The organism is Flavobacterium zepuense (assembly GCF_007097145.1).
Lineage (GTDB): Bacteria > Bacteroidota > Bacteroidia > Flavobacteriales > Flavobacteriaceae > Flavobacterium > Flavobacterium zepuense.
This window is the reverse complement of the sequence record NZ_VJVZ01000010.1, coordinates 170,707-221,999: the sequence shown is the minus strand read 5'-3', so window position 1 is coordinate 221,999 and position 51,293 is coordinate 170,707. Positions and strand designations below refer to the sequence as shown.

42 protein-coding genes (1 of these 42 running past the window's edge) are annotated in these 51,293 nt (G+C 41.4%); 25 read left to right on the top strand and 17 right to left on the bottom strand.

Features of this window, described 5'->3' with window-relative positions:
- Positions 1 to 612 precede the first annotated feature (612 nt).
- On the top strand, positions 613 to 3,885 hold the full coding sequence (locus tag FMM05_RS15720) for a T9SS type B sorting domain-containing protein (RefSeq protein ID WP_185965606.1): 3,273 nt from the start codon (positions 613 to 615) through the stop codon (positions 3,883 to 3,885).
- A gap of 346 nt (positions 3,886 to 4,231) precedes the next feature.
- Here the strand turns inward: FMM05_RS15720 and FMM05_RS15715 are convergent, their stop codons facing one another.
- Positions 4,232 to 4,675: a DUF4268 domain-containing protein gene (locus FMM05_RS15715; protein WP_143374349.1), complete on the bottom strand. Its 444-nt coding sequence runs from the start codon at positions 4,673 to 4,675 to the stop codon at positions 4,232 to 4,234.
- Positions 4,676 to 4,819: 144 nt separating this feature from the next.
- On the opposite strand from FMM05_RS15715, the gene FMM05_RS15710 reads away from it, so the two are divergent.
- A complete protein-coding gene (locus tag FMM05_RS15710; protein ID WP_317129576.1) occupies positions 4,820 to 5,386 on the top strand; it encodes an NUDIX hydrolase in 567 nt (188 codons plus the stop codon).
- Between the two features lie 39 nt (positions 5,387 to 5,425).
- Positions 5,426 to 6,229, top strand: coding sequence for a lysophospholipid acyltransferase family protein (locus tag FMM05_RS15705; protein WP_143374347.1), 804 nt, complete (start codon positions 5,426 to 5,428; stop codon positions 6,227 to 6,229).
- A 38-nt stretch (positions 6,230 to 6,267) separates the two neighbouring features.
- Here the strand turns inward: FMM05_RS15705 and FMM05_RS15700 are convergent, their stop codons facing one another.
- From FMM05_RS15700 to FMM05_RS15685, 4 genes are read right to left on the bottom strand one after another with little or no spacing between them, the layout of a single operon-like run.
- Positions 6,268 to 7,125, bottom strand: a complete 858-nt coding sequence (locus tag FMM05_RS15700; RefSeq protein WP_143374346.1) for a TraB/GumN family protein — start codon at positions 7,123 to 7,125, stop codon at positions 6,268 to 6,270.
- Positions 7,126 to 7,127: 2 nt separating this feature from the next.
- On the bottom strand, positions 7,128 to 7,769 hold the full coding sequence (locus tag FMM05_RS15695) for a hypothetical protein (RefSeq protein ID WP_143374345.1): 642 nt from the start codon (positions 7,767 to 7,769) through the stop codon (positions 7,128 to 7,130).
- Positions 7,770 to 7,782: 13 nt separating this feature from the next.
- Positions 7,783 to 8,277 carry an RNA polymerase sigma factor gene (locus tag FMM05_RS15690; protein ID WP_143374344.1) on the bottom strand — a complete coding sequence of 165 codons (495 nt, stop codon included), beginning with the start codon at positions 8,275 to 8,277 and terminating at the stop codon, positions 7,783 to 7,785.
- Positions 8,278 to 8,319: 42 nt separating this feature from the next.
- Positions 8,320 to 9,381, bottom strand: a complete 1,062-nt coding sequence (locus FMM05_RS15685; RefSeq protein WP_143374343.1) for a DUF3810 domain-containing protein — start codon at positions 9,379 to 9,381, stop codon at positions 8,320 to 8,322.
- A 67-nt stretch (positions 9,382 to 9,448) separates the two neighbouring features.
- Here FMM05_RS15685 and FMM05_RS15680 point away from each other — a divergent pair, with 67 nt between their 5' ends.
- From FMM05_RS15680 to FMM05_RS15665, 4 genes are read left to right on the top strand one after another with little or no spacing between them, the layout of a single operon-like run.
- Entirely contained in the window at positions 9,449 to 9,709 is a 261-nt protein-coding gene (locus FMM05_RS15680) for a (2Fe-2S) ferredoxin domain-containing protein (RefSeq protein WP_143374342.1), read from the top strand.
- A gap of 39 nt (positions 9,710 to 9,748) precedes the next feature.
- Positions 9,749 to 9,982 carry a DUF433 domain-containing protein gene (locus tag FMM05_RS15675; RefSeq protein ID WP_143374341.1) on the top strand — a complete coding sequence of 78 codons (234 nt, stop codon included), beginning with the start codon at positions 9,749 to 9,751 and terminating at the stop codon, positions 9,980 to 9,982.
- Between the two features lies 1 nt (position 9,983).
- A complete protein-coding gene (locus FMM05_RS15670) occupies positions 9,984 to 10,325 on the top strand; it encodes a DUF5615 family PIN-like protein (RefSeq protein WP_143374340.1) in 342 nt (113 codons plus the stop codon).
- 26 nt (positions 10,326 to 10,351) lie between these two features.
- Positions 10,352 to 11,815: an aminoacyl-histidine dipeptidase gene (locus tag FMM05_RS15665; RefSeq protein ID WP_143374339.1), complete on the top strand. Its 1,464-nt coding sequence runs from the start codon at positions 10,352 to 10,354 to the stop codon at positions 11,813 to 11,815.
- 279 nt (positions 11,816 to 12,094) lie between these two features.
- On the opposite strand, the gene dnaB is transcribed toward FMM05_RS15665, so the two are convergent.
- From dnaB to tgt, 5 genes are all read right to left on the bottom strand, one after another.
- Entirely contained in the window at positions 12,095 to 13,648 is a 1,554-nt protein-coding gene (gene dnaB, locus FMM05_RS15660; protein WP_143374338.1) for a replicative DNA helicase, read from the bottom strand.
- Positions 13,649 to 13,800: 152 nt separating this feature from the next.
- On the bottom strand, positions 13,801 to 14,754 hold the full coding sequence (locus tag FMM05_RS15655) for an acetyl-CoA carboxylase carboxyltransferase subunit alpha (protein ID WP_143374337.1): 954 nt from the start codon (positions 14,752 to 14,754) through the stop codon (positions 13,801 to 13,803).
- 80 nt (positions 14,755 to 14,834) lie between these two features.
- Positions 14,835 to 15,809 carry a DMT family transporter gene (locus FMM05_RS15650; RefSeq protein WP_143374336.1) on the bottom strand — a complete coding sequence of 325 codons (975 nt, stop codon included), beginning with the start codon at positions 15,807 to 15,809 and terminating at the stop codon, positions 14,835 to 14,837.
- A complete protein-coding gene (locus tag FMM05_RS15645) occupies positions 15,796 to 16,872 on the bottom strand; it encodes an LptF/LptG family permease (RefSeq protein ID WP_143374335.1) in 1,077 nt (358 codons plus the stop codon). Before FMM05_RS15645 ends, FMM05_RS15650 begins: the two co-directional genes overlap by 14 nt.
- Positions 16,873 to 16,902: 30 nt before the next feature.
- The gene (tgt, locus tag FMM05_RS15640; RefSeq protein WP_143374334.1) at positions 16,903 to 18,033 is read right to left on the bottom strand and encodes a tRNA guanosine(34) transglycosylase Tgt; all 1,131 of its coding nucleotides are present in this window, start codon (positions 18,031 to 18,033) and stop codon (positions 16,903 to 16,905) included.
- 417 nt (positions 18,034 to 18,450) lie between these two features.
- On the opposite strand from tgt, the gene FMM05_RS15635 reads away from it, so the two are divergent.
- The 6 genes from FMM05_RS15635 to FMM05_RS15610 all read left to right on the top strand — a co-directional run bounded on the left by FMM05_RS15635 (position 18,451) and on the right by FMM05_RS15610 (position 23,264).
- Positions 18,451 to 19,299 carry a transketolase gene (locus tag FMM05_RS15635; RefSeq protein WP_143374333.1) on the top strand — a complete coding sequence of 283 codons (849 nt, stop codon included), beginning with the start codon at positions 18,451 to 18,453 and terminating at the stop codon, positions 19,297 to 19,299.
- A gap of 102 nt (positions 19,300 to 19,401) precedes the next feature.
- Entirely contained in the window at positions 19,402 to 20,358 is a 957-nt protein-coding gene (locus FMM05_RS15630) for a transketolase family protein (protein ID WP_143374332.1), read from the top strand.
- Positions 20,359 to 20,488: 130 nt separating this feature from the next.
- Positions 20,489 to 21,328, top strand: coding sequence for an orotidine-5'-phosphate decarboxylase (gene pyrF, locus FMM05_RS15625; RefSeq protein WP_143374331.1), 840 nt, complete (start codon positions 20,489 to 20,491; stop codon positions 21,326 to 21,328).
- A 38-nt stretch (positions 21,329 to 21,366) separates the two neighbouring features.
- Positions 21,367 to 22,173, top strand: a complete 807-nt coding sequence (locus FMM05_RS15620) for a helical backbone metal receptor (RefSeq protein WP_143374330.1) — start codon at positions 21,367 to 21,369, stop codon at positions 22,171 to 22,173.
- 7 nt (positions 22,174 to 22,180) lie between these two features.
- Positions 22,181 to 22,759, top strand: a complete 579-nt coding sequence (locus FMM05_RS15615) for a hypothetical protein (protein ID WP_143374329.1) — start codon at positions 22,181 to 22,183, stop codon at positions 22,757 to 22,759.
- Between the two features lie 61 nt (positions 22,760 to 22,820).
- Positions 22,821 to 23,264, top strand: a complete 444-nt coding sequence (locus tag FMM05_RS15610; RefSeq protein ID WP_143374328.1) for a hypothetical protein — start codon at positions 22,821 to 22,823, stop codon at positions 23,262 to 23,264.
- A gap of 4 nt (positions 23,265 to 23,268) precedes the next feature.
- Here FMM05_RS15610 and FMM05_RS15605 read toward each other — a convergent pair whose 3' ends face one another.
- The 5 genes from FMM05_RS15605 to FMM05_RS15585 all read right to left on the bottom strand — a co-directional run bounded on the left by FMM05_RS15605 (position 23,269) and on the right by FMM05_RS15585 (position 27,457).
- Complete coding sequence (locus FMM05_RS15605) at positions 23,269 to 23,709, bottom strand: thioredoxin family protein (protein WP_143374327.1); 441 nt, start codon at positions 23,707 to 23,709, stop codon at positions 23,269 to 23,271.
- 77 nt (positions 23,710 to 23,786) lie between these two features.
- Entirely contained in the window at positions 23,787 to 25,112 is a 1,326-nt protein-coding gene (locus FMM05_RS15600) for an HTTM domain-containing protein (protein ID WP_143374326.1), read from the bottom strand.
- A 30-nt stretch (positions 25,113 to 25,142) separates the two neighbouring features.
- Positions 25,143 to 25,547 (bottom strand): MauE/DoxX family redox-associated membrane protein, encoded by a 405-nt coding sequence (locus tag FMM05_RS15595; protein WP_143374325.1) that lies wholly within the window; start codon positions 25,545 to 25,547, stop codon positions 25,143 to 25,145.
- Between the two features lie 309 nt (positions 25,548 to 25,856).
- A complete protein-coding gene (locus FMM05_RS15590; protein ID WP_143374324.1) occupies positions 25,857 to 26,576 on the bottom strand; it encodes a DUF4197 domain-containing protein in 720 nt (239 codons plus the stop codon).
- 152 nt (positions 26,577 to 26,728) lie between these two features.
- On the bottom strand, positions 26,729 to 27,457 hold the full coding sequence (locus tag FMM05_RS15585) for a DUF4197 domain-containing protein (RefSeq protein WP_143374323.1): 729 nt from the start codon (positions 27,455 to 27,457) through the stop codon (positions 26,729 to 26,731).
- A 386-nt stretch (positions 27,458 to 27,843) separates the two neighbouring features.
- On the opposite strand from FMM05_RS15585, the gene FMM05_RS15580 reads away from it, so the two are divergent.
- A complete protein-coding gene (locus FMM05_RS15580) occupies positions 27,844 to 29,328 on the top strand; it encodes a catalase (protein WP_143374322.1) in 1,485 nt (494 codons plus the stop codon).
- A gap of 495 nt (positions 29,329 to 29,823) precedes the next feature.
- On the opposite strand, the gene FMM05_RS15575 is transcribed toward FMM05_RS15580, so the two are convergent.
- Both FMM05_RS15575 and FMM05_RS15570 read right to left on the bottom strand, forming a co-directional pair.
- Positions 29,824 to 30,735, bottom strand: coding sequence for a bifunctional metallophosphatase/5'-nucleotidase (locus FMM05_RS15575; RefSeq protein WP_143374321.1), 912 nt, complete (start codon positions 30,733 to 30,735; stop codon positions 29,824 to 29,826).
- Entirely contained in the window at positions 30,732 to 31,523 is a 792-nt protein-coding gene (locus tag FMM05_RS15570) for a 5'-nucleotidase C-terminal domain-containing protein (protein ID WP_143374320.1), read from the bottom strand. The genes FMM05_RS15575 and FMM05_RS15570 overlap by 4 nt, the downstream gene beginning before the upstream one ends.
- 50 nt (positions 31,524 to 31,573) lie before the next feature.
- On the opposite strand from FMM05_RS15570, the gene FMM05_RS15565 reads away from it, so the two are divergent.
- The 11 genes from FMM05_RS15565 to FMM05_RS15515 all read left to right on the top strand — a co-directional run.
- Positions 31,574 to 32,092, top strand: coding sequence for a DUF6913 domain-containing protein (locus FMM05_RS15565; RefSeq protein ID WP_143374319.1), 519 nt, complete (start codon positions 31,574 to 31,576; stop codon positions 32,090 to 32,092).
- Positions 32,093 to 32,094: 2 nt separating this feature from the next.
- Positions 32,095 to 32,988: a 4-hydroxy-tetrahydrodipicolinate synthase gene (dapA, locus tag FMM05_RS15560; RefSeq protein ID WP_143374318.1), complete on the top strand. Its 894-nt coding sequence runs from the start codon at positions 32,095 to 32,097 to the stop codon at positions 32,986 to 32,988.
- 153 nt (positions 32,989 to 33,141) lie between these two features.
- Positions 33,142 to 33,948: an outer membrane protein assembly factor BamD gene (locus tag FMM05_RS15555; RefSeq protein ID WP_143374317.1), complete on the top strand. Its 807-nt coding sequence runs from the start codon at positions 33,142 to 33,144 to the stop codon at positions 33,946 to 33,948.
- A gap of 6 nt (positions 33,949 to 33,954) precedes the next feature.
- The gene (locus FMM05_RS15550; RefSeq protein WP_143374316.1) at positions 33,955 to 34,275 is read left to right on the top strand and encodes a DNA-directed RNA polymerase subunit omega; all 321 of its coding nucleotides are present in this window, start codon (positions 33,955 to 33,957) and stop codon (positions 34,273 to 34,275) included.
- A gap of 13 nt (positions 34,276 to 34,288) precedes the next feature.
- A complete protein-coding gene (gene coaBC, locus FMM05_RS15545; RefSeq protein WP_143374315.1) occupies positions 34,289 to 35,500 on the top strand; it encodes a bifunctional phosphopantothenoylcysteine decarboxylase/phosphopantothenate--cysteine ligase CoaBC in 1,212 nt (403 codons plus the stop codon).
- On the top strand, positions 35,493 to 36,377 hold the full coding sequence (gene porD / locus FMM05_RS15540) for a type IX secretion system protein PorD (protein WP_143374314.1): 885 nt from the start codon (positions 35,493 to 35,495) through the stop codon (positions 36,375 to 36,377). The genes coaBC and porD overlap by 8 nt, the downstream gene beginning before the upstream one ends.
- A gap of 504 nt (positions 36,378 to 36,881) precedes the next feature.
- Positions 36,882 to 38,534 (top strand): DNA repair protein RecN, encoded by a 1,653-nt coding sequence (recN, locus tag FMM05_RS15535; RefSeq protein ID WP_143374313.1) that lies wholly within the window; start codon positions 36,882 to 36,884, stop codon positions 38,532 to 38,534.
- A gap of 65 nt (positions 38,535 to 38,599) precedes the next feature.
- Complete coding sequence (gene fabV, locus FMM05_RS15530; protein WP_143374312.1) at positions 38,600 to 39,793, top strand: enoyl-ACP reductase FabV; 1,194 nt, start codon at positions 38,600 to 38,602, stop codon at positions 39,791 to 39,793.
- A gap of 344 nt (positions 39,794 to 40,137) precedes the next feature.
- Positions 40,138 to 43,437, top strand: coding sequence for an Ig-like domain-containing protein (locus FMM05_RS15525; protein WP_143374311.1), 3,300 nt, complete (start codon positions 40,138 to 40,140; stop codon positions 43,435 to 43,437).
- Between the two features lie 397 nt (positions 43,438 to 43,834).
- The gene (locus FMM05_RS15520) at positions 43,835 to 49,417 is read left to right on the top strand and encodes an Ig-like domain-containing protein (protein ID WP_143374310.1); all 5,583 of its coding nucleotides are present in this window, start codon (positions 43,835 to 43,837) and stop codon (positions 49,415 to 49,417) included.
- A 338-nt stretch (positions 49,418 to 49,755) separates the two neighbouring features.
- Positions 49,756 to 51,293 carry the start of a GEVED domain-containing protein gene (locus FMM05_RS15515; RefSeq protein WP_143374309.1) on the top strand. The gene runs 3,271 nt beyond the window's last position, so 1,538 of the gene's 4,809 nt are visible here — the first part of the coding sequence; it begins with the start codon at positions 49,756 to 49,758; its stop codon lies off the right edge, out of view.

Below are 51,293 nucleotides of genomic sequence, written 5' to 3'. Positions count from 1 at the left end.
GGGATATATCCCAAAGTTGGCTAATTGGATAGTTATCTATTCCATAGTAGAATATTATTCAATCACCTCTTAGTGATCTTCAAATTATAAATCCCTCACTTCTGTCAACTTAAACAGGCTGTTAAATCATCTTTGATTTTTAAATATTGATTACAAAACTTCATTATGAAGCATTTTACGCAGAAATTCTAAAATTTTTGTTAAAAATGACAGTAAATTCCTAATACATAGTAGGTTATGTTTTCGTTTTATATTTTATTATTCTTAAATATTAACTTAATTATTTGAGTTTAATGTATTAAAAAATCAAAATTTATTAATTTTTTCGATAAAAAGATAAATTTTAACATTATTCAAATATTAACAACTACTTCTTAAAGTTTAGTTAAGCATCTGATATTTAGTCAATTGTATGTTTTAAGAAATATTTAATATGTAGATATTACAAAAACCATCGACGAATTACAAGTCTAACTACTTATAAATCAACTATTTATATGTTTTTTTTTTATAATATTGCAGTGTAGATGATGATGAAAACTCAATATTGAGTGAATGTTATATCATAACAAAAACTAAGTTTTTTAAATGACAAGGAAAATTACAAGCAGTATGAAAAAAATTAAATTAGCTACATTGATTTTGTTATTCTTTACAGCATTTGTAAATGCTCAGGTAACAAACTTTAACCTGTCGGTTACTAAGACAGATGAAACCTGTTTAGGTAATGGCTCATTAACTTTTACGGTATCTAATACCACCCCGGGAGCATCTATGCTTTATAAGGTGTATAAGTTGCCTAATACGACCAGCTCTGTGGCTGTTTTAACCACACCATACCTTGGTAGCTTAGGATCGGGCACTTATAAAGTTGTTGCATTACAATCTTTAGGGAGCCAGCTTGGTACAAAAGAACAAACTGTAACCATAGCAAGTGCAATCGTGCCTCTTGTGTTTACGCTGTCTTCAGAAAATCAAAACTGTGCTACAGGTGGCAGTATCCTGGTAGAAACTACATCGGGTACTTTTGCCTCGTGCGAAATTATTGCAGGTCCCGTTTTAAGGCCTATGCAAACATCTAATATATTTGAAGCGCTACCAGCAGGTACCTATAAAGTAAGGGTGTTTAATAACTGTGGTGTAGGTAAAGTTAAAACCTACACACTATCTTTAATAAATGCAGTACTTAATATATCAGATGCTACTTACCCTGATGCTACAAATCCGCTTTGCGATTCTTTTACGGTAAATAATACCATTACACCATCTGCCGGGACTATAAGCTATCCGCTAACGGTGAAGCATACGCTATCGGCTCTTGACATAAGTGGTAACGAAATAGTTATAGATCAATATTTTGCTGAAGGTGATCCAAATTCGTTAACGGTATCTGCAGTGCTGCCTCGTTATCAAACACAGTCTTATACTTATGAACTTAAAGTTACCGATGGCTGTTCTGCGGTATATGCAAATAGTTTTGTGGTAGATCCTGCTGTAATACTATCTCTTGCTCCGGCAACTGCACCATGTGCAAATAAATACTTAAAACTTAATGTTTCAAGATATGTGGGTTCTTATACGGTTAACTTTATAAGTGTACCTGCAGGCTTTAACCCTGCAGCGTTTAATAACACCCCTGCAGGCCCCTTCACAGCATCTACTGTAAGTTATGGCAGTACAACCAACCCGGTTCCTTTTGGTACTTATGTTGTAGAGATTACAGATTCTTGCGGAAGGACTGATACCGAAACCCTGCTTATAGAATTTGTTAAGCCTGTACCATCTGCAAGTGCAACTAACAATGGGTGTTTTTCCTTATTTGGAAGGATAAACCTATCTGTACCAGATACTAAAATTGTTAATGCAATTATAACTGCCGCTCCGGCTGCTTATACACAAACACAGGCACTGCCACAAGATGTATCATCTATAATAAACACTCAGGGAGAACTTAATCTCTTAAATATGCCTATAGGTGCCTATACAATTACTTTTACAGATGATTGTGGCTTTACTTACTCAAAAAATATAACAGTTCCGCCTTTTGTAGAAAAAGACTTTTTCCTTGTAACACTGCCGGCATGCGACCCTGGTTTTGGTACAGTTAGATATCAAAGTGGTAACGGAGATCTTACAAATGTTCAAATTACAGCTGCGCCTACTGCCTTTGCACAATCTTTACCATATGATGTATCGGCCAATATTATAGCAAACGGTGATTTTTATATGAGCAACCTGCCGGAAGGTACATACACATTTACTGCTACAGATATTTGTGGTATTGTTAAAGAAAAAACTATTGACGTATTAGGATATACCCCGGCTACAGACAATTTTGTGTACAATGCAAGTTGTGGTAGCTTCTCTATTAAAGTTACAGATAGTAGTAATGGTACCGAAGGTGCTACATACTGGATGCAAAAATATTATCCTGAGAGCAATGCCTGGGGCAATATGTACAACGGCACATTATATACAGAGGGTGAAGTACCGGTAACTGCAAATAGTTTTAAACTTATAAACTACGTAGTTAGAAACAATCTTAACCTTACGGGAAAATTCAGGATACTTAAGAAATTTGAAACATTTAGCAACGCTTCTTCAGCTAATACAATTTGTTTAAGTGTGTTGGGCGAGTTTACGTATACTGATCAGTTTAGCATAAATACAGCCTACTCACTTGCATGTGTTGGTAAACCAAATGATGTATTCCTTGATGTTACAGGACAGGTTACCGCTTATAAGATCATTGAGAAAAATGGCGCCCCTTTTTCTTTTGATAACGGCACAAGCAACATATTTGTAGACCTTGCACCGGCAGAATATGTTTTCCAGATAGAAGACGATTGTGGTAATATTGTTACTCAGGGCTTTAATGTACAAACGCTGCCGTCTATTGCCGATGCTACACAGCCGGAAGACCTTGTGCTTTGTATAGAAGCCAACAACGGTGGTAACTACCAGTTTAACTTAAAAGATCAGGATGATGATATCCTTGGGCCTTTAAACAGCAACAGTGTAATGTATACAATTACCTACCACGCTACTTTTGAAGATGCCGACCTGGGTGTTAACGCAATACCTGCTTTACACATGAGCACAGGTAACGGCGAAGAAATATTTGCAAGGCTTGTTCATAACGAAATTTCTTTATGCCACGGTGTAACATCATTTAAGTTATTTATTGGCCAGTACAGGGAGGCAACTATTGCTACAGTAGGTACCATATGTAACGAAGGCAGGATACTGTTAAAAGCTAATGCAGGTTTTAGCAGCTACTTATGGTCTAACGGTGCAACTACACAAAACATTTATGTTACAGAGCCCGGAATATACAGCCTGATTGCAGAAAACGGTTATGGCACTACAAGCTGTGACAGCTATGCTGAAGTTGAGATAAAAGGATCTGAAACTCCTGAAATTAAAAAGATAGATACTCAGGACTGGACTCAGGATGAAAATATGATCACTATTTATGCTACCGGCGAAGGTGCAGAAATGTTATACTCTCTTGATGGTGTTAACTACCAGCATGAAAATGTATTTACAGGCCTTGAGGCAGGTGTGTATACTGTGTATGTTAAAGATGCCCACGGTTGCGGGCAGGATACTAAAGAAATTGTTTTGTTAAATTATCCAAATTATTTTACCCCTAATGGAGACGGCGCTCATGACACCTGGAACATACGATATGCTGCCAAGGAACCCCACATGAAAGTTGTTATTATGGATAGGTATGGTAAAATCATAACCGCGTTCGGCTCAGCCTCTAAAGGTTGGGACGGTACTCTTAACGGCATCCAACTACCTTCAACAGATTACTGGTTTGTGGTTACGAGAGAAGATGGTAAAGAATATAGAGGCCACTTTGCCATGCTGCGATAATTTGCTTTTGATTTAACTTATTTAGAGAATCCCCTCCTTACTAGAGGGGATTTTTTATTACTATACGTTTCTTTATAATTATAAAGAAATGTTAATTGCGGATTTTCCGTAACGGTAGAATTTGCTTACAAAAATGTAAGATGGTATATTTGGTAGGAAACTAACAAAACTACATCCAACTATTAATTACTAATTTTCAGGAAAGCACAAAACAACTCCCCGCCGTGTGTATAGCCGGGCCTTGTAGTAAGTAATGGTATTATAAAGACTTGTTTATGGGGATTGTTTGTACAGAAAAACGTTAATAGAGTTAGTTTTCTTTAAAATCCCCATAGTGGGATTTTTTTTATGTATTAATGTCAAGGTCTTTTATGTAGTCTTCATACTCATAAAAAAAACGTTCAAAGGCATCCATATTAAGGCTAAAAAACCTAAATATCATGGCCCAGCTGGCACGGTTGTAAAGGCTTATGCCGTTTAGTTCTACCCATATACGGCTCACGGCTTTACCTGTCTCAAGGTAATAGTCTTTTTCAAACACGGCTTCGGGTAAAAAATCTTCAAGCAATATGCCTTTAAGGGACTCTATTTTTTCATAGTAAATTTTGCGTTTCTCGTCATCTTTAGGCTCAATTTCCAGCATAACCTGGGCCTTTTTATTATCTACATAAAATTTAAAGGTAACATCTTTTATTTTGGTGTCATACAACAGCCATTTTCTCGGATACATTTCGGCGAAGGCTGTCCAAAACTCCTTTTTCATTAGTTGTGCTTCTGCTTTACTAAACATTGTTTTTTACTTTTTTACAGCGGGTTTTTAAAGTATCTTTAGCATTATAGATTTTAATGTTGAAAGATGCTTTTTTCCGAATTTACAAAATTAATCCCAAAAATACTAAATCAGCAGCTGCCTGCGGTTAATGCGCACATAAAAATGGCACCTATCGAACGGCAGCAAACGCTGGGTGTAGAAGATTACTCTAAGTACAACCCCAGGAAATCGGCTGTTATGATGCTGTTTTACCCTAAAAATAACAATACTCACCTTATACTCATAAAACGCAATACCTATCCCGGCATCCATTCGGCGCAAATATCATTTCCCGGAGGTAAGGCAGAAGTTACCGATAAAGATCTTGCCGATACTGCCCTGCGCGAAACCTTTGAGGAAATAGGGGTTGAGCCAATAAATATTGATATTGTAATGCCTTTTACTGATATTTACATACCGCCCAGCAATTTTGTGGTAGCACCGTTTTTAGGGCTGTCCCTATCCGTGCCTGAATTTAAACCCAACCCTGATGAAGTTGCCCAGCTTATAGAGCTGCCGCTGGATGTTTTTTTGGATGACTCTATAGTTGTAAGTGTACCCATGCAAACATCGTATATTAAAAATAATATTATGGTGCCGGCTTTTAAAGTAGAGGAGCATATTGTTTGGGGGGCAACCGCAATGATTTTAAGCGAGCTTAAAGAAACTATAAAAACTGCACTTAAATAATATGCATTTTGTAAATTTGCTGTTTATTTTGTATTAATTATGGGTTTATTTAAAAGAAATCCCTTTGGCCATATACTTTTTTTAAAACGATGGCTCATCCGTGTTTTTGGGGCACTTACGCACCGCCGGTACCGTGGTTTTAACAGCTTAAAGATAGATGGGTCGGAAATTATAAGGGCGTTACCGCAAACTAACGTACTTTTTATATCCAACCATCAAACCTATTTTGCCGATGTGGTTGCCATGTTTCATGTATTTAATGCCAGCCTTAAGGGTAGGGAAGATAATATAAACAACATAGGCTACCTGTGGAACCCTAAACTTAATATTTATTATGTGGCGGCTAAGGAAACTATGAAGGAGGGCCTGCTGCCGCGTATACTATCATACGCAGGGGCTATAACAGTAGAGCGCACCTGGCGTGCAAAAGGGCAGGATGTAAAGCGCGACGTTAACCCTAACGATACCGAGAATATTAGGATAGCGCTGGAAGATGGATGGGTTATAACATTCCCACAGGGTACTACAAAGCCGTTTAAGCCCATCAGGAAGGGTACAGCCCACATTATAAAGCAGCATAAGCCACTGGTAGTACCAATAGTAATAGATGGCTTTCGCCGGTCTTTTGATAAAAAAGGCCTCAGGCTTAAAAAGAAGGGTATACTGCAATCTTTTATTGTAAAAGAACCCTTAGCTATAGATTACGATAACGAGAGCATAGAACAGATTATAGAGAAGATAGAGTATGCTATAGAGCAGCATCCATCATTCTTAAAAGTTATACCTACAGAAGTATTAGATGCACAGGAAGAGCTTAACAAGCAACGCCAGTGGAACTACTAAAAACAAAAAAGAGGCAAGCGCCTCTTTTTTGTTTTTAGTTATTTAACAGCCTCTACAGTATATCCCTGTTTGCGAAGTAGTGTAATAACACCACTATCTCCCGGAAGGTGCCCTGCACCAACGGCAAATAAGGTAGGCTTTTCTTTAGCTATTTTTTCTATCCTGGGTATCCAGTTTTTGTTACGGTTATTTATAAAGGCATCCATGTGGTTAGCAAATAAAGGGTTGCCATCTTTCTTCATAAATTCTAATATGCCATTAATATCTTTGCTTTTATACAGCAACATAAGCTGCTGAGTTTCTGCTTTAGCATAATTCATATTGTCGTAAGCTGTTTTAATCAAATCGGTCATCTGCTCGGTGTAAGGTACATTATCAAACAGGGTAAGCTGCTCTTTAACGGTTTCCAACCCATACACTTCTTCTTTTTGCATCTGGGTATATTTTAGTAGCTCCATTTCAAACGACTGTGGCTCGCAATCTATCATTTTTGGAATAAGCAGTGTGCTTATAACCATAGGCTTTACAGTTTTTAACGACCCTGATGGCGCACCCAATGTGGTAGTTAAAAACTCGTCAAGCACTTTATAATCTTCGGTGCTGGCGAGGGAATTTAAAGTAACCCCATTTTTCATGTTCATACCGGCTAAAATTTCAGATGATATTTTAGGGTCATCCATATCCAGCTCAAGATACAGCTGCTTTGTGTTTTCTAAAGCGGTTTGCACACCGGCATCAAGAGTGGCATCGCATGATATATGCATAGTGCCAAAAAGATAGGATGGTTTACTTAAGCCATTGCCGCTAATTTTCCATAAAAGGCTGTTGTCTAATTTTTGGGCAGTGGCACTAAATGCAGCAAAAAGGCCAAAAGCGGTTATGAATAGTTTTTTCATAGCTAAAAATCTATTTTTTTAAGTTCATCATAGTTTCTGTTAAGGCGTTTTAGCAGGAAACCGTATAGTAACCTGTAAAACAGCCATACAAGAACGATAAAGATAGCAATGCAAATAACAAGAAATACAAAAATGGTAAGATAAAATGTTATTTTTTCTCCATTAGCCTCTGATTTTTGTATCGCGTTAATCAGGTCGGGATCGGTATTAAACAGGACAAATACTAAAACAACAAAACTTACAATTATAAAGGCAAGGTTTGTATATATGTAATTACTAACAGCTTTACGGGTATTTAAAATATTAGCCATTAGTGTTTTTACATTATCTGTAGCCGATATTTTTTTATAACGCATGTAAAACACATACACAAAGTACAGGATTATGCCGTAGCCTATAACCGTCATGGGTATCATTATATAATCTATATTTAGATTATGTAGTGGCTGTGCGCCGGTATTATCGTTAAGTAAAAGGGTAAGCCCTACCTGGAATACAAACTCCAGGATGCTTATAATGAGTATCCATCTTACAATAGAGGAAGATTTTTTATGCAGCATCCCATAGATCTCTTTCTCAGAAATCTGCGGAAATCTGGGCTCGTTTTGCTTCCAGTGATTTTTTAATTTATCTAATTCGTCCATTGTTCTCCTCCTGTTACGGATTTAATATTTTTTTAAGCTTGCTTTTAATCCTGTTCATTTTTACGCGGGCGTTAACCTCGCTAATTCCAAGGGTTTGGGCAATTTCGGTATAATCTTTATCTTCCAGGTACATAAAAACCAACGCTTTTTCAATGTCGTTAAGCTGCTGTACGGCCTGGTATAGTAATTTAATATGTTCTTCTTCTTCGTAGTTGTATTCGTCCTGGTTAAAGCGGTGTATTTTACTATCAAACTCAATAGTGCTTATGGTGCGTGTCTTTTTCCTGTAAAGAGTAATAGCGGTGTTAAGGGCAACACGGTAGGCCCATGTAGTAAACTTGGCCTCGCCCCTAAATTGCGGAAAGGCTTTCCAGAGTTGTATGGTAATTTCCTGGAACAGGTCTTTGTGGGCATCTTCATTGTTAGTGTAGAGCCTGCAAATTTTGTGTATCAGGTTTTGATTTTCCTGAAGCTGTTGTACAAAAGACCTTTCAATAGATGAACTCATAGAGCATTGGTATATAAAACCTGCAAAATGTTACAGTGACTATTACAATTGTTTTGTTTTGTAATAATTAATAAGCAGGCCGGTAAACTTACTGTAACCTTCCATTCCGTCTTTTTGCTGGTTAATTTTTAAGTAGTTATCATACACGTACTCAAAAATATCTTCTATAAACGATTCATATTTTTTATTGAAATCTTCGCTCTCCTTAAAATTTTCACGCACACCTTTTTTAATCAGCGGCACAAGGCTTTTGGCCTTTGCTTCATCTAATTTTGCGATGTTGCGCATACAGTATTTTAACGCAAACGAGTATGCTGAGTACTGAAAATAGAGATCATTACTCCTAACCGAAGCCATATATCCAATAAAGTTAGCCTCGCTTTCGCTGGCGTAGCCTAATTGATGTGCCATTTCGTGGCAGGCAGTAGTGGGCAGGTTGTATTTAGGCAGTTCGCTGTTAACCTGTGCCTCATTAGTAAATGGGTTAAGGTAACCGCCAAACCCCATGTATGAAAGCGGCACACTTATAAGCGACGATTTAATGCTCTCGTGTTTATATGTAAAATCAGGGAATTCTGTTGCCAGGTTAGTATATCCGTTAAGGGTATGGTCATAAATTTCTCTAACCGAATAGGGACCAATTACTTTAAGGCTGTCGTTTTTTTGCAGTTTGCCGTGCATTGCGTTGGTTTTATCTATGAGTTTTAGGGTAAAAGCAACCAATTCTTCCTGCGTATAATCTTTCTCAATATTCATTTTTTTATGAAGCGGCACACGGTGGTAATTTAGCGCCCATAAAAAATTGAACAAAAAATACACAACAGAGAAACCTGCCAGCACCCTTATTATATTGTGTTTGTATTCGCGTCGCCAGGTTTTTCGGCGTTGCCATAACCAGCGTAGTGCCATAAAAATTACAATGCCGTAAATAATATCGCCTATAGAAAAGCTTATCCACCCTAAAATTACACGCCACGCTCCCGATAGGTAAGGGTAAAGTCCGTTACTGTAATAATTTTCTATAAACTCAGGAAAAAAAGAAAGTACGTTTACCAGTATTATTTGTACAAGCAGGAATAGGGCGAGCAGTTTCTTTTTCTTCATTTGGGTTAAATAAAATGGGCAAGTAAATATAAGTAGTATTTTTGTATTGCATAGACACAAATGCCTAATGAAAAAGATTGATGCACCCAAGAAGGTTATTTTTGTTTGCGATGGTAAAAAGTGCGGGCGCTACAGTGATGATATCCGCAATGAGTTTAAGTCGGCTATAAAAGAAAACGGACTTAAAAAAGAGGTTACTGTAGTGCGTATGGATTGCACCGATAATTGCAAATCTGCGCCGGTTATAATCATTCAGCCTAAAAATATATGGCTGGGCGAGGTAGATGAAAAGAACGTTAGGGGGATTTTTAAAGAGTATTTTTTGTAATTCAAATTGATTATCTTTGTATACCTATATTTTGTAAAGATGGAATATATAACTGACAGGATTACGATAGATGAGAAACTTTGCAACGGGAAACCTACCATTCGCGGCAAACGTATTACTGTGCAAACTATTCTTGAATTCTTAAGTGCAGGGGAAACGAAAGAAGAGATTCTGAATCAATATCCTTCATTAGTAATAGAAGATATTGATGCATGCTTAAAATTCGCATCTGACTTAATGAGTAGAAACTTTACGATTAAAACTGTCGCTTAACATGGCCGACTTTTTAATAGATGTTAATCTTCCATATTATTTTTCCTTGTGGAATTCTGATAGTTTTATCCATCAAAAAGATATAAATGATGAATGGACAGACGAACAGATTTGGAAATATGCTCAGGAAAATAATTTAACGATCCTTACTAAGGATAGCGATTTTTCCAATAAAATTTTATTGCGTCAACCTCCTCCCAAAATTATCCATATAAGGTTTGGAAACATGAAAATGAAGGATTTTTATGATACCATATCAAAATTATGGAGCGATGTATTAATCTTGAATAAAAACAACAAATTAGTAAACGTTTTTAAAGACAGGATAGAAGCTTTTGAATAAACAAACACTAAATACATAACATTTACATGAGCCAGGAAATAAGAAACCTGGAGCCAAAAGCGCTCTGGAATAAATTTGCCGACTTGAATGCGGTACCACGTCCTTCTAAAAAAGAAGAAAGGGTAATTGCCTTTATTAAAAGTTTTGGCGAAAAATTAAACCTTGAAACTATTGTAGACGAGGTGGGCAACGTTATCATTAAAAAACCTGCCACACCGGGATTGGAAAACCGTAAAACAGTAGTGCTGCAAAGCCACCTTGATATGGTGCACCAAAAAAACGGCGACACTGTTTTTGATTTTGATACCCAAGGTATAGAAATGTATGTAGATGGCGACTGGGTACGTGCTAAAGGTACTACACTTGGCGCTGATAACGGCCTTGGTGTTGCTACCATTATGGCTATTTTAGAAAGCACCGAGATTAAACACCCTGCTATTGAGGCGCTGTTTACTATTGATGAAGAAACCGGAATGACCGGCGCTATGGGCCTTAAAGGCGGAATCCTTAAGGGCGACATCCTTTTAAATTTAGATACTGAGGAGGATGACGAGATTGGTATTGGCTGTGCCGGTGGTATTGATGTTACCGCAGAACGTGGCTATACCGAGGAAGAAACTCCAGAAAATTCTGCGGCCTATACAATTACCGTTAAAGGATTAAATGGTGGTCACAGCGGTATGGATATCCATAAAGGTTTGGGTAACGCTAACAAGATAATGAACCGTTTATTATTTGACGGCTTCGAAAATTTCGGGCTTCAGATAGTGGAGATCAACGGCGGTAGCTTGCGTAATGCTATTCCGCGTGAAAGTGTTGCAACAGTTATTATTTCAGAAATTTTTGATGAGGCTTTTGTGTTTGATATGCAACAGGTTGTTCGCGAAATTAAAACCGAGCTTAAAACCATGGAGCCTAACCTGGAAATTGTTTTTGAAAAGCTTGATGCTGTTCCTGCAAAGGTTATGGATCTTGGTGTTCAGGAAGGACTTATACGTGCCATATATGCTGCACACAATGGTGTTTACCGCATGAGTGCCGATATTGCTAATCTGGTTGAAACCTCTAACAACATTGCCCGTGTTATTGTAAAAGAGGGTAAAATATACATTGGCTGCCTTACGCGTTCATCGGTAGAAAGCTCTAAGATAGACCTTGCTGATGCACTGCGCGCTACGTTTGAGCTTATTGGCTGCGAGGTTACACAAAGTGGCTCGTACCCGGGGTGGACTCCTAATGTAGATTCGGCTATTTTAGTAGTACTTAAAGATATTTACGAAAAACAAAACGGCGAAAAGCCTAACGTTGCTGCCTGCCATGCCGGCCTTGAGTGCGGTATATTGGGCACTAATTATCCTGATATGGATATGATATCATTTGGGCCTACCATTAAAGGCGCTCACAGCCCCGATGAAAGGGCAAGTATATCATCTGCCCAAAAATACTGGAAATTTGTATTGGAAATACTGGAGAATATACCAGTTAAGTAAGTTTACAGTCGTAGTTGGCAGATGGAAGTCATAAAGAAATTAACCTGTTTAGAAATAAGCAGGTTTTTTTATCGGGCTTGGTATAAATAAAAACAGGCTGCACTTATAATTAGGGCAGCCTGTTTTTATTATAACGCTGTATGGTTATAATTAACTTTCAAACGTAACGTGTTCTGCGCCGTGTACATATATCTGGCGAATTGTTTCTGTAAGTTCTAAAGTCTGCGTGTCATTTGTTGTGGTACTCATATATCTTTAATTGTTTGGTTTAGTAATTATTTAGAACGGAACATCATCATCATCCGGGCCTACACTGTTCATGTTGCTGCCAAAAGCGTCGTTAGCGCTTGGTAAATTTTTGGTTAAAAAGGCTGCCGCACTGTCGTTCATGCTGCTTGGCAGTTCGTCAAACGGAGAGCCAAAATCGTCCAGGTTGTCAAATTTACCCAGGTTGCCAATAAACTTAAGCCTAATGTTTTCCAGTCCACCGTTACGGTGCTTGGCAACAATAAACTCGGCCTGGCCCTGTGTAGGCGACTGCTCTTCATCATCCCACTCTTCAATCTTATAGTATTCAGGACGGTAGATGAACGATACGATATCCGCATCCTGCTCGATCGCTCCTGATTCCCTCAAATCCGATAGTAGCGGGCGCTTGCTCGATCCACGGGTCTCTACAGCACGCGATAGCTGAGATAGTGCAATTACCGGCACGGCAAGCTCTTTTGCAAGGGCTTTTAAGTTTCGGGAAATGGTAGAGATTTCCTGCTCACGGTTACCGCCGCCTTTACCGCTTCCGCCGGCCGTCATTAGCTGAAGGTAATCGACAATGATCATCTTGATACCAAATTGCGACGAAAGCCTACGCGCTTTCGCCCTAAGGTCGAAAATAGACAGGGAAGGGGTGTCATCTATGTAAAGTGGCGCTTTTTCAAGGTCTTTTACCTTGATACTCAGCTGTTCCCACTCGTGTTTTTCTAATTTACCGGTACGCAGTTTTTCTGACGATAACCCGGTTTCGCTGGATATCAAACGGGTAATTAACTGTACCGATGACATCTCCAGGGAGAACAGCGCCACGGCATGGCCAAAATCTATAGCAATATTACGTGCCATAGAAAGTACAAATGCCGTTTTACCCATACCCGGCCTTGCAGCTATAATGATAAGGTCGCTTGGCTGCCAACCCGATGTAAGCTTGTCCAGGTCGTGAAAACCGGTGGCAATACCACTTAAACCTTCTTTACCGGCAATTTCTTCAATACGCTTTTTAGCCTGTATTACAAGGCTTTGTGCAGTTTCTGAACTTCGTTTTATGTTACCCTGCGTAACTTCATACAGTTTCGATTCGGCTTTATCAAGCAGGTCAAAAACATCGGTAGTCTCATCATACGATTCCTCGATAATTTCGCTTGATATCTTGATAAGGCTGCGTTGGATGAACTTTTGCAGGATAATGCGCGAGTGAAACTCTATGTGTGCAGACGATGATATCTTTTGCGTAAGCTGTATTAAGTAAAAATCGCCCCCTGCCAGTTCCAGCTTTGCGCTCTTTTTAAGCTGTGCTGATACTGTTAACAAGTCAATAGGCTGCGTATCGTTAAAAAGCTGTACAATGGCCTCAAAAATGTGTTTGTGGGCATCTTTATAAAAGGCATCCGGCTGAAGGATATCAATAACTTCATCAACCCCCTTTTTATCAATCATCATGGCGCCCAATACGGCCTCCTCAAGGTCAAGCGCCTGCGGCGGCAGCTTGCCCTTTTCTAAACTGATAATGGTAGTCTTATCTATCCGCGTAGCGGCGTTAGTATTCCTGAAATTATTTTCCATAGTGCTAATGTACTTAAATTGGCGGGCGCAACGTTAAGCAATTGTTAAGAAGGGGTTGTTTATAACCTGTTTATAACTAAGCTTTTGTTGTTGATAACCCAAAAAAAATCCGAAGCTATAAGGCTTCGGATAAAATTTGCAGCTAATGGCGTTTATTCTTTAAATTCGCCCATTTTGCTGTACTTATCCATCCTTTTTGCAACAAGTTCCTGTGTTGATAAGTCTTTTAAGTCATTATAACCTTTAAGTATATATTCCTGTACGTTTTTAAAGGTAGTTTCCCTATCGTAGTGGGCACCTCCAAGCGGTTCAGGTATAATATCGTCTATCAGTTTTTGTTTTTTCATATCAAACGACGTTAGCTTTAAAGCCTCAGCCGCCTGTTCTTTGTATTCCCAGCTCCTCCATAAAATAGAAGAACATGATTCCGGCGAAATTACAGAGTACCATGTGTTTTCCAGCATGTATACTTTGTCTCCCACACCTATGCCTAATGCACCACCCGATGCGCCTTCTCCTACTATTATTGTAATAATAGGCACTTTAAGCAAACACATTTCAAAAATGTTACGGGCAATGGCCTCTCCCTGTCCGCGTTCTTCGGCTTCAAGTCCCGGGTACGCACCAGGGGTATCTACCAAGGTTACAACAGGTATGCCAAACTTCTCGGCCATCTTCATTAATCGCAGCGCTTTGCGGTAACCCTCGGGGTTTGCCATACCAAAGTTACGGTACTGCCTTGTTTTGGTATTAAAACCTTTTTGCTGGCCAATAATCATAAAGCTTTGTCCGCCTATTTTGCCCAGCCCGCCTATCATGGCTTTATCATCTTTAAACCCACGGTCGCCAAAAAGCTCCAGGAACGTATCGCCGGTAAGGGCTTTTACATGATCGATAGTATACGGGCGGCTTGGGTGCCTTGAAAGCTGAACCCTTTGCCATGCCGTTAGGTTTTTATATATTTTTTTCTTGGTCTCCTCCAGTTTTTTCTCAATCTGTTTGCATGTATTAGATACATCCACATCTGATTCCTGGCCTATGATCGTACATTTATCTAACTGTTCTTCAAGTTCCTTTATAGGAAGTTCAAAATCTAAATATTCCATAGTATAGGCAGATTTTTATAGTTTGTGTGAAGATGCAAAGATAAAACTTTTTAATTGAGTATGCCAAAGCCCGTGGGCATTTACTTTGCGGCTTGGGGGCGGTTCTTTATTATACCGTTGAGTATCACGGTTATTAGTATAATCGCAGCACCTATATAAAAGGTATAGCCCATTTTCTCGTTGTCTTTAAATACTATTAATGCAAGAATTATCCCATAAACAGGCTCTAAATTTATGGTAAGCATCATGGTGTAAGGGGTTATAAATTTCATAACCTTTACGGCTGCAATTTGGGCATAGGCCGTACAAAACGAGCCTAATATAAAGAGCCAGAGCCAGTCGTCGCCCGAAAGGCTAAAGAAAGCAGGGGTAAACTCACCCGTAAATAATAAGTAAAGCGAAAAGAAAAAGATGCCGCCTAAAAGTTCGTACAACGATATGGTTACCGGGTTGTGTTCTTTGGCAAATTTTGCATTGATGATGGCAAATAAAGCCGATAATGATGCTGATATCAAGGCAATTACAATGCCCCAAACCAAATGCGTGGTGCCCGAAGGCGTATTGTGTACCACCGATGCCATGTTGCTGAATGAAAACGGGCCTGTAGCCATGGCATCTAAAACGGCAACAAAAAATTCGCCATATATAATGATGCTTAACGCTGCTATTACAACAAGGGCGAGTAATAACTCATACCACACAACTTTTTTGCCATAAAAAACAGTTTCCAATAGCGAGGCAAAAAATGCCCCGGTAGACATGCATGCCAATGTAATTGAGATGTTAGAGACCTTTATGGCCATAAAAAACGTAAACCAGTGTACCGCTATTATTAACCCGGCAATTATAAACTGCAACAGTGTTTTACCCGATACTTTTAATGGCGTTTTTACAATTAGTGCATATACAAGCATTAAGGCTACGCCAATACACATCCTGAACCACACCAAGGGCATGGCGCTAAGGGTTATAAGCTTGCCCAGCACTGCTGTAAAACCCCAGATAAAAACGATGAAATGGAGGTGGAAGTAATTTTTTAATTTATCGCCTTGCATTCCGCAGGAGGTATATGGCAAGGAAGCCAAAGGTTATGTTAGGTATCCAAACGGCAATTAGTGGCGAGAACGTTGATTTCTCGGCCATGGTGCCAAATACCTTATCAAAAAATATGTAAACAAATGCTAATGATATACCCAGCGCAAGGTTAATACCCATACCGCCACGGCGTTTCATGCTCGATACCGCCACGGCAATAATGGTAAGGATAAAAGCCGATGTTGGAATACTGTATTTTTTATATTTAACTACAAGATAGGCGTTTATGTTAGCCGACCCGCGTGCCTGTTCTTTTTCTATAAAGCGGTTAAGCTGGCCAAGTGTCATGGTTTCTGCCGCATAAATAGTTGGTGTAAGATCGTCTGGCTTAAAGTTGAACTTGAACTTTTTTGTAGGTGCCGATTCCAGTATATCGCCATCGGCTCCCACAGTACGTTTATTGTAAGCACTAAGAGTATAGGTACTGTCGGCATCATTCCATTTTATAGAACCTGCCGTAATCTTGTACACCAGCTTATTATCTTTAAAGCTCTCCAGATTAAAGTTATATCCGGTTTTATTCGTGTAACTAAAACTACTTACATAAATATATTCGTTATCGCTAATTTGCTTGTAAACATCACTGCTTTGGCGGGTTTCGGCGTTATTTTTAAGATATTGATATCTAAAATCGTTAAAGCCTTTACTGGCCTTAGGCACAAAGAAAAAACCCATTAATAGTGCAAGTATCGAAATAAAAGTTGCACCAACAATATACGGCCTTAAAAATCTTTCAAATGAAATACCTGAACCTAAAATGGCAATGATCTCGGTGTTATTAGCCAGCTTGGATGTAAACCAAATAACGGATAGAAACAGGAAAATAGGGAAAAGCAGGTTAGCGAAATAAATGGTAAAGTGGCCGTAATAAGCCGCAACTTCCAGGAAAGGCACTTTTTTAGCCAGTATCTTATTAATTTTTTCAGATACGTCTATAACTATCCCTATCGGGATAAACATAATGAGCATTACAAAAAAAGTGGCCAGGTAGCGCTTAAGTATGTACCAGTCTATTATCTTCACGTTGTGCTTTTCTTAATCAAATATAAATAATTAAAGCCTTTGGCTCATTTGCTTTACCATTTTTTCTTTCCAGGCATAAAAATCGCCGGCAATAATATGCTCGCGTGCTTCGCGCACCAGCCACATATAAAATCCAAGGTTATGTATGGTAGCAATTTGCTTGCCTAAATATTCGTTAGAGGCAAAAAGGTGCCTCAAATATGCCTTAGTATACTCGGTGTCAACAAAGGTTATACCCATTTCGTCTATCGGGCTAAAATCATCCTCCCATTTCTTATTCTTAATGTTGATGCTACCGTTTGCTGTAAACAACATACCGTTACGGGCATTACGGGTAGGCATAACACAATCAAACATATCTATACCCAACGCAATATTCTCTAAAATATTTATTGGTGTACCCACGCCCATAAGGTAGCGTGGCTTATCTTCGGGTAAAATGGCGGTAACCACCTCGGTCATTGCATACATTTCTTCGGCAGGTTCGCCCACGCTTAGTCCGCCAATGGCGTTACCCACAGCACCGGCATTTGCAATATATTCGGCCGACTGCTGCCTTAAATCAGTATACGTACTACCCTGAACGATAGGGAAGAACGCCTGGCTGTAGCCGTACTTAAACGGAAGTTTATCCAGGTGGGTAATACAACGGTCTAACCAACGGTGCGTCATGTGCATGGAGCGTTTGGCATAACGGTAGTCGCACGGGTAGGGGGTACACTCATCAAATGCCATAATAATATCGGCGCCAATGGTACGCTGAATTTCCATTACGCTTTCGGGCGAAAAGAAATGGTACGACCCATCTATGTGAGATTTAAACTTAACACCTTCCTCTTTAATCTTGCGGTTAGCCGAAAGCGAGTATACCTGGTAACCGCCGCTATCGGTAAGGATGGGCCTGTCCCAGTTCATAAATTTATGGAGTCCGCCTGCTTTTTCCAGTATCTCGGTTTGCGGGCGAAGGTATAAGTGGTAGGTATTACCTAAAATAATATCGGGGTTAATATCGTCTTTAAGTTCGCGCTGGTGCACGCCTTTAACGGTACCCATGGTACCCACGGGCATGAATATCGGGGTTTGTATAACACCATGATCGGTAGTAAGGGTGCCTGCCCTTGCTTTACTAAGCGGGTCTTTTGTAACTAAATCAAATTTCATGGCGCAAAGATAGGAATTTAGAGCTCAGATTTTAAAGTTGGGAATTTAGATTTTAGAATTCCGAATTGAGTAGTGGAAATTTAAAAATGGTTACATTGTTATGTTGTTTTTTCATGTTACACCAAACATTAGAAGCGTAACTGAAAAGTCAAAATCCAAAAGTGAAATATTGCCGCTTTTTGACCCAAAAGTGACCTTAAATAGTGGTAAAAATGCTTATTTCAAAATCCGAAAGTGAAATATCAAGCACATTTTAGACACCACTTGAGAGATTTCAAATATCAATTATTTAAAAATTTAAAAGTGTAATTAAAACACTTGTAAACACTGAGGTTTCGGTGCATTTAGGACGTAAAATTATTTGCCAGTAGTAAAAAATAGAATTACTTTTGCGCCAGTTTAACTCAAACAACTACAATGAAGCCTAACACACAACAACTAAACGACTTAACTATTCAGGTAAGGAGAGACATTTTGCGCATGGTACATGCTGTAAACTCCGGCCACCCGGGCGGCTCGCTGGGCTGTACAGAATTTATGGTATCCCTTTACCAGGTTTTAATGGACCGCAAAGAAGGCTGGGATATGGATGGCCTTAACGAAGATATGTTCTTTTTAAGTAACGGACACATTTCGCCACTGTTTTACAGCGTTTTAGCACGTAGCGGCTACTTTCCGGTGGCAGAACTGGCTACGTTCCGTTTGCTGAATTCAAGGCTTCAGGGCCACCCAACAACACACGAAGGTTTACCGGGCGTACGTATTGCATCGGGTTCACTGGGCCAGGGCTTAAGCGTTGCTATTGGTGCTGCACAGGCTAAAAAGCTAAACGGCGATAAGCACTTAATTTACACCCTGCACGGCGATGGCGAACTACAGGAAGGCCAAAACTGGGAGGCTATTATGTATGCGTCTGCCTACAAAGTAGATAACCTTATTGCCACGGTAGACGTTAACGGTAAACAGATAGATGGCCCTACAGATGAGGTGCTTAACATGGGAAGCCTTAGCGCTAAATTTATAGCTTTCGGTTGGGATGTTGTAGAAATTCAGCTTGGTAACAACATAGAGGCTATTATTGCAGGTATGACAGAAGCTAAAGCTAAAACAGGGCAGGGCAGGCCGGTTTGTGTACTATTACATACAGAGATGGGTAATGGCGTTGATTACATGATGCACACCCATGCATGGCATGGTAAAGCACCTAACGATGCACAGCTTGAAACCGCTTTTTCTCAAAACATTAGCACACTGGGAGACTACTAGGCCCCCTAACCCCCCAAGGGGGAACTACGTACTTACTAAAGATCATAATAAATCCTATTTACCCCTAATAGGAATTCCCCCTTGGGGGGATAGGGGGCTGATATGACAAAATACACAAATACAGGAAATAAAGATACACGCTCTGGTTTTGGGGCGGGTTTGACTGAACTGGGCCAGACGAACGAAAATGTGGTTGCGCTTTGTGCCGACCTTATTGGTTCGTTAAAAATGGACGATTTTAAAAAGAACCACCCTGAGCGTTTTTTTCAGGTAGGTATTGCAGAGGCTAACATGATTGGTATGGCGGCTGGCCTTACCCTTGGCGGAAAAATTCCGTTTACGGGTACGTTTGCCAACTTCTCTACAGGAAGGGTTTACGACCAGATTCGCCAGAGTGTAGCTTATTCAGATAAGAACGTAAAAATATGTGCTTCGCACGCCGGTTTAACACTGGGCGAAGATGGTGCTACCCACCAGATATTAGAAGATATTGGTTTGATGAAGATGCTACCTGGCATGACGGTTATTAACACCTGCGATTACAACCAGACTAAAGCCGCCACTATTGCTATTGCAGCACACCACGGCCCTGTTTACCTGCGTTTCGGTCGCCCAAGCGTTGCTAACTTTACACCGGAAAATGGCGAGTTTAAAATAGGTAAGGCTGTGCTTTTAAGCGAGGGTACCGATGTTACTATTATCGCAACAGGCCACCTTGTTTGGGAGGCACTTATTGCTGCTGAGGCTCTTGAGGCTAAAGGCATTTCTGCCGAGGTTATTAACATACATACCATTAAGCCGCTTGATGATGAGGCTATCTTAAAATCGGTTGCTAAAACGGGTTGTGTGGTTACTGCCGAAGAGCATAACATACTTGGCGGACTTGGCGAAAGTGTTGCACGTGTACTATCGTTAAACAATCCTGCACCACAGGAGTTTGTTGCTGTACAGGACAGTTTTGGCGAAAGCGGAACTCCCGATCAGCTTATGGAAAAATACAAGCTAAACAACCAGGCTATTGAGGCTGCTGCCGAGAAAGTTATTGGCCGTAAAAAGTAATTTTGCAGTACTATATACCAATCCCGAAGTGAAAGCTTCGGGATTTTTTTGTTATTAACCTCAAGTATATCCACCCACCCAATAAATAAAAAAATCGTATTTTTGCGCCTGCAACTATCAACACACAAACATGACCACCCAACAGTTATTCGAACAAATACGGCTAAAACAATCGTTTCTAAGCGTTGGCCTGGATGTAGATCTTAATAAGATACCACAACACCTGCTGGATACCGAAGACCCAATATTTGAGTTTAACAAGGCCATTATAGATGCCACGCATGATCTTGCTGTGGCTTACAAACCCAACACCGCTTTTTTTGAGGCATACGGACTTAAAGGCTGGCATTCGCTGGAAAAAACCATTAAATACCTTAACGATAAACACCCTGAGGTATTTACCATTGCCGATGCCAAGCGTGGCGATATTGGCAATACATCTGCAATGTATGCAAAGGCATTTTTACATGATATGGCATTCGACTCTATTACTGTTGCGCCTTATATGGGTAAAGACAGTGTTGAGCCATTTTTAGCCATTAAAGATAAGTTTACCATACTGCTTGCACTTACAAGTAATGAGGGTGCTTTTGATTTCCAGACTAAAATGGCGGGCGATAAAGAACTGTACAAACAAGTATTGGAAACCTCTAAAACATGGGCGGGAAGCGAAAACCTTATGTATGTGGTTGGTGCAACTAAGGCCGAATATTTTACCGAGATCCGTAAGATTATACCTAACAGCTTTATCCTTGTTCCTGGGGTAGGGGCGCAGGGCGGTAGTCTGGAAGAGGTTTGTAAATATGGCATGAACAGCCAGGTTGGCCTGCTTGTAAATTCGTCGCGTGCTATAATTTATGCTTCTAATGGTACCGATTTTGCCGAAAAAGCAAGGGAAGAAGCCTTAAAAGTGCAGCAGGAAATGAATAAGATTTTGCTGGACAGGCAACTTGCCAAAATAGAATTGTAGTCACGCCACCCTGGAACTCTAAACCATAAACAATTAACTTGAAACAATATACGGATCAAACCGGTACTGCCATAACATTGCCTGCTGTGCCGTTGCGCATAGTAAGCCTTGTGCCGTCGCTTACAGAGCTGCTGTTTGACTTAGGGTTGGAAGACCGCCTTGTGGGTATAACCAAGTTTTGCGTGCACCCTTACCACTTAAAATCGACCAAAAAGATAGTAGGAGGTACAAAAAAAGTACATCCTGAAAAGATAAGGCTATTGCAGCCGGATATCATTATTTGCAATAAAGAAGAAAATACACAGGAAATTGTGGATACCATGCGAGAGATCGCCCCGGTATGGGTCAGCGATATTGTTACTATAGATGATGTACTTGCCATGATAACCGAGTTTGGCAAGATATTTAGCGTGCGCACCCAATCGCAACAATGGATTAATAAAATAAACTACGCCCAGGCCGATTTTAAGAAGTTCATGGAAGGGAGAGAGTGGCTAAAAACCGCCTATTTTATATGGAAAGACCCGTATATGGCAGCGGCTAACGGTACTTTTATAAACGAAATGATGAAGCTTAACCACTTTAGCAACATCTACGGGCATTTGCAGCGTTACCCCGAAGTGATCGTTCAAAAAATGCGAATTCAGGGCGACCCGGATGTGGTTTTCCTATCATCTGAACCTTACCCATTTAAAGATGAAGATGCTTTTGAGCTGGGCCGACATACGCACCATGCTAAAACCGTTTTTGTTGATGGTGAGATGTTTAGCTGGTACGGCAGCAGGCTGGTAAAAGCTTTTGACTATTTTAAAAAATTACAGGAGCGCATGCAGGAGCCTGCTTAATTTTACAATGGATTTTACCCACAGGCACGTTATCTTTAACAACCATTGCAGGCAGCTAATTGGCCTTAAGATCGTTAAGGTTAAATACGCCGAGGCTTTATCAAACATTCCTGATGCCGAGCCCCAATACAAAACCCATATTGATGACGTTGACAGCGTAGATTATGCTATTTTTCTATATACAGCAACAAACGATGTTATAGAGGTTTGTTGGGATACCCGTTTTGTTCAATACGAAATTGGTATTAGGATAAATGAGTCGGCGCCATCGCCCATTTATCGGCTGTGGGATGTTTCCAACCAAACTATGTGGAAAGGTATTTTAGCAGCAACCATTATCAATGTTACTATAGGCTGGCAGGAAATAAATACCTACAAACCGGGTCAAAAAGGCATTTTAGGGTTAACGCGTGCGCCTAAAACCATATCACCGCAGTACATAGTAATCGAATTTTCTAACAGGCAGTCTATATATGTAAGTGCGTCACAGTTTTTTGGTGGTGAGGAAGAAGCTTCCGGTATGCTATCCAACCTGCTTATCACAAATAACGAAGAGGTGGCACGACGGGTAAATATGATAGAATAGATTCAGATCCTGATGTTTGCGGACAAGCCTATTTGTATATATTTGGATTTTACTTTTAGATATGAAATACGTTAAACTACTTGCAGCATTTACATTTTTACTGTTATCGCAAATTTGCCATGCCCAAGATGATCCCATAAATAAAATTGAATACAGCGAGATTAACGGTGGTAAGGGAGGCGATAAAATACATCTTATCGTCACTAAAGATTCGCTTAGCTATTCGGCATCAGGAGGCAATTTAAAACCTTTTGTAAAGCATATACAAACACCAAAAGGTATGTGGAGTAAACTCACTGCTATTTTACCTTTCGACGGTTTTAAAATGGTTAAGAATGGCCGCTCGCAACTGTCTCAGGACGGTACCGATATTACCCTGGCGGTATTAAGCAATAATGTAAAGTATGTAGTGTTTAACGGGTATGACGATCCTGCCCATTATCAGGTTCTGATTCCGTTTATATCCTACCTTCAGGATGAGGTAATACCAAAAGCAAAAAAATAACCGCCTATTTAGCGGTCATGTTTTTATAAAGCGATACATATTGTGCGGCAGTTTCAAGGTTTTCATAACCTGTTTTACCAATGCGCCTTCCGTTTTTATCCAGTAGCACCACGAACGGAAAAAAGCCATCACGGTTGTACTTTTCGGCAAGTATTACTTTAGTGTCGTTAACATCAAAAGGTTCAGGCATACCTTTCTTTTGGGCAAAATCCGCGCGCAGCAGTACCCAGCTTTTTTCGGCTTCAGCCTTAAATTCGGCGCTTTCCCATACCAGTTCATCAAGCTTGGTACAATTGGTACACCATTCCGGTCCTGAGAACACCAATAAAATGTTCTTTCCCGTAGCGGCAGCCTTTTTCTTTGCAGCATCCAGGTCGGTATGCCATTCCTGGCTATAGCCCACAGTGTGCAGCAAAACAAACAATACAAAAAGCCACTTTTTCACCCTCTTATTTTTTCGCAAAAGTATAAAAGTAAACGGATTTTCAAAATCAATTTAACTATTAACGATAAAGTGCTAAACTATTGGCTGTAATCATCATACAGCAGCACCCAGTTATTATGGCCAAAGTAGTTCCAGTTTACACTGCCAAGATCAGTTTCAGGATTGGTAAATGCCTTAGAGGGATGATGGTTAAGTGCCACACTGCTAATTGCGTATACCGCTACATCCCTGCTATTTTTTGCATACCCTGCTTTAATTATTTGGGCCGCCTGCCAAATCATATCGGCACGGCCAGGCAGGTATTTAATTTGCAATGGTGTAAAATCATCACTGAGCTTGTAGTGTAAGTCCTCACCGGTTTTTTTATCGATCACTTTGTAAGTAAGCGTACCTTTTTTAAGGCGTAGCATCATGCGCCAGCTCAGGCGGTGGCCTTCTTCAGTCCATATAACATCGCCTTTAATAAACAGATGGCGTACAGGAAGGGCGAGCTGAATTATAAAATAGGGGATAAAAAAGTATCTAAGTAGTTTGTTGTTAGTGTTTTGTAATGTTTCAGGTTCCTTAATATCCTGCAAAGCAGGTTTCTTTCTGAAGAAAAATTTCCTTATTTCATCGGGTGGGAAAAAGAATACCAGGTAGCTTAACGAAAGAAACGGGAAGATGCCTATGTTTAGCGTAAGCCAGTTAAAGGTATGGAAGCCTACCGAGAGTATAGCAGCCGTTTTACGCGTTTTTTTAATAAGCAGCAGGGGCACAATGAGCAAATCGAAAAGTATGCCGCCATAGGCCACAAAAAGGTGGAAATAACGGTTGTGCAGCAGGAAGTTTAACCAGCTTATATTGAACTTACCTACTATAATTCCGGTTACGGTGCCGTTTAACCAGTCGGGGTACAATTTAGCCATCGAGGCAAAAAAGTACAGTATGGCTATCTGTAAAATAAACACCCACGAGTACCATTGTGGCATGCTGTAACGCTTTATAGAAGGTTTATGGTAGCTATCAAGGCTGGCATAGCGGTTTGCCGGTAAAACCAGCATAATAATGCACAGTAGCAATAAAAAGTAATGATGGTTGTTGTAAATTGTTTTCTGCATAAAATAGGTGCCTGCAAACAAAAATGTAAACAGCCCTAAAGAATACCGGTACAATAAGCCCGCTGCAATACCCAGAGCACTTACCGCCATAAGGCCGTAATACCAGTACATACCGTTGCCGGATGGGGGTTGCAGCCACTCAAAACCAATAAAAGTAAGGGTAACTTTTGGCTTTATGTAAATCTTATTAATTGTGCCGTTAGTAAGGTAATCTACACAATTCCATGCCAGTAGCAGGCCAAACAGAATCCTGAACGCTATAAGAGGCGCATTATCTGTCCTTTTAGTAAATTGTAGCCGCATAATGGAGTTTATGCTTTCAAAAATACGTAATTATCTTGCAATAATGGCTTTCCAGTTTTTTTGGTGGTACGCAAAAATAAGCAATGTTGCAGCAAGGGGTATGCCGGCCTCTATAAGTTCATCAATACGATTATCTAGTAAGGCATGCAGTAAAAAAATGGTAATGATTACTGGTAGTATTACTACTATGCCTAATGGCCTGGTTTTCGGTACAATTAGCATGAGCCCGGCGGCAATTTCTATACCGCCTACAATTTTTGTGAATCCGGAATTATATAATATACCTACAAGGGTGCGATATGCCTGCGGGACGGTACTGTTAAGCGGAAAGATAAATGAGGGCGATAAAAAGTGTTTGTCTACCCCGGTATATATGTAAAATATGCCAAGGGCTGCACTTAATATTGCTATTAGTACGGGTAAAAAAAACTTCATAGTTGTGTGGTGTGTTTGTGTTTTGGATAATGTTATTTTGTATTTACATCATTTAAGAAAAAATTAACATACAAATCTAATCAAAAATGTTAAAATGCAAAACATTTATCTCTAAACATGAGGCTTATAAGCTACTAAATGCGGTAAATACATATGCAAAATAAAAATGCCGGTAGTATAACTACCGGCATTCTTCTAACTAACCCTAACCAAATGTGAGAAAACCATTTATTGATATGCAAATTACCAAAAATAAATTGACCCTATTGTTAAGATAATGTTATTTGTATACTGTTGACTATTAAAATTTTAAGCTTTCTTATCCTGTAAGGCAAACACCTTTTTTAACAGGACAGAAGTACGTTCGTTTATGTTGTTTCTTATTTCTTTTTCTTCCACAGCTATCATTTTAAACACGCCTTCCAGTGCTTTATTTGTCACATAATCGGTAAGGTCGGGGTTAACCTTGGTAACCAGCGGTATAGCATTATATTTACTAATTATATTACTCCAAACCTTATCTGCGCCCACTTTACTAAACGACGATTTTATGACCGGGTTAAATTTAGAGTACAATTGCGTATTGGTTGTATTCTTTAAATAAGATGTAGCAGCCTGATCGTTACCCAGTAATATGGTTTTGGCATCATTAAAAGTCATGTTCTTTACTGCCGATACAAATATGGGCGTAGACTCTTTAACAGCATCTTCGGCGGCACGGTTCATCATTTTAAGGCCTTCATCGGCAAGGGAGCCTAAACCTATATCGCGCAGGGTTTTGTCTACTTTTTGTAATTCTGCCGGCAGCAGTATCTTAACCAGTTGGTTTTTATAAAAGCCATCGGTAGTAGTAAGTTTGGTAACCTGCTGGTTGATACCTTTATCTAAGGCTTCTTTAAGTCCGGCAGCAATATCGGCGTTAGATAAGGTGCCTGCAACCTGTGGCAGTTGTGAGGCAACCTGCTGTAATTCTGCACAGCCCGAAAACATAAGGCAAACAGCCATTAGTGGCGCTATAAGTTTTTTCATACGGATAAAATAAATTGATACTGTAAAGCAACTACTTTTTTAACAATTTACGAAGCTTGCCGTGATAAAGTTTTGGTAAAAGTTTCGATGTGATAGGGTATAAAAATCCATCAGATCTGATGCGGATTTAAATATAACATTCTGATATATAATTAGTCCTGCATTGAAAATACTTTCTTTAACAGGTCGGTTGTGCGGAATGCTGTATTGGTACGGATGTTCTTTTCTTCAACCGCTATCATTTTAAACACACCATCCATGGTTTTGTTGGTAACATAGTTTGTAAGGTCAGGGTTTACCTTAGTTACCAGCGGCAATGTGTTGTATTTAGCGATGATCTTTGCCCAAACGGCATCGGCACCCACATTGTTTAGCGACGTTTTAACCACTGGGCTAAACTTAGCGTATAAAGGCGTTGAGGTACTCTTTTGCAGGTATGTGGTAGCAGAATTATCGGCACCCATCAAAATGCCTTTAGCATCGGTAAGGGTCATGCTGGTAATGGCGTTTACAAAAATGGGAGTACCTTCTTTTACAGCATCTTCGGCAGCACGGTTAAGTACTTTAATGCCTTCATCGGCAAGGCTTGCCATGCCCACCTGGCGCAATTTTTTGTCTACTTTTTGCAATTCTTCGGGCAGTAATATTTTAACGGCCTCGTTTTTATAAAAGCCGTCTTCGGCAGTAAGTTTGGTAACCTGCTCTGTAACCCCTTTATTAAGAGCTTCTTTAAGAGCTGACCCAATTTCTGATGTGCCCAACGAGCCTGATTTTCCGGCGGTTATCTTATCCTTTGCTTTAGTTAAAACATTTTTAAGCTGTGCATTGGCAGTAGTGCTCATAGCGGTTACAGCCAGTACCGATAATAGTAATTTTTTCATTTTGTATAAAAGGTTTCTCAAAGATAAACAAAAACCATTCCTCATTATTACGCAGCCAAACAGCTTTGAGGTAAACAGGGTTTTAAGTGCGGTAAAAAATACAGCTAAATATCATTAGCGAAATGTGAAATTAGCTAAATATCGTTGTTTTTTATTTTATGTTAATTTTTAAATATATGATATTTAGTGTTTTATGTTGGTGGTTTGATTTTTGGATTTTAAAAAATCTACAAGATAAAATCCAATTGTAAAAACTTTTTTGAACATAAACTGCAATCTAAATTATAGTACTATAAGAAATATCAATCTCTGTTTTGATAAATATAATCTATCGAATTTTAAATTTGCTATATCAAAATCAATAACAACACAAAGAATCAAAGCATATGTCACAAGATAAACTTACCACGGCTTCCGGCCGCCCTTACGCCGAACACGAAAACTCTCAAACCGCCGGCCCACGCGGCCCCGTACTGTTACAAGATGTAATTTTGCACGAAAAAATGGCCCATTTTAACCGTGAGCGCATCCCGGAGAGGGTAGTGCATGCAAAAGGATCGGCGGCATTCGGAACATTTACCGTAACACATGATATTACTAAATATACAAAGGCTAAAATCTTTAGCAATGTAGGTAAACAAACAGGCTTGGTGCTGAGGTTCAGTACGGTAGGTGGCGAAAAAGGATCGGCAGATACAGAGCGCGATCCCCGTGGTTTTGCTATTAAATTTTATACCGAAGATGGCAACTGGGATCTTGTAGGCAACAATACACCGGTGTTCTTTGTTAAGGATGCCAAGAAGTTTAGCGACTTTATACACACGCAAAAGCGTGACCCACAGACCAATATGAAATCGCCAACGATGATGTGGGATTTCTGGTCGCTTAACCCTGAGAGCCTTCACCAGGTACTTACCCTGATGAGCGACAGGGGTACACCCGTAGGATACCGCCATATGCACGGTTTCGGGAGTCATACTTTTTCACTTATAAACGCTGAAAATGAGCGCTTTTACGTGAAATTCCATTTTATAACTGCGCAGGGAATCAGGAACTTTACCGATGCCGAAGCTGCTGAAATGAGAAGTAAAGACCCTGATTTTGCCCAGCGCGACCTGTTTGAAAACATAGAGCAGGGCAACTATCCAAAGTGGAATTTAAAAATACAGGTAATGCCTGCTGCCGAAGCTAAAACGTACCATATCAACGCTTTCGACCTTACAAAAGTGTGGCCACATGCCGATTATCCGCTTATAGATGTGGGTGTGCTGGAGCTTGATCGCAACCCATATAACTACTTTCAGGATGTGGAGCAAGCAGCATTTTCGCCATCGCGCATAGTAGATGGTATAGGTTTTTCGCCTGATAAAATGTTGCAGGGTAGGCTGTTAAGCTACCCTGATGCGCAACGTTACCGCCTGGGTACCAACTTTGAGCAGATACCCGTTAACCGCTGCCCGTTCGCTGTTAACAATTTTCATAGAGATGGGCAAATGCGCGTAGATGGCAACGGTGGAAGCAGGCCTAATTACTACCCTAATAGTTTTGATACCCTCTCACCTGATGAGAGTTACAAAGAACCTGCGGAAGAATTAGACAGCCTAACAGCCGACTGGTACGACCGTAATGCGCCGGGCGAGAACGACCATTATACCCAGCCTGGCAACCTCTTCAGGTTGATGGATTCACAGGCTAAACAAAACACAATCAGTAACATAGTGGGCGCAATGAGCGGCATTACAGGCCCTAAGCGCGAAGAGATAATCAACAGGCAGCTGTGCCACTGGTTCAGGGCAGATATTACACTGGGCATGGGCATAGCGCAAGGGCTTAACATTCAGTTAGATCCGGCCATGATGAGCAAGCATTAAGAGTTAATTAATAGGTGATTGGATTGATTAATTGTGGAGGTGAAAGCCCGCTAAGTTTTCTTAGTGGGCTTTTTTTGCACAGTTTTGGGTTAGTGGTTTAGGGTTCAGAGTTTCAATTTTTATGAAGCAAAAAAACTCGCAACTCGCAACGCTCAACCCGGAATTGCTTCAAAAAAAGGCTTGATATTTCACTTTTGGATTTTGAAATGTCCATTTTGACCCCAAAAAAGATACATTTTTATACCAAAAAAGGCTAATATTTCACTTTTGGATATTGAAATCAAGATTGAAAGATTTAAGATTTAAAATTCGCCACCTAAATCTCACTTCCAATTTAAAATTTGTGGTTTGAAATTTAAATTCATTTTTGGAATTTGCGATTTGAATTTGGAATTTGTTTTTTGGAATTTGCATTCAATATCAATTTTGGACTTCCAACTTCGGACCTCCAACTTTCGACTTTGCAACTCTGTAACTTTGCAACTTTAAAAAAAACTATACAGAAATCGTCTTACTCCCCATTTTAGATTTTTTGCCTTTCTCAAAAGTAAAATCTATCCGGCCTACATTTATGCCATAACACCCCACCTGGTTAATGATCACTTCTTCGCCGGCGCTGTTTTTCTCAATGTAGGGTTTGGTTAAAAAAGTATGGGTATGCCCGCCAATGATCAGGTCGATATCTTTAGTGGCGCGTGCCAGCACAAGGTCAGACACTTTATTTGGCTCGTTGGCATAAATAAAGCCCAGGTGTGAGAGGCATATCACAAGGTCGCATTTCTCTGTGTGGCGCAGGGTACGCGCCATATCCTGTGCGGTGCCAATAGGGTCGTTGTACACCGTTTCTTTATACAGGTTTTTGTTAACCAGTCCGTTAAGTTCAATCCCTAAACCAAAAATGCCTATTTTCAGTCCGTCCTTATAAAAAATCTTGTATGGCTTCACAATGCCATCCAGCACGGTGTTCTTAAAATTGTAGTTGGCACATACAAAATCAAATTTTGCGTGGGGCAATTGCAGCTTAAAACCATCAATGCCGTTATCAAAATCGTGGTTGCCCATGGTAGCCAGGTCATACTGCATCATGCTCATGAGCTTAAACTCCAGTTCGCCGCCATAATAATTAAAGTAGGGCGTACCCTGAAAAACATCCCCGGCATCCAGCAGCAGTACGTTAGGCTCTTCGCGCCTTACCTGCTCAATAAGCGAAGCCCTGCGCGCAGCGCCGCCCATATTGGGGAATTTAGGGTCGTCTATGGGGAACGGGTCTATATGGCTGTGCACATCGTTAGTGTGCAATATGGTAATCTTTTTGGTCTCAGGCTCTGCAAAGCTGCTAAGCGATAACCCGCCCAGTACCAGTGCGCTGCCTGCCGCAGTTTTCTGTATAAATTCCCTTCTTTTCATGGTTTCTGTGTTACTATACGTTCAGTACGGATTATGGGCAGCGTATCTACCTCCTTAAAATAATCAATATACACGTCGCGCAGTTTATAAGTAAGGTCGTAAGTGGCAACGGCATTGCCAAGAAACGTCATACTGTCGCCGCCGTTTACCAAATAGTCAGATGTTGCAATGTTGTATATCTTCTCGGGCTGCAAAGGCTTGCCTTGAATGGTAACAGTTTTAACCGAGTCATTTTCATCTAAAACAATCAGCATGCCGGCCAGTGGATGCGGCTTCTTTTCACGGGCAATGTACTGCGCCATTTCCATTACCTGTTCGCCTTTAAGGGCAACTACCATAAGGCTGTTCTCAAAAGGCATTACCTCAAAAGCAGTGCGGGCAGTAACCGGCCCTTTAGCAATTACAGATCGTATACCGCCGTGGTTAAGCAGGCAAATATCTAAATTTCGGTTCTCCCGGGTTTTAATCAGGGTGGCAGCTTTATCAAAAGTAACATCTGCCAAAAGGTTACCTATCGTAGTTTGCCAGCCGTTAATGGTATTGGTTTTATCCATCGTTTCAGGGCAGTAGACCAAAACGCTGTCCAGGTCTTTATTAATGTGGGTGCGGTAGGGTGCCACATAATCTTCAATGGCGTGGTTATTGCTATATTCGGCAGATATCGGGAGCTTTTTCCCCTCAATCGCGGTAGCATAAAATGCAGGTGCACCGCACGAAATTAAAAGGGCCGTTGTTAAAAATAAAACAAACCCGCTGCGGTATGTGTTATACTTTTTAGATATTCTCATTGCGGTTGACCTTTTTATTCGATATTTTTGCATTCGGCAATAAAAGTACTATGTTTTTGAAGTTTATTAAAGATTTTGGCCTTAAAAAGATTGTTAAGAAAAGCTTACTCAACTACAAGGCTGCCACATCTGCCGGTAAAATTGTTACCGTAGGTGTACTTATAGATGAAACGTACTTTACGCAAAAAGAGGCCCTTATAAGAGAGCTGGTAAGCAACGGCATACAGCGCAGCAATATAGATACCCTTAGCTTTAAAGATAAGCTAAAAAAGGGCGAAGTGATGGACTGCTGCTACCTTACCCGTGCCGACATATCATCGGCAGGCGATTTTACTAAGGAAGATGTATCGGCGTTCATCAATAAGCCTTTTGACATCCTTATAAGCTATTATGATGTGGGCAAGGCGCCGCTGGAGCTGGCCACCCTAAAAAGCCAGGCTAAATTTAAGGCAGGCTTTAGCACGGTAGATAACCGCCTTAACACCTTTATGATTAAAACCCTGGCCGAAAAGTACAAAGAGTTTGTAACAGAGCTATTTAAATATTTAAAAATACTAAACAAATTATAACCATGCAGTCATTAACAGGTACGGGCGTTGCGCTTATTACCCCTTTTAAAAAAGACCTATCTGTAGATACAGAGGCTCTTGAAAGAATTGTTAACTATCAGATAGACGGCGGTATAGACTATCTTGTGGTATTAGGTACCACAGGCGAGCCTGCCACTATGGATAAAGATGAAAAGGAACTTGTTATAAAGACGGTTATAAAGGCAAACAACGGCAGGCTGCCCCTTGTTTTAGGAGTGGGCAGCAACAATACTAAAGAGGTAGCCGATGAACTTATATCGCGCGACCTATCGGCGTTTACGGCAATCCTATCGGTATCGCCTTATTATAATAAGCCTACTCAGGAGGGTATTTACCAGCATTTTAAAGCCGTGGCGCAGGCATCTCCGCTACCGGTTATCTTGTATAACGTACCCGGCCGTACGGCAAGCAACATGCTGCCCGAAACGGTTTTTAGGCTGGCGAATGATTTTAGCAACATAGTAGGCATTAAAGAAGCCGCGGGCGATATTGTACAGGCCATGCGCCTTATACAGGGCAAGCCTGATGGTTTCCTTGTAATATCGGGCGATGATATGGTAACGCTGCCGATGGTTTTGGCCGGTGGGGCAGGGGTAATCTCGGTAATCGCCGAAGGTTTTCCTAAGCAGTTCTCGCAAATGGTTAAGCTGGGCTTAGAGCGCAGGGTAGATGAGGCCTATAAGCTGCATTATGAGATTGCCGACTCGATAGACATGATTTTTGAGCAGGGCAACCCGGCAGGCATCAAGCATATTTTTAAAGAACTGGGCCTTTGCGACGATGTGGTAAGGCTTCCGTTAGTAAATATTAATGATGATTTAGCGGCCAGGCTATCGGCCTTTGTAAATAAGTTACATCCCGCAGCTGTACAATAAAACAGTAAAAATACAGTTTAAAGAAAGGTGCCAAATACGGCATCTTTTTTTATGTGAGATACGCATGAAAAAAAGATTTTTTATTCTGTAATTATTAACTAATTTTGCAGTTGCTTTTACAACAGCCGCTGCACAGCCGCTTAACCTTTATTTATGGCAAGATTTTTTTACATACTTCTTTTCGCTTTAACGCTAACATCATGCAGCGAATTTCAAAAAGCATTAAAGTCGGAAGACGTTAAAACGAAATATGAAGTGGCCGAGAAGCTTTATACCGATGGAAAATACATGAAGGCTATTCGCCTTTTTGAGCAGATAGCGCCATCGTATGCAGGTAAGCCACAGGCCGAAAAAATGTTTTTTATGTATAGTGATGCATTGTACAAAACAAAGCAATATTACACGGCAGGTTATCAGTTTGAAAAATTCTCTGCCGGTTACCCGCGCAGCCAGAAGGCCGAAGAGGCATTGTTCCTTGGGGCAAAAAGCTACTACCACCTGTCGCCACGCTACTCGTTAGACCAGGTAGATACCTACAAGGCATTAGATAAAATGCAGGCGTTTATAGACAGCTACCCTACATCGCAATACATGCCGGAGGCTAACCAATTAGTAAAGGAGCTAAGGGAAAAACTAGAGAAGAAAGCATTTGAGATAGCAAAGCAATATTATGATACTGCCGAATATTTTGGCGATTACAATGCTGCCATTAAAACCTTTGATAATTTTATTATCGATTTTCCGGGTACATCGCTTAAAGAAGATGCGCTTTATTTAAAGTTCGATTCTTCGTACCAGCTGGCAATAAACAGTATCCAGACAAAAATGCAGGAGCGCCTCGTGGCTGCAAAAGCAAATTATGCTGCACTGGTTAAATTTAAAAGCGACACAAAATACAAAGCACAGGCCGATGCCATGCTTACTAAGATAGATACTGAATTAGAGAAATTTTCAAAATAACGAGTCATGGATTTAAAAAAAACAACTGCTCCCGTAAATACAACTACCTACAATAAGACTACCATTGAGGAGCCTACCGGTAATGTATATGAGGCAATTACCATAATTGCTAAAAGGGCTAACCAGATTAATACAGAGATCAAGAAAGAACTGATCGAAAAGCTTGAGGAGTTTGCTACCTACAATGACAGCCTTGAGGAAATTTTTGAAAATAAGGAGCAGATAGAAGTTTCTAAGTTTTACGAAAAACTACCTAAGCCACACGCTCTTGCAGTACAGGAGTGGTTAGAAGGTAAGATTTCTTACAGGGATCCTAACAAACAATAATACACCTTAAAAGATGTCTGTTTTAAGCGGTAAAAAAATATTACTCGGCATTTCCGGGGGCATTGCCGCATACAAAACAGCGTCGCTGGTAAGGCTTTTTATAAAAGCAGGCGCACATGTAAAAGTAGTCATGACGCCTGCTTCTAAAGATTTTATTACCCCGCTTACCCTTTCTACGCTTTCTAAAAACCCCGTTTACTCTTCCTTTTACCATGAAGAAGACGAAAACGCCGTTTGGAACAACCACGTAGACCTTGGCCTTTGGGCCGACCTCTTTGTAATTGCCCCGGCCACGGCCAATACCCTATCTAAAATGGTAACAGGCAATTCAGATAATATCCTTATTGCTACCTATCTTTCGGCTAAATGCCCGGTGTATGTTGCCCCGGCAATGGATCTGGATATGTACAAGCACCCCTCTACAAAAGAAAGTTTCAGGCAACTGGAATCCTATGGCAACAAAGTGATCCCGGCAGAATCGGGCGAGCTTGCCAGCGGGCTTTCCGGCGAAGGCCGCATGGCAGAACCCGAAAATATTGTAGCATTTTTAGAAAAGGATATTGAGGGTAAACTACCGCTTCGCACAAAAAAAATACTGGTAACTGCCGGCCCCACATACGAACCTATAGACCCCGTGCGTTTTATAGGTAACCATTCGTCGGGCAAAATGGGTTTTGATATTGCCAAAGCCGCCGCTAACGAGGGTGCACAGGTAATTTTAGTTACCGGCCCCACGCATTTAGAGTTAAAGCACCCTATGGTAAAGGTGGTTAAGGTAACGTCGTCTGAAGAGATGTATAAGGCCTGCCATAAGTATTTTGGCACTGTAGATGCCGCCGTGGCCGCCGCTGCCGTAGCCGATTACAGGCCTGCAACCGTAGCGCCGCAAAAAATAAAAAAGAGCGAAAGCACGTTAACGCTACAGCTGGAAAAAACAAAAGACATACTGGCATCCCTCGGCGAAAAGAAGATGCACCAGTTTTTAGTGGGTTTTGCGTTAGAGACCGAGAATGAAACTGAAAATGCAAAGCTAAAGATCACGAAAAAAAACTTAGATTTGATTGTTTTAAACTCATTAAATGATAGGGGAGCCGGTTTTGGCAGCGCTACTAACAAAGTAACGTTTATAGACAAAAACTTTAACGAAGAGCCCATGGAACTTAAAACAAAAGAAGAAGTGGCACAGGATATTATAAACAAGATAAAAAATACATACAATGCATAAATGGATAGGGCTATTATTGCTGGTAGGCTTTTCTTATACCGCAAAGGCACAGGAGCTTAATTGCAAGGTTAGCGTAAGCTTTGACCGTATTACCGATGCCAACCCGCAAATATTTAAAACGCTCGAAAAATCGTTACAGGATTTTGTAAACAATACCCGCTGGACAACCCGCAACTTTGGCAGGAGCGAGCGTATTGAGTGCTCCATGCTGTTTAACATCTCGGCGTACGACAATAACAGTTTTACTGCCATGATGCAGGTAGCTTCATCAAGGCCAGTGTTTAATTCTACCTACCAGTCGCCGGTATTAAATATTAACGATAAAGATGTATCGTTCAGGTATAACGAGGGTGAGAACCTTATTTTTAACCCCAATTCGTTCGACTCTAACCTTGTGGCGCTTGTGGCATTTTATGCTAACATGATCATTGCCGTAGATGCTGATACCTACTCTGAAGAAGGCGGTACCGATTATTACCAGGCAGCACAAAACATTGTGAGTATATCGCAAAGCGGTGGCAAGGGCTGGACACAGCAGGATGGTAACCAAAGCCGTTATTTTCTGGTAAACGATGTACTTTCTAATACCTACAAACCTTTTAGGGAGGCGCAATATGCCTACCACAGGGTAGCACTTGATAAAATGGCCGATAACCAGAAAGAAGGCAAGGAAAAAGCTATTATCGCTATAAAAAAGCTGGCCGAGTTACACAAAGTACGCCCCAATGCGTTTTTAACCCGCGTTTTCTTTGATGCCAAGTCAGATGAAATAGTGGCAATGTTCTCCGGAGGGCCTAACGTGCCTATAAATGAACTACAGGATGTGCTAAACCGCGTTTCACCTATGAACGGCTCTAAATGGGGTAAGCTTAGGTAAACTGAACATAAATAAAATCATAAGGAACCTGCAATACATTAATGTTGCAGGTTTTTGTTTCTATAATATATAATATTTAAATTTTACCACAAAGGCACAATGCAAGGGCACTAAGTTCACAAAGTCTATCTTTTGTAAGACACGGTAGGACAACTTTGTTGTCTTACAAAGGTCACAAAGTTGTATGGTTGTAGATTGCGTTTCAAAAACTACAGCTTTGTGTCCTTCCATCTTTAGATGGTTACCTTTGCGAGCCTCGTGCCTGATGGATGTTAAATACTTTGTGTCTTTGTGGTAAAAATAAGAGAAATGGGTATGCAGTACTTTTTCAAACAGGTTAGGGTAGTACTAAAAATGTAATTTCCGGTATAAAAATCTAATTTCCGAAAATCGTGAAATTAGCGGCTTATTCCAATAAAATTTATAATTTCCACCCGTATTCCCTCATTGATTATTCCACGCTAAATAGTATATTTGTACTGCTTACATGCACCTTAAACCAATATGCTGCAAACACTTCAAATTAAAAATTTTGCGCTTATAGAGCACCTGCACATCGATTTTTCGGGCAGGTTTTCTACCATTACCGGCGAAACCGGTGCCGGTAAATCCATCATACTTGGGGCGTTAGGGCTGGTGTCGGGCAACCGTGCCGACCTTACTTCGCTTAAAGACAAAGAACAAAAATGTGTGGTAGAAGCACATTTTAAAATATCCGACTATAACCTTACCGATTTCTTTACAGAGAATGACCTGGATTACGAAGATGTAACCATCATCCGCAGGGAAATTTTGCCCTCGGGCAAATCGCGTGCTTTTGTAAACGACAGCCCGGTTAACTTAACCGAATTGCAACAACTGGGCAATTACCTTATAGATATACACTCGCAGCAGCAAACCCGTGAACTAAGCGATGAGCTGTACCAGATGCAGATACTGGATGCCGTGGCAGGCAACGACCAATTGCTTGAAACCTACAAAAAACAGTACACGGCATATAAGTCGGTGGTTACCAAACTAAAAAAACTACAGGAACAAAAAGGCACGCTCTCTAAAGAGCAGGATTACAATACGTTCTTGCTTAACGAACTGGTCGCCGCTAACCTAAAGGCAGGGGAGCAGGAAGAACTGGAAGCTTCTTTAGAAAAACTGAGTAACGTAGAATTTATAAAGGAACAGGTTGCGCGCGCACTGGCTCTGGCTAATGAAGAGCAAATAGGCAGCATCCAAAACCTTAAAGATATAAAAGGGGCGCTGCAAAAAATAAGCGGGCTTTCGCCCGAATATAACGCGTTTTACGAAAGGGTTTCGAGCCTTTTGATAGAACTTGACGATATTGCCGATAGCCTCTCTGAAAACTACGAAACCCTTACTAACGACCCCGAAGAACTGGAGCGCGTTAACCAAAAGCTTCAGCTTATTTATGCCCTGCAAAAAAAGCACCAAGCCGCCACGATAGAAGAGCTTATTGCCATTCAGGAAGAGCTGGAAGGCAAAGTTGTGTTAGTAGAAGGGCTTGATGATGCCATAAAAGATTTGGAAACCCAAGGCGAAAAGGCTAAAGCCGAAACCGATGCCACGGCAGCACTATTGCACGAGCAAAGGCAAAGGGCGGTGCCTATCCTTACAGACAAGATAACGGCGATACTACAACAACTGGGTATGCCTAACGCCCGTTTTAAATTTGAGGTTACAGCATCCGAAGCCTATTATGCTAACGGTAAAGACCAGATGAACCTGCAATTCTCGGCAAACAAGGGTACTGATTTTGGCCTGCTTAAAAAAGTAGCCTCGGGTGGGGAGATGTCGCGTATTATGCTTGCCATAAAGGCAATACTGGCGCAATATTCCAAACTGCCTACCATAATATTTGATGAGATAGATACAGGGGTATCGGGAGAGATAGCTATAAAAATGGGCGATATTATGAAGGCTATGAGCAGTACCATGCAGGTGTTTGCCATAACCCACTTACCGCAAATTGCAGCCAAAGGCGACCAGCATTACAAGGTAGCTAAAACTACGCAGGGCGAAACAACGGTATCAGAGTTAAGGCTGCTAACCAAAGACGAAAGGATACGCGAAATTGCCGAAATGCTTTCGGGCAGGGATGTAAGCGAATCGGCTTTAACACACGCAAAAGCATTGCTCAACTAAAAAATCGGGTTATATTTGTCCGTTCAAAAATAATAAGACACACACAAACACATCATTATAACGTTATGATCATAGAACCAAGAATGCGCGGATTTATCTGCCTTACGGCTCACCCCGATGGGGCTGCGGCAAGCGTAAAGAACCAGATTGAGTACATAAAATCTAAAGGCACTATAAACGGTGCTAAAAAAGTGCTTGTAATAGGCGCATCAACAGGTTTTGGCCTTGCATCAAGAATTACCAGTGCCTTTGGCAGCAATGCATCTACCATAGGTGTATTTTTTGAAAAACCGCCTGTAGAGGGTAAAACGGCTTCACCGGGCTGGTACAACTCTGCTGCTTTTGAAACAGAAGCCCATGCCGCGGGCCTGTATGCAAAAAGCGTTAACGGCGATGCCTTTAGCAAAGAAATCAAGCAACAAACCATAGACCTTATAAAAGCCGACCTTGGCCAGGTAGACCTTGTTATCTACAGCCTTGCATCGCCGGTGCGCCAGCATCCTGAAACAGGTGTGCTGCACCGTTCGGTACTAAAACCTATAGGGGGTGTTTATACCAATAAAACGGTTGATTTCCATACCGGTAAAGTATCGGAGATATCAATACAGCCTGCACAGGATGGCGATATAGAAAACACTGTTGCTGTAATGGGCGGCGAAGACTGGGCCATGTGGATCGATGCCCTTAAGGCAGAGAACCTTTTAGCCGAAGGCGCACAAACAGTAGCGTATTCTTATATAGGCCCTGCACTTACAGAGGCGGTGTACCGTAAAGGTACCATAGGCCGTGCAAAAGACCACCTTGAAGCTACCGCTTTTGAAATTACCGACAGCCTTAAAGATATTCACGGTAAAGCGTATGTGTCTGTTAACAAAGCATTGGTTACACAGGCAAGCTCGGCCATACCGGTTATACCGTTATACATTTCGTTATTATACAAGATAATGAAGGCAGAAGGCGTGCACGAAGGTACAATAGAGCAAATACAGCGTTTATATGCCGAGAGGCTTTATACCGGCGGCGAAGTACCTGTTGATGAAAAAGGCAGGATACGTATAGACGACTGGGAAATGCGCGATGATATCCAACAAAAAGTAGCTGCCCTTTGGGAGCAGGCTACTACGGAGAACCTTGCCGAACTGGGTGACCTTGAAGGTTACAGGGACGATTTTTATAACCTGTTTGGCTTTGGCTTAAATGGCGTTGATTATAAAGCCGAAGCTAACGAACTTGTAAATGTTGAAAGCATAAGCGAATAGTTAAAATTCGCTTACAATTATGCCAAAGCCTCCTTTTTTAAGGGGGCTTTGTTTGTTTGGGTGTGAAGTAAACCAATCGTTAAAAACATATTTTATCATTCGTTAATATGTTCAGGGCTTTCTTACAAGATAAAATGCAGGTTTTGACGCTGTTTCAAACGGTTGTTGTGTAATGTTTTGATTATCATTTTATTAAATATGCGTTTTAGGTAATTGTCGCCGTTTTTATCACTTCTGTCGCCCTATTTATGGCTGTGCGGGCTTGTAGTTTAGGGTAATAAGTTATAAATTGATTAAGCGTAAGTTTAAGTTTGTAGCCTATTAATTTACAATTTACTTAAACTATGAAAAAGATTACTTTACTAATTGCGTGCGTGCTTGCAGGGATGTCGGGCTATGCACAATGCGATCCGGTAAGTGTGCCGTATTCGGAGAATTTCGAATCGGTTACAATTCCAGCCTTACCGCCTTGTACCACTAACCAAAATGTGGGTACAGGCAACAACTGGACAACCAGCGTACCAGGAAGCAATGGTTTTACCACGAAGACCTTAACGTACCTGTACAGCCTTAATGCGGCTAATACCTGGTTTTATACCAAGGCATTAAACCTAACGGGCGGCACATCATACAGGCTTACCTATAAGTATGGCAACAATGGTTATACCGAAAGCCTTAAAGTTGCTTACGGTACTGCCAATAACGCAACGGCTATGACCACGGTTCTGGCCGATCAGCCAAGTATTACCAACAGCGATGGCCCGCTTACCAAAACCATCGATTTTACACCGGCTACAACGGGCGTATACTATATTGGTTACAATATCTATTCAATTGCCAACCAAAACAGCCTTTTTGTAGATGATATAACGCTGGATGTTTCTCCGGCATGTATAGAGCCTACCAGCTTAGTTGCTGCTGCAACTACAGAAAATAGCGTTTCATTTTCATGGACGGCTGCTACAGCTGCCCCTGCAAGTGGCTACCAGTACTATGTAAACCAATCGGATACTGCACCAACCGATGCAACCACACCTACAGGTAGCGTAGCAGCAGGTGTTGTTACCGCTACTGCGGGTTCTTTAACGGCGAGTACAGCTTATAATGTTTGGGTACGTTCTAATTGCGGAACTGGCTCTTACAGTACCTGGACAGGCCCAATTAACATTAGCACAATGTGCGATTACGGCGATGTGCTTAGCGTAACCCCGGGTTCGGTTTGCGGCCAGGGGCTTGTAATGCTAAATGCTACAGGTAGCGAAGGATCGGTACTAAAATGGTACAATGCAGCAACAGGCGGCAACCAGATAGGGCAGGGGCCGGTTTTTGTATACTATGTACTGCAAACTACCACATATTATGTTGCAGCGGTTAACGGCGATTGCGAAGGCCCAAGAACACCTGTGCTTGTTACCGTAACACCGGCTACAGCTATTACGCCATCGGCTACAGCCACAAATATTTGTACAGGCGGCAGCACAACGCTTTCGGTTACAAGTACCAACCCTGATTATACGTACAGCTGGTTTCCGGGTAACCTAACCGGGCCAACACAAACGGTTGCTCCTACTGCAACTACCGAGTATACTGTAATGGGTACTGATAGTGCAAACAACTGTACTATTGTAGCTTCTATTACAATAACTGTTGGGGTATACCCTTCAGAAGTTACCATTGCACCGCTTAACCCGGATGTTTGCCAAAGTGCTATCCAAACCCTTACCGCTAACGGCGGAACCATAGGTGGCGAGGCTACCATAGGTACAGGTACAGCCTTAACCGGCGATTATGAGCAGCCTACTGCATTTTGCAACCGTTGGTCAAACTATTGGAGCCAGTCGATATACACTGCTGCCGAACTTAACGCCGCAGGCCTTACAGCCGGTAACATAACCTCTATAGCTTTTGATACCGCTACTATGGGAAGCGCCAGCTCTAACAACAACTTTACGGTTAAAATTGGTACTACCACCATAGGCAGTTTTGAAAACGGTACCTATTTGCCAACTACTGATTTTACAACAGTATACGGCCCTATTGTTCATGGGCACACAGCATCAGGATGGCAGGTAATTACGTTTACTACCCCTTATGTTTGGGATGGCGTATCTAACATTGTGGTAAACATTACACATGATGGTGCCAACGCAGCAGATAACGCACAGACACGTTACAGCGATACTACAGATACTATGGTAATATGGCAGTATAATTATGACGGTTCTACTACGGGAGAGCTTTCTACAAAAAGGCCAAATGTTAAGTTTACAAGCACTTTACCTACAACGGTTACCTGGTCTCCGGTTAATCATTTGTATAGCAATGCACTTGCTACCGTTCCTTACGTGGCGGGTACCGTTGCTAACACGGTATACTTCAGGTCGCCTACAGCAGGTACAAGCACTATAACAGCTACGGCAACATCGTCAATTGGATGTGCTACTTCAGGAACTGTAGAGGTTACCGTATTGGCTACCGAACCTGCAACTGTAGCTGCTACGCAAGCATTTTGTGGTTCAGCTACTGTAGCTAACTTAACTGCTACGGGTACAGCATTACAATGGTATACTGTTGGTATTGGTGGTACGCCACTTGCATCTGCAACTGCACTTGTTAACGGTACAACATACTACGTATCTCAAACCGTTAATGGTTGCGAAAGCGGAATCAGGATGCCATCTACCGTTCAGGTAACTACAACTGTTGCACCGGCTGTTGCAATATCACAAGTATTTTGTACAGCTGCTACTGTAGCTAACCTTTCTGTTACAGGTGGTACTGCGGTACAATGGTATGCTGCTGCAACGGGCGGAACTCCTATTGCACAGGATGTTGCCCTTGTAAACGGGTCGGTATACTATGCATCACAAACTGTTTCTACGTGCGAGAGTACAGATCGTACTGCTGTAACCGTTACACTATCAACTACGGTGGCCGATGATCCGGCTGATGTTACTACATGTAACGCTTATATATTACCGGCCTTAACAAACGGTAATTATTACACAGGTGCTAACGGTACAGGCACTATGCTTGCAGCCGGAGCAACGATTGATGCTACCGCTACTTTATATGTATATGCACAATCTGGCACTACGCCAAACTGTACTGCCCAAAACGAATTTACAGTTACAATTACCACTGTTGATGCGCCATCGGGCGCTGAAACACAAACCATAGCACTTGGTACAGGCGAAACGGCTATATTATCTGACATTGAGGTTACTGCTACAGGTACTGTAACATGGTATCCTACCGAAGAAGCTGCTTTAGCCGGCACGGGTGCATTACCTGTAGGTACCGTATTAGTAACAGGTACCACATATTATGCTACACAAACCATAGGTGAGTGTACAAGCACAGAGGTTTTTGAAGTAACAATTACCCTTACATTAGGTACTAAAGATTTTGATGCCAGTGCCCTTAAATATTACCCTAACCCCGTAAGCAATAATCTTACAATATCCTATTCATCTGAAATAACTGCGGTTAATGTTACTAATTTATTAGGGCAGCAGGTTTTATCAGTTACTCCTAACGTAACCAACACTACAGTAGATATGTCCGGCCTATCACAAGGAACTTATCTTGTTACTGTTAGTGCGGCAGGTAGGGTAAAAACGATTAAGATTGTTAAAGAGTAGTAGGCTAATGATCTATTAAAAAGCAAAGGCCATCGGGTAGCGGTGGCCTCAATACATAACCCGGTGCGGAAGTGAAATGTTATAATGTCAACATAACATTAAGAACCCGGGTTAATTTTTTGTTAAACACCTTAGTTTTATGTAATATTATAACAATATTACGTAGAAGTGAATGTTTTTATTTTAAATTGTACGAATTCAACTCATTTTTTAACAGGATATATCGTTGGTGCTTAACATAAATTTAACTTAGACCATTTAAATATTTTATTTAAATGGTCTTGTTTTGTTATGTATTTAACAAAATGTTTGTGTAGTAGATAATAAATCACAGCTGGGTAGGGAGACTGGTTAATTTTTATAGTTTTAATAGCTTTTTAATTAATCATTAATTTACATGAAAAAAATTACCCTACTTATTGCCCTGATGTTTTTTGTCGTCACGGGTAGTTATGCGCAGGCCTCAGCTTACGGCTTTGCGCAGTCTTCAGGTACCTATGTCCCCATTACGGGCGGTACCGTAATCACCTCAACCACAAATTATGCGGTTACTTTAGACTCGTATGTTTCCGGCCAGTTAACGTTTACTACGCCGTTTACTTTTGGAGGCACGAGCTACGACAAGTTTTATGTTACCAGTAACGGTATTGTAAGCCTGGGTACTACTGCCCCAAGCGAATACCAATACAGGTCATTGAGTAACTCTACAGGTACAAACGTTTTGTTTGCCCCAATGAATGCCGACCTTAGTGCTAACGCTACAGGCCTTTCTGAAATACGCTGGGAAAAAGTGGGTGATGAAAACGTTATCCAGTTCAGGAATTTCAGGAGATGGCTAAAAACCGAATCATTTAATTTCCAGGTTAGGCTTAACACGGTAACCGGCGCCATCGCTTTTGTATATGATGGTACGCCACCCTATGCAGCTTCAACAGATTATCAGCCGCAGGTGGGTATTAAAACCGCTGTGGGCGATTACAAAGCGTTAACGGTTGCAGCGGCAGGTTCATGGAACACGCCTACGGTTGTAACTTCAGGAATTTCAGATTCTTCTGTCGCTACATTTAACGGGGCAGTTGGTTTTACCAGCGGCCTTACGTATACCTTTACTACACCGCCGGCATGTGCTGCTACACCGGTAGCTGGTACACCGGGTACAAGCCTGGTGCGTTATGCATGTACGGGTGCGACACCTGCTGTAATTACGGTAACAGGCGCTACAGCTGCTTTACCGGGTATAGTATACCAATGGGAACAATCTACAAACGGTACCGACTGGGTAAACGCCGTGGGTGGTACCGGTGCTACAACACTTAGCTATACACCGGCGGCTTTTGCAGGCACTAACATACAGTACCGCTTAAAAGTAGCCTGTACTAATGCAGGCGATGCTGTTTATACAGTACCGGTTGCGGTTAATAACCAAATAGCTCCGGCAACACAGGCAACCGCTGCTACAGTTACAGCTGCAAATACATTTGCTACATCTTTTAACCTTAGCTGGACAAACGGTAATGGCGAAAGAAGATTAGTAGTAGTAAGTGCATCGCCAATTACAGATCCTGTAAATACTACAGGCCAAACAGTAACTGCCAATGCATTATTTGCAGGTTCTGGCCAGCAGGTAGTTTATGATGGCACAGGTACATCGGTACTCGTAAGGGGGCTTGCCTGTAACACGCCATATTATGTAAAAGTATATGAGTACAACCGTTGCGGCGCTGGTCCTTACGATTATTATTATAACACCGCTACGGGTACAAACGCAATTACAGTTACTACTGCACAATTGCCAACCGCTGTTGCATTGCCTTTAACAAACAACTTTACCGGCTTTACCGGTTCTAACTTGGCTACGGCTGTACCGGGTTGGTATGAGGCTAATATACCAACAGCATCGGGCACTGCCCCGGGTCTTACTTACCCTGCGGGTAATACGTCAGACTGGGTTAGCAGTACTGTACTTGGCGGTACTACAGCTAAATTCAATTTATATTTTGATACAGGTAATGCCTGGATCATTAGCCCTAAAATCAACATCACAGCAAACTCAAGGCTTAAATTTAAAGCTGCAATAACCGAGTTTGCAGGGGGTGGTGTTGATCCTGAGCGTATGATAGGTACTGATGATAAAGTACGTGTTATGGTATCTACAGACGGATGCGGTGCAATATGGACACCTATCTATACTTTTGATGCCTCTAATACAGCTACATTAACTAATGTACTTACTGATTATACTTTAGCGCTTGACGCTTATGTAGGACAAACGATCCAGATAGCTTTTCAGGCTGTTGATGGCCCTGTTAATGATACGCCTGACTATGATTTTCACATAGGTAACATCCTTGTACAATTAACACCTGATTGCGATATCCCGGTTGTACAGGCTGCAACAAACGTAACAAAAAACAGCGCAACCCTTTCGTGGATTGCTCCAACAGTTGGTACGCCAACAGGTTATGAGTATGTGGTTTCTACGACTAATGCTACACCCGTAGCAGCAGGCACACCGGTAACTGCTACAACTGCAAACGTTGCTTCATTACAGCCATCTACAACATACTATGTGTTTGCAAGAACAAACTGTGGCCTACAAGGCTATAGCGAGTGGACGGTAGCTACTACCTTTACAACACTATGCGATTACCCGGATATTACTGCTACAGCTGCTGCCTCTATATGTGGCACAGGTAGTGTAACACTTGGTGCAACATCTACAGGTACACTACGTTGGTTTGCTGCTCAAACAGGTGGCCAGCCACTTGCTACAGGCGCTACTTTTGCAACCCCTCAAATAAGTGCAACAACTACGTATTATGCAGAGGCTTCAACTTTAGGCGCTACCGTTAGTGCGGGTAAACCGGCTCCGGCTGCCACATCTACAGGAAGTGCGGTTACAAACTGGGGTATTGTATTTAATGCAGTACAAACTGTAAACCTGGAAAGTGTTTCGGTATACTCTACTACGGCGGGTACTTTAAATATTAAAGTAATGAATGCTGCCATGACTACCGAGCTTTTTTCTACAGGTAACGTTGCTGTAGCAGCCGGTGGTACTACAACGCCTACTATTATTCCTTTAAACTTTGATGTTCCGGCGGGTACAGGTTACAGGTTGGTAATAAAAGCATCAAGCGGAGTAAACCTTATACGTGATACATCGGGTGTAACATACCCTTATGCGGGTAGCGATGGTGCATTATCGGTAGTATCATCAGAGTGGGGTGGTACAACAACCTCAAGCTACTATTACTTTTACGATGTAAAATACAAGAGCCTTTGTGCCGGCCCACGCCAGGCAGTTGTTGCTACGGTAACCACAGCTACGCCAATTACTGCTTCGGCTTCTGTTTCTGCAGTTTGTGCCGGTGGCCCTGCTACTTTAACAGCTGCAAGTGCTAATGCTAACTACGTTTATGTATGGACGCCGGGTAACCTTACAGGTGTCGAACAAACGGTAAACCCTACAGTAACTACTACATATACAGTAACTGCTACCGATGCCGGTACCGGCTGTGTGGCTATACAAACAGTAACGGTAAATGTAAATCCATTACCTGCTGCTGTAACAATTACGCCTGCTGCCCCGGCGGTATGTGCTAACAACATACAAACATTAGTTGCTACAGGTGGTACAACCCCGGGTAATGCAACTATTGGTACGGCAACTACCCTTACGGGAGATACAGAGCAGCCAACTGCGTTTTGTAACCGTTGGCCAAACTACTGGATGCAGACCATTTATACGGCTGCCGAACTTAACGCTGCGGGCCTAACTGCCGGCAACATTACCTCTATGGCTTTCGAAGTAGCTACTTTAGGTAGTGCAGCTACAAATGCTAACTACACGGTTAAAATAGGTACTACGGCACTAAGCAGCTTTGCTAATGCTACCTACCTTGCTACTACAGGTTATACTACAGTATATGGCCCTCAAACCTATACCCACACAGCATCGGGCTGGCAGGTAATTACCTTTGCAACTCCTTATGTATGGGATGGTGTCTCTAATATCGTGATAAACATTACACACGATGGTGCCGATTCTACCAACAATACCCAAACGTATTACACTGCTACAGCACAAAATACTGTGATATGGAAATACTCGTACACCGGTACAACTACAGAGGGTACTGCATCTCCAAAAAGGTTAAACGTTAAGTTTACAAGCGTTGTACCTTCGGCCATTACATGGTCTCCGGCTACAAACCTGTATACCGATGCTGCTGCTACAACAGCGTATACTGCGGGTGCTAATACCGGTACGGTTTACTTTAAATCGGCTACAGCCGGTGCGGTAACCTATACTGCTACGGCAACATCTGCAAGCAGTTGTACAAGTGCAGGTACGGTTACTGTAACAGTTAACTTAACCGAGGCTCCTGCTGCCGATGCTACACAAACATTTTGTAATGCTGCTACAGTAGCCAACCTTACAACTACAGGTGGTACTGCGGTACAATGGTATGCTGCCGCAACCGGCGGATCTGCCCTTGCAACAACAACTGCCCTTACAGATGACGCGGTTTACTACGCATCTCAAACCCTAAACGGTTGCGAAAGCGCGGTAAGAACCGCTGTTACGGCTCAAATTACGGTTACGGCTGCTCCGGTGGCTACAGCTACACAAACATTCTGTAACGCTGCTACGGTTGCTAACCTTATGGCTACAGGTACTGCGGTACAATGGTATGCTGCTGCTACAGGCGGTACTGCACTTACTGCAGAAACTGCGCTTGTAGATGATACTGTCTACTATGTTTCTCAAACTATTGCAGGCTGCGAAAGTGCAAGGACTGCTGTTACAGCACAAATAAATGTAACTGCTGCTCCGGTAGCCCAGGACCAATTATTCTGTACTGCTGCTACAGTTGCTAACTTAACGGCTACAGGTACAGGTATACAGTGGTATGCTGCTGCAACAGGTGGTACTGCGCTTACCGCGGATACTGCCATTGTTAACGGTACTACTTATTACGCGTCTCAAACAATAGATACCTGCGAAAGCTTAACAAGGGCCGCGGTTGTTGTTACTTTAACAACTACTGTTGCTGATGCTCCTGAAAATGTTGCAGAATGTGGTTCGTATACTCTTCCTGCTTTATCAGCCGGTAACAGCTACTACACTGCTACAGGCGGTACAGGTACAATGATAACAGTGGGTACTGTAATTGAACAAACTACTATACTATATGTATATGCACAATCGGGTACAACACCAAACTGTACCGATGAGAATTCATTTACAATCACAATTACTATTGTAGAGGCTGATGCCCCTGCTAACGTAACTGAGTGTGATGAGTATGTGCTTCCTGCGCTTGCAAACGGTAACTACTTTACTGCTACAGGCGGCACAGGTGCACAATTAGAGGCTGGCGATCTTATAGATGCAACTACTACATTATATGTTTATGCAACATCTGGTACTTGTACCGATGAGAATACATTCACGGTAACTATTAACAGTGCTGCTGCTGTACAGGGTGAGGCAACTCAAACTGTAACGGTTAACAATGCTAATGAAGCTACTTTAGAAGATATTGTTGTTACAGCTACAGGTACGGTTATATGGTATGCAAGCGAAGCTGATGCTCTTGCAGGTACAAATCCGCTTGCTGCAGATACAATGCTTACAGCAGGTACTACGTATTATGCTGTACAAACAATAGGCAACTGTACAAGTACTGAGGTTCTTGCAGTAACCATAGATGTAGTGTTAAGTAAAGAAGGTTTTGATGTTAAAGCATTCACATATTATCCTAACCCGGTAAATAATGTGCTTAACATTTCATACTCTTCTGATATTACATCGGTTAGTGTGTTTAACCTACTTGGACAACAGGTAATTACAACACAGCCTAACGCTACCGATGCTAAAGTTGACATGTCGGCTTTATCTGAAGGTACATATATGGTTAACGTAACAGCAGGATCTTTTGTTAAGACTATAAAGGTTGTGAAAAAACACTAAAAATGTTAAAACCCATAAAGTAATTTAAAGCCACCGTTTCCGGTGGCTTTTTTTAATGGTCAAAATTTCGTTTAACGGAAAAACTAAATTGTTATTGTGACTATTTGATTATTTTAACTATAATTTTTGCTTATTTAGAAGAATTTAAAATAATGTATTGCCACATTAGCTGAATATTATGCAAAATAGTAACAGGTAGCCCCACATAGATTATTTATTTATAGGGATAACCAAATTTTAATTAATTATATCCTAAAAGTTAAATTGTTGTAAAATAATGTAATACGATATTAACATAATTTTATAATTTTATTAACATTAATAATTAATCATGTTATATGAAAAACACTACTATTTTCATGTCTTCAAACTTCGGGAAAGGTTTGAGGAGCTGGCGTGTGGGGCTTTTGGTCCTATATGCCTTATTATCGGCCACGGTTGGCTCAGCGCAAACCGGGACCATAGCTATTGGTTCCGGTACAACTACCGGGGGTATTTTTCCAATCAATTCATGTTGGGGTTATAACTACAGCCAACAAATTGTATCTGCATCCGAGTTTGCATCGGGTGGGGGAGTACCGGGCCAGTTAACCAAGATCAGGTTTTATTACACAGGTGGCGGCACAAATACTGCAATGTGGAATACCTGGACGGTTTATTTGGGCCACACATCAAAAACCTCGTTTACATCGAATACCGACTGGGAAGCGGGAGCGAATTTAACTCAGGTTTTTTCCGGCACAGTTACTCCGGTTGCAAATAACTGGATGGAGCTTACCTTATCTACACCATTTACTTACAATGGTACAAGCAACTTAATTGTAGCGGTAGATGAAAATGTTCCAAGCTGGTCGTGTACAGCAAACTGGGGTTCTTACACCAGTACGGCTAATACGGGTATATACTATTATAATGATAGCACTAACCCGGATCCTGCTGCACCGCCAAGCGGTACAAGAACAGGTACTATTGCAAGGCTTCAGTTTGAAGGCCCTGTAGCATCGTGCCTTTCACCAACAGCACTTGCATCTGTAAATACAGGTTTAACAACTACTACGGTATCCTGGACAGCATCTGCAAGTACACCGGCTAACGGTTATGCTTATTATGTAGCTAACACTAACACACCACCAACAGCCGGCAGTACTCCTACGGGTACAGTAGGTGCTGGTGTAACATCGGTAAACTTAACGTCTCTGGACCCAATGTTAACGTACTACGTTTGGGTAAAAAGTGTTTGTAGCGGTACCGATTCAAGTTCATGGGCAGGGCCTAAAGTATTTTACCCGGGTTATTGTATACCTGCGCCAAGCAGCCAGGATGGTACCGGTATAACTAATGTTGTATTAGGCACCATTGCAAACCCTACAGGATCTGAAACAGGTTTTTACGGTAACTATGCTACTATGGCTACAAGTGCAGCCCTTGGCTCTACGGTGAGCTTTGCTATTACCTATTCTACAGGTTTTACCTATGGTACAAAAATATGGGTAGACTGGAATGATGATGCTGATTTTGATGATGCAGGCGAACTGGTTTATACAGGCTTATCTGCACAGCCTAACCCTTCTACGCTATCGGGTACTTTTATGGTTCCTGTAACTGCACCGGTGGGAAGCCACAGGGTAAGGATAGGCGGAACGGATAACGATACAGGCGGTACGCCTTGTTATACAGGGTCTTGGGGAACGTATGAAGATTATACTATAACAACGTTCCTTCCACCGGCACCGGTTGTTGCATCATTTACACCGGCTTCTTATTGCGCAGCATCAGGAGAAATTACCATAACAGGTACCGATCTTGGCAATGCTACACTAACTATAGGTGGTACACCTGTTACACCTTTAACAACTAACACTACAACTCAAATTGT

Bases quoted from the DNA above. Each gene is read 5' to 3' on its own strand.
- FMM05_RS15720 (WP_185965606.1), top strand. From the start codon at position 613: ATGAAAAAAATTAAATTAGCTACATTGATTTTGTTATTCTTTACAGCA.
- FMM05_RS15715 (WP_143374349.1), bottom strand. From the start codon at position 4,675: ATGTTTAGTAAAGCAGAAGCACAACTAATGAAAAAGGAGTTTTGGACA.
- FMM05_RS15710 (WP_317129576.1), top strand. From the start codon at position 4,820: ATGGCACCTATCGAACGGCAGCAAACGCTGGGTGTAGAAGATTACTCT.
- FMM05_RS15705 (WP_143374347.1), top strand. From the start codon at position 5,426: ATGGGTTTATTTAAAAGAAATCCCTTTGGCCATATACTTTTTTTAAAA.
- FMM05_RS15700 (WP_143374346.1), bottom strand. From the start codon at position 7,125: ATGAAAAAACTATTCATAACCGCTTTTGGCCTTTTTGCTGCATTTAGT.
- FMM05_RS15695 (WP_143374345.1), bottom strand. From the start codon at position 7,769: ATGGACGAATTAGATAAATTAAAAAATCACTGGAAGCAAAACGAGCCC.
- FMM05_RS15690 (WP_143374344.1), bottom strand. From the start codon at position 8,277: ATGAGTTCATCTATTGAAAGGTCTTTTGTACAACAGCTTCAGGAAAAT.
- FMM05_RS15685 (WP_143374343.1), bottom strand. From the start codon at position 9,381: ATGAAGAAAAAGAAACTGCTCGCCCTATTCCTGCTTGTACAAATAATA.
- FMM05_RS15680 (WP_143374342.1), top strand. From the start codon at position 9,449: ATGAAAAAGATTGATGCACCCAAGAAGGTTATTTTTGTTTGCGATGGT.
- FMM05_RS15675 (WP_143374341.1), top strand. From the start codon at position 9,749: ATGGAATATATAACTGACAGGATTACGATAGATGAGAAACTTTGCAAC.
- FMM05_RS15670 (WP_143374340.1), top strand. From the start codon at position 9,984: ATGGCCGACTTTTTAATAGATGTTAATCTTCCATATTATTTTTCCTTG.
- FMM05_RS15665 (WP_143374339.1), top strand. From the start codon at position 10,352: ATGAGCCAGGAAATAAGAAACCTGGAGCCAAAAGCGCTCTGGAATAAA.
- dnaB (WP_143374338.1), bottom strand. From the start codon at position 13,648: ATGGAAAATAATTTCAGGAATACTAACGCCGCTACGCGGATAGATAAG.
- FMM05_RS15655 (WP_143374337.1), bottom strand. From the start codon at position 14,754: ATGGAATATTTAGATTTTGAACTTCCTATAAAGGAACTTGAAGAACAG.
- FMM05_RS15650 (WP_143374336.1), bottom strand. From the start codon at position 15,809: ATGCAAGGCGATAAATTAAAAAATTACTTCCACCTCCATTTCATCGTT.
- tgt (WP_143374334.1), bottom strand. From the start codon at position 18,033: ATGAAATTTGATTTAGTTACAAAAGACCCGCTTAGTAAAGCAAGGGCA.
- FMM05_RS15635 (WP_143374333.1), top strand. From the start codon at position 18,451: ATGAAGCCTAACACACAACAACTAAACGACTTAACTATTCAGGTAAGG.
- FMM05_RS15630 (WP_143374332.1), top strand. From the start codon at position 19,402: ATGACAAAATACACAAATACAGGAAATAAAGATACACGCTCTGGTTTT.
- pyrF (WP_143374331.1), top strand. From the start codon at position 20,489: ATGACCACCCAACAGTTATTCGAACAAATACGGCTAAAACAATCGTTT.
- FMM05_RS15615 (WP_143374329.1), top strand. From the start codon at position 22,181: ATGGATTTTACCCACAGGCACGTTATCTTTAACAACCATTGCAGGCAG.
- FMM05_RS15610 (WP_143374328.1), top strand. From the start codon at position 22,821: ATGAAATACGTTAAACTACTTGCAGCATTTACATTTTTACTGTTATCG.
- FMM05_RS15600 (WP_143374326.1), bottom strand. From the start codon at position 25,112: ATGCGGCTACAATTTACTAAAAGGACAGATAATGCGCCTCTTATAGCG.
- FMM05_RS15595 (WP_143374325.1), bottom strand. From the start codon at position 25,547: ATGAAGTTTTTTTTACCCGTACTAATAGCAATATTAAGTGCAGCCCTT.
- FMM05_RS15590 (WP_143374324.1), bottom strand. From the start codon at position 26,576: ATGAAAAAACTTATAGCGCCACTAATGGCTGTTTGCCTTATGTTTTCG.
- FMM05_RS15585 (WP_143374323.1), bottom strand. From the start codon at position 27,457: ATGAAAAAATTACTATTATCGGTACTGGCTGTAACCGCTATGAGCACT.
- FMM05_RS15580 (WP_143374322.1), top strand. From the start codon at position 27,844: ATGTCACAAGATAAACTTACCACGGCTTCCGGCCGCCCTTACGCCGAA.
- FMM05_RS15575 (WP_143374321.1), bottom strand. From the start codon at position 30,735: ATGAAAAGAAGGGAATTTATACAGAAAACTGCGGCAGGCAGCGCACTG.
- FMM05_RS15570 (WP_143374320.1), bottom strand. From the start codon at position 31,523: ATGAGAATATCTAAAAAGTATAACACATACCGCAGCGGGTTTGTTTTA.
- FMM05_RS15565 (WP_143374319.1), top strand. From the start codon at position 31,574: ATGTTTTTGAAGTTTATTAAAGATTTTGGCCTTAAAAAGATTGTTAAG.
- dapA (WP_143374318.1), top strand. From the start codon at position 32,095: ATGCAGTCATTAACAGGTACGGGCGTTGCGCTTATTACCCCTTTTAAA.
- FMM05_RS15555 (WP_143374317.1), top strand. From the start codon at position 33,142: ATGGCAAGATTTTTTTACATACTTCTTTTCGCTTTAACGCTAACATCA.
- FMM05_RS15550 (WP_143374316.1), top strand. From the start codon at position 33,955: ATGGATTTAAAAAAAACAACTGCTCCCGTAAATACAACTACCTACAAT.
- coaBC (WP_143374315.1), top strand. From the start codon at position 34,289: ATGTCTGTTTTAAGCGGTAAAAAAATATTACTCGGCATTTCCGGGGGC.
- porD (WP_143374314.1), top strand. From the start codon at position 35,493: ATGCATAAATGGATAGGGCTATTATTGCTGGTAGGCTTTTCTTATACC.
- recN (WP_143374313.1), top strand. From the start codon at position 36,882: ATGCTGCAAACACTTCAAATTAAAAATTTTGCGCTTATAGAGCACCTG.
- fabV (WP_143374312.1), top strand. From the start codon at position 38,600: ATGATCATAGAACCAAGAATGCGCGGATTTATCTGCCTTACGGCTCAC.
- FMM05_RS15525 (WP_143374311.1), top strand. From the start codon at position 40,138: ATGAAAAAGATTACTTTACTAATTGCGTGCGTGCTTGCAGGGATGTCG.
- FMM05_RS15520 (WP_143374310.1), top strand. From the start codon at position 43,835: ATGAAAAAAATTACCCTACTTATTGCCCTGATGTTTTTTGTCGTCACG.